This is a genomic window from Polyangiaceae bacterium, from assembly GCA_016715885.1.
Classification (GTDB): domain Bacteria; phylum Myxococcota_A; class Polyangia; order Polyangiales; family Polyangiaceae; genus Polyangium.
In genome coordinates this window covers 127,501-185,171 of record JADJXL010000016.1, presented here as the reverse complement: position 1 = coordinate 185,171, position 57,671 = coordinate 127,501, and the positions used below count along the sequence as shown (strand labels likewise).

Below are 57,671 nucleotides of genomic sequence, written 5' to 3'. Positions count from 1 at the left end.
GGCCGCCGTCGATTGGCGACAGGAGTACTTCAACAACGCGAACCCCACCTACTCCAAGATGTACTCGGGCCGCCGCGAGATCGGCACGGGCCAAGGACAGCGTGGCGTGCCCGAACGTCGAGCGACCACGTCGGGCCAGCTCGGACTGCTCTTGTCGCGTTACTTCAAAACGAAAATACGCGACACGAGCGGTACCGCGATCATGCTCGCGCAAGCACCCATCATCGGCGTGCTGCTCGCGATCGTCTTCGGCTGGCAGGAAAAGGCCATCCCTGCGTGGTGCCTCGGCGCGTTGCAGGAGCTGTCGCGCAAGTTCGGTGGAGGCACATCGAGCGGCGACATCATGAAGAGCATGACGGCCACGAGCGACAACACGGGTGCCGTGTTCTTCTTGGTGGTCGCAGCCGTATGGTTTGGAACTTCAAACGCTGCGCGCGAAATCGTCGCCGAGCGGGCCATCTACCTGCGCGAACGCATGGTCAACCTCGGCCTGCTCAACTATGTGCTCTCCAAGTACATCCTGCTCGCCTTCTTCTGCATCATCCAGTGCACCGTCCTTCTGGCGATCGTCTTCTTCGCGCTCGGTTTCCAGGGCGGCCCGCAAGCCTTCCTGATGCAGCTCGCGTCCCTCGTCGCCACATCGCTCTCCGCCGTCGCGCTGGGCCTTCTCTTGTCCACGGTCGTCACTTCATCCGAAGCGGCCATGGCGCTCACGCCGATCGCGCTCATCCCTCAGGTCGTCCTCGGTGGCCTCATGGTGCCCATGACGACCGTGCCTCACTTGAAGCCGCTGATGATGATCGTCCCGGCGCGCTGGGGTTTCGAAGGCGCCATCGTGCCGCAACGAAATGCGCTGCAGGACGATCCTGCGTGGATCATCGATCTCGGGCGCTCGGAAAGCTCGCCGACCGACTTCATCGAAGCAGGCAAATTCAAGTGCGCCGTGGCGCAAATGGCATCGGACACCTTTGCCGGAGGCTGGGGGTTTACCCACTACGAGATGACGTGGCTTCCGTTTGCCGTGATGGGCGGCAGCACCCTCGTGCTACTCGTCGTGCTTTGCGTCATCTTGAAGCGTCGCGATCCGGTTTGAACAAGTGAAACTGCTTCGTCCTTCGTCACGCGCCTTCTCCTCGCTTTGTCTCGTCGGTGTGCTCGTCGGGTCGGTTCCTGCGTTGGCACAAGAGCCAGCTCCGGCACCTCCGCCCGCGCAGCTCACCATGCCGAGACCGCTGAATTACGTGCCTCCTGCGTATCCGCCGGAGGCCGAGAAAGCGGGGCTCGAAGCAACGGTGTCGCTGCAGCTCGACATCGATCGAGAAGGCAACGTCAAGAGCGCCGTCGTCATCGAACCTGCGGGTCATGGCTTTGACGAAGCGGCCGTCGAAGCAGCGAAAAAGCTGCAGTTCGAACCCGCGCGCAAACCCGATGGAACCGCCGTTCCCGCGCGCATTTTCTATCGCTATTCGTGGACGTCGAAGAAAGTCGAAGCGCCTGCGGACGGCAGCACGACGCCCAAGTCCGAGTCACCGAAAGTCGATGCTCTTCGCGGTGTCGTGCTCGCGAGCGGCGGCGACGTGCCGCTCGTCGGCGCATCCGTTACCGTGACGAGCGACGCGGGAAGCTCCACGGAAGCAACGGCTGAAGCAGATGGCTCGTTTCGCATCGCAACGTTGCCTCCTGGCAAGTATCGCGTCGTCGTCAGTGCACCTGGTTTCGACAAACTCGACGTCGTCGAGGAGATCGCGCCGAACGAAGCGCTCGAAGTCAAATACAGGCTCGTCGCGACCGCCGAAGGGCTCGAAGTCGTCGTTCGTGGAGCTCGTGCGCCACGCGAAGTGACGAAACGGACGCTCGAACAACGCGAGCTCAGTCGCATACCGGGCACCAACGGCGACGCCTTGCGCGGTTTGCAAAACTTGCCCGGCGTGGCTCGGCCCCCGGGCATTGCAGGCATTCTGCTCGTGCGCGGCTCGGCGCCCCAGGACACCCAAACCTTCGTCGATGGCACGCAGATTCCGCTGATCTACCACTTCGGCGGTTTGTCCTCGGTCGTGCCGACGGAAATGCTCGATCGTATCGACTTCTATCCGGGCAATTTCAGCACGCAATACGGGCGCGTGATGGGCGGCATCGTCGACGTATCGATCCGCGCACCCAAAAATGACGGCAAATATCACGGGCTTGCGCAGGCCGATTTCGTCGATGCCCGCGCGATGGCCGAAGGTCCCGTACCCGGCACGAAAAACAAAGTGCGGTTCATCGCGGGCGCGCGACGAAGTTACATCGATACATGGCTCGGTCCCGTGCTTACCCAAGCTGGCGCGACAGGGCTCACGCAAGCGCCGGTTTATTGGGATTACCAATTGGCGTTCGAAACCAATCCCACCGCGGATTCGAGCCTCAGGCTCGCCTTTTTTGGTTCGGACGATTCACTCGCGCTCCTTGCCGAAGATCCTCCCCCGGGCGAACCAGCCATCAGTGGAAACGCTGGTTTTCACACCGGATTTCACCGCATTCAGCTTCGATACGACAACGATATCGACGCGAAAAACCGTGTCGCGGCGGTCATTTCATTTGGCCGAGACATCATCGACGTCGGTGTCGGTCCTTTCTTTTTCAACCTGAATTCTTATTCGATCAGCGGCCGAGCCGAATACACGCGTCGCATAAGCAAGGGCGTCACCTTCAACACGGGCCTCGACGTCATCAGTATTTACACCGACGCGAAATATCGTGGACCTGCGCCCCCGCGCGCCGGCGAGCCGTCGAATGGGCCATTTTCCACGCGTCCACTCATCGAATCCCAATTCGATGGCTGGGTCGTCGCCCCTGCCCTTTATGGCGAGCTCGAGATTGCGCCGACTTCGCGAGCGAAGATCGTTCCAGGCTTGCGAATCGATTCGTTCAATTTGATCAAGGGCGTGGACATATCGCCGCGCATCAACGGCCGCGTGGACTTGCGTCCAGGTTTTCCCAGGACCACGGTCAAGGGCGGGCTTGGAGTGTTTACGCAGCCGCCGCAAGTCCAAGAAACCATTCCACCTTTTGGCTCCGAAGGGCTTCGCTCCAATCGCGCCATCCAATATGCGCTCGGGGCCGAACAAGAATTCACGCGCAACATCGAGCTCAGCGTCGAAGGGTTTTACAAGCAGCTCGATCGATTGGTATCACCCGTGCCCAAAGACATCGGCGGTGGTTCCGATTATTTCAACATCGGCAAAGGTCGCATTTATGGTGCCGAGTTTTTGCTGAAGTACAAAGCCGACTCCAATTTCTTCGGCTGGGTCGCATATACGTTGTCGCGTAGTTTGCGTACGCCGAAGCCTGGCGACGAAGAGCGGCCCGTCAATTTCGATCAAACGCACATACTCACGGCGCTCGGCAGCTATCGCCTGGGTGGAGGTTTTGAATTCGGCGCTCGCTTCCGCCTCGTATCGGGCAACCTCACGACGCCCAACGTTTGCAACTTCGAGCTCGAAGGCTGCATTCCAAATCGGGCCAATGCCATCTACAACGCGGGCTCCGGCACCTACGTCGCCATTCCCTACAGCGGACCCGCCAGTGAACGATTTCCCATGTTCCATCAGCTCGATTTGCGCCTGGACAAACGCTGGCGCTTCAAGAGATGGCAATTCTCCATGTATCTCGACGTCCAGAATGTCTACAATAGCCAGAACGTCGAGGGGCTCGATTACAACTTCAACTACACCGCGAGACAATACGTGACGGGGCTACCTATTCTGCCCAGCGTTGGTTTCCGCGGCGACTTCTGAGGTGCTCATGCAATCATCAGGAGATTCAATCGACAAACGTCATCGGCCTTCGAGAAGGCTTTTGTTGTCCGCGCTCGTTTCGGCTTTCGTTGCCACGCCGATTTTGGCCTCGAGCGCCTGCTCGCCAGGTTACCTGCCGTCGGATCTCGTCAATGGCTTGCGGATCATGGCGGTCGAAGCGGACAAACCCTATCTTTTGCCCGGCGAAAGCGTCACCTTCGAGCTGCATCTGCGCGACGGTCATCCGGATGGACCGCGGCCCGTCAACGTCTTGTGGCTCGGCGGATGCGTCAATCCACCTGGCGACCTTTATTACGGCTGTTTTCTCCAATTTGCCGAAGTCTTCAAGGCGCTCGGAGAAGGCGGACTCGGCCCACCAGAGTCCGGCCAGCCTCCGCCAAATCTTCCCCCCGGTCTCATCGGATTCAGCCCTGGCGTCACCACGTCGACCACGTTCACCACGACCATGCCGCTCGACATCGTTTCGTCGAGACCCGCGCCCGATGGCGGTTCCAAATACGGCATCGCCTACGCGTTTTTCTTTGCATGCGCGGGGGACATCAAGCCCATCGAAGTCGACCCCAGCGGAGCCGCCGGTTTCCTTCCTCTTGGTTGTTTCGATAGCGAAGGAAAACGCCTGCCCGCCGATAGCTTCGTTCCTGGGTATACGCAAGTGTATTCGTTCGAGGACGAACGGCGAAATGAAAATCCCGTCGTCAAAGGCATGACGCTCGAAGGCCAACCGATGTCCGAAGATTTCGCGGACATTCCCGTCGTGAAGGCTTGCGCGCAAACGTTCGACGAACGCAGGCAAGTGGGATGTTTTGCGCCCGAGCCTTTCGAGGGTTGCGAGGCGGTCGAAATCGACGTCGATGTCGATTCCAGCATCGCGGAGATCGATCCCGGCGAAATCGTCAACGGTAAACAAATTTACGAAGCCGTGTGGGTCGATTATCTCGTCAGTGCGGGAGACGTGACGAGCGGCATTCGGCTCATCAGCGGCGTAACCGAAGGGTACAAGAAGGAACACTCGACGGAATGGTTTCCACCTTCGGAACCTGGACTTTACACAATTTGGGCCACGGTTCGTGACACGAGGGGCGGATCTACATTCATTGAAAGGTACGTTCGCGTCGAGTAGAGTTGCGTCATGCCAGAAGAAGCCACCACGTCCTCGCCCCCGCAAGAAAAATCATGTCGCTGCGGTCACAACAGAAAGCATCACATGGTGAGCGCAGAGGGTAAATATACGTTTTCCGGCTATTTGCGGCTTTTTTTCGGAATTTCCGCCCGTCCGACGCGCGTGAGCTATCGCTGCCGAAAGTGCAATCAGACGTTCGATTCCACCACGAGCGCCAAAGTACTCGACGAGCATTATTGAGCTCGAGGGGCAGAGCATGAATTCCCCCTCGCGGCCGCGCTGAAGGGCGCATACGGCGTCGCGCTGATTCTTGGACCCCGTCGTGACTGAACTCGCGAAACGCGCGTCCCACGCGCGCTTCGCGAGCGTTCAGATCGAGTTTTGGTTTGAGCTCGTTACTTGTTGAGCGGTACGCGAATGACGAGGGCGCCCATCGTATCGCCCACTTTGAAGTCTTTCTTTGGGCTGTCCTTGTGCTCGTTGTGGCAAGTCACGCAAGCTTCCACGACGGCTTTGTCGGCGTAGATCGCGGTATAGTATTTCTTGTCGCCGAGCGTTTCTTCCTTGTAGAAGTTTTTGCCCGCGTTATCGATGACGAATTGGAGTCCTTCTTTCTCCACGTCGGTCTTCGCCGCATTTTGCTTGTTGATCGCCCAGAGCGACAGCAGAGCATATGAAAAGTTCGGGTTCGTCTTCTTGGCGTGCTCGGCGCCCATGCGGAGCATCATTGCGGGCAGCGGTAACGTCTTTTCGTCCTGATAACGTTCCGTAGCATTGACAACTTTGTCGTTTTGCAGGCGGTTGACGACCTCGCGGGTGTACACGGCGCGATCGGCCGAGATGACGGCAAAGATGGCGTCGGTCATGACTTGCGGCGAAACGCCTCCGGCAGCGCCATCGCCCCCCTTATTTCCGCACCCGACCGCGGCGACGGCCGACACGGCAAGCGTACCCAACAGACAAACGCTCGACCACGTTGCTCGCTTCTTCACGTGTTCCTCCAAGTCTTTCGCGGCTCGCGCGCCGCATCCATCTCTCGCACTCGACGTTGCTCCAAACTGCAATCCAGAAAAAACCCCTAACGCACTTCGATTTCAAGGAAAAACCGCGGCGTGGGCAAGGAACCGTCATTGCGTGACAAGGCAAACATGTCAGCCGTTTGGCGGCAAACGTGATCAAATGTTGATCAGTCAATGTCGCTGCACCTCGACCGTTCGCGAACCCCACGGATGTCGATGCGCATAAATTGCGCAATCACGCAAATCCTGCGGATTTCTTTACTCAAAGTAACATCGGGCAGCATGGGCCGAAAGCGTCCAATCTGTTCGTGTGCTGCCAAGAAAAACGTATCCATACGTCCACCATGCGCCCGGGAACCGCTCGACATGCCCAGACGGCCACCCCAAGCATGCTTTCGAGACGATGGTGCTCGCGTGGTAACGCGGGACGAATGGACGTCGCTGCCGAGCTCGATGCGAGCATGCCGTCGCGACAAGAGGGGATTGTCATGGCACAACAAGAACAAAAAAAGGGCCAGATGACGGTGGAAGAAGCTGGGCGTAAAGGAGGAGAAACCGTACGCGATGAACGCGGCTCCGAGTTTTACTCGGAAATCGGACACAAAGGCGGCCAGCGCGTACGTGAGCTCATCGAGGAAGGCAAGCAAGCCGAGGAGGAGCAAGGCGGAGGTTCGAAACAATAGTCGTCGCGAAACCACGGCGACGGGTCACCCTCACCGGTGGCCCGTCGCTCATTTTGTGGTGACGATGGCCATTGGCATGCCGCTGGCTATGCTTGGCCGAATGAGTCCTTCACGCGGAGCATCGAAGGCGTACGCAACCCAAGCGGACCGAGAATTTCACCTTCGGCTCGATCCACACCGTCGAGCTGCGGGCATTTCCGACGTCATCCTTGGCGGACAAGACGGGCTCGTCAACGTTCTCGGAGTCATCCTTGGCGTTGCAGCCGCAACGCATTCGACGCGCATCGTTCTCGTGGCAGGCATCGCCGCTGCAATGGCAGAGTCGGTGTCCATGGCCGCCGTCGCTTACACCGCCACGACCGCCGACGCCGATGTGTACGAAAGCGAGCGCGCTCGCGAATTGCGGCACATCGAAGCCGTACCCCATTTGGAGAAGGACGAGATCCGCGAGATATACAAGAAAAAGGGTTTCGAGGGTGAGCTGCTCGAAAAAGTCGTCGATACGATTACCTCGAACAAGGACGTTTGGGTCGCCGTAATGATGGCAGAAGAGCACAACTTGGTGAAAGTCGACAAGAAACGCGCATTGCGCTCGGCGATCATCGTTGGCACGAGCGCCATCGTGGGGTCGCTCGTGCCGCTCGTTCCTTTCCTTGCATTGCCTGTGGCAAGCGCAATGGTTGCGTCCGTCGTAATTGCTGCGGTAACGCTATTTCTGGTCGGCGCCTACAAGGCTCACGTCACCACGGGAAGCTGGCTCAAAAGCGGCCTCGAGTTATCCGCAATCGGAATGGCAGCCGCAGCCGTGGGCTATCTCGTTGGTGCGCTGCTCGGTGTGCAAACTTGAGGCGACCGCGCAAATTCTTGCTTCATGCACTTTCCCCGAGCGCTCAGGGGCGAACGTCCAGCATCATACGCTTGGACCATCCATGGATCACTCGTTGCCACACGTCGCGTTTCCCCGGGCGCCGCATGCGCGTGACCCTAGCGGAACGCTCGTCGCTTGGTTTACGGATCCCCCCGGCGCGCTGATTCAGATGAGCCGCTCGTCCGAGTTGACCGTCGAGATGGCCGCATGGCTGGTCAACGCCGGAGTTGCGCAACTGCTCGCTCGTTTTCCCGGAACTGGTCCGCTCACGATTGTGCTTGACATTCGTTTGATGACAAAACGAGATCCTGCTGTCCGATCGCTCCTCGTCGAAACAGCGAAAAAGCTCGGGCCGCGGCTCGGCGTTGGTTACGTCATTCCACCCGAAAATTCGAGCAAAATCTACTTGGCTTCCGTTCATGCAGCCGCGGCTGCATTGCGAGTTTTCGGTGCTCGAGTGGAAATATTCGAAACGCTTTCCGCTGTCCTCACCGTTAAAAAATTACGCGCTGCCAGATGAATCTATGGCTCGTCGTCGTCGATGGTGAGCAAGTAATTCTGGAGATCCAAAAGCTCCGCTTCACTAAGATGACTCGTCTTGCCGTGTTTGTCCCCGCCATTTCTTTCGACGAGCACCGCGCGGAGCGTCAACGCAGATCCATCGTGCAAATAAGGCGCGCTGCTCCAGAGCCCACGCAACGTCGGCGTGTCGATGCCCGTAAGCGGCGCGCCGAGACGCGATCCGGAGCCTGGACCGAGCGTCCCCACATCGTGAAGCATCGGCACGCCATTCGTCATCGCGCTGTCCGTAAAACGAGGCGGAGCATGACACGTCGCACAGCCGGCCTCCGCTGACATGAAGATCTGTCTGCCATTTTCACGAGATGCAATAAACGCAGGCTCGTTTCGGCGATACGGACTTTTGCCAAACGCGGCGAGCGATTCGACGTACGCTGCGAGCGCATCGAGCTCTGGGGACAACCCCGCCTTGGCATCGCCCAGCGTCTGATCATGCGTTCCGGAATGAAAAACATCGTCCGGAAGAAACCCCGTTCCGCCCATGGGTCCACGAATGTCGTGCTCGAAGTCCTGCACTTCATCGAAGTTGGCACTCCAATGCAGTGGCCCGTGAGCAGTTCCGGCACGCCCGAGCAGCGAAATCGTATTGCGTAGGCCCTCGCCGCGCTGCGTGAAATCCCAAACGAGGTTGTCACCATCGCCATCCAAATGGCAACTCGCGCATGAAAGATAGCTCGTGCGGCTCATTCGCGGATCGCGACTTTTGTAAAATACTTGTTTGCCGAGCAAAACTTCAGCGGAGAGCGGTTCCTTTTCGACCGTGATGACTTCGGCGAGCGGCTTTGGAGGAATCGACAAATCCGATACGTCGTACGCACGCACGGCACGCGACAAAAACGCTTGCACGAACAAGCGACGGCCGTCGGGCGAAAGCACCAGGCCCTGCGGCGCATGGCCAACATCGTCGATGGATCCGGCGACGTCGAAACTGAATGCATCCCGCACCTCGATTCGCTCGGCCCCCTGAATGGCGACGTACACGAGGTCTCCGTCTGGAGAGAATGCCGCGGCAGAAGCCAAATCCAGATCGTCGAAAGCATACACTCTCGATGCCGCATCCATGGGAACCGCGGCGGGACCATCCATCACGATTTCCGATAACACCGCTCGCGTCGTCGTCTCGAAGCTCAATGGTTTGCCCGTGCGATACATTCCCGTCACGGTATTCGCCCGCAGAGACGGCAGGATTGCGCGACGACCATCCGGCGAAGGGACGACTTGTCCAAGAAAACTCGCTACACCGCTGTTGTTCGTGTCGCTATCGATACCCGTGAGAGGCGGCAATACGACTTGTCCCATCAACACGGGCGCTGCAGCATCGCGAGCGTCGACATACGTGACGAGAGCCCCCCCTGCCGTCGCGCGCCAATGCGTCGCGACGACCAGACCATCCGCAATGGATGCGACGGCGCGTACGTCTTGACCAACCGCGAGTCTGGACGATATTGTTAATTTTTCGATGTTGACGGTCGCAAGCTCCCCCGAACCGAATAACGTCACGTAAAACGTTTTTCCGAGCGGACTTGCCGTCACACCAAAAGGTTCGGTCCCTGCGCCAAAATCGACGGTTCCCACCACTCCGAAAAACTCGGCACCGAGCACGACCATCTTGCCGTCGGATTGACAAGTCACCGCCACACGGTCACCGCTTACGGCAACCGTACGCGGATGACCGCAAACGGGAATTTCGTCGAGCAGCTCCAAAGGCTCGATCGACAAGACCGACACGCTATTGGCGTCGGGATTGACGACCCAAAGCCGGCCTCGCGCCGCATCCAGCGCAATCGTGCTCGATGCCGTCGGCCTTTCTGTCATTGGCTTCGGCACGACGGAAATCCCTCGCGTCGCCGCGCGTCGCTGATTTGCATACGTCACCGAAACGCCGATCAATCGTTGCCCGGGCGATGCATAGGTGTGACAAACCTGCTGCTTGTACGGCAGCTCGATTTTCGTCTTGTCACCCATGTCCCACGCGGCCATCGCGCCCGGTCCCGCTCCTTCGACAGTCGCCGTGAAACACGTCGATTCACCGACGTACGCGACCTCCGGGCCATCGATGCCGATCACCTTCAGCGGAACAGTGTCCGCATGCGGCGCCCTCTCCGTTTCCGTGCAAGACAAGCCCACGACGCTCGTCAGGCATAGGCTCGCAAGAATCAGTTTGGCATGGCGCATCATTCCGGCTCCTCCTCCACGTATGGCGTGGGTGCGGGAGGCATCGCGCACGGTCCCGTCGTAAAGGTCGAGCGGAATTCGGTCGTCGTGGGATTGCCATTGAAGTCGACCACGCCGCCCGCTGGAATGACCACTTCGTACGTCGTTTCAGGCGCAAGCGGAGAAGCGGGCCAGAAATTCACGATACCCTCTTGCCCCGAATAATGTCCCGCAATAGGATTCGTCGTCCCCACTTCGCGCACGATGAACGATCCCTCCCAGAGAGACCCAAGATCGACGAATTCATTGAACGTGAGGCCAATACGCGACGTAATCGGCTGCGCCGTCGCTCCATCGCGCGGATGCACCATCGTCACGACCGGCCCCGCCACATCGGGCGCCTCGCGAAATGGTGCCACCGCACTGCCACGATCCTTGTCCGCTTTGTCGTCGACACTCAAAACGACGACGTTTCCGATGGGAATGATCGTATCGAGGTCCCCCGTGAGGTCGAATCGCTGAATCAGCGAAGGTTTGGTCGGATCCGAAATGTCGATCGCTTCCGCAAAATGGCTTTGCCCAACGAATGCGACGCCCTCTTTGACGAATACATATCCACCATTGCCATCGGGCGCGATGTAATCACCCACGTACTTCGGCGCCTCGGGGTCCGAAATGTCGTACATGATGAGGCCACCGCCATCGGTCTTGGTTGCATAGAGCGTCATGTTGCCATTGACGTGTGCGTGATATGCTTCGTGCTTCTTGCCTTTGCCATCTTCGATTTCGAACGTGCCCCCCGGAATCGGCTCGGGACGCGCCGGGTCGGTCCCAATGTCGAGCAGCACGGTGCGTGACCCTTCGGCGGCGGTCACGACGAGCAAGTTACCCACGGCGAAAATGCCGCCCGCTCGCAAGGGCGGATCGAATTTGTATTTCGTCAGGAGCACCGGGTTCGCAGGATCGGCCGCATCGATGACGAAAATGCCGTTGTCCGCAGCCGCCGCGTAAACGTAGGGCGCTTGCCAAAACACCGAGAGCACGACACGCGCGTACGCGTCGGGCCAAAAAACTCCATTGATCGAAAGATCACTCGTCACGACGGGCAATTGCGGATTCGACAAATCCCAAAATTGAACGCCGCTCACTCCATTGACGACGGCTTGCCATCCATCTTTCTTGTAAAACCCGGTTGCATGCGTTTCGCGCATGAGCGGCGAGAAGCCCGTGCCCGCCTCAACGGGAGCGCACGGGTCGTCGAAGGAAAACATCGAAATGCCTCCGCCTCCCCATTCGGGCGCCCATGGCATCACCAAATACCCATCGAGCATGGTGACAGCATTGTGATGATCGACGTCGTCTTCAGGGCCGCCATCCAAAAATGCGCAGTTTTGACCAATGAGATCGGTCGTGAACGTCTTCTTTGGACCTCCGGGCCCTTTCCAACCAAGCGCGCGCGATGGCGACGATGGCAGCTCGACCGTTTGTGGCGCATTGCATACGAGGCCCATCGGCGCAGGTGGAGCTTCGGGACCACAACCTGCCATCGACGTCGCCAAAAGCGCCACCATCGCAATCGACCCAAAGCCAAACCGATTCTCATTCATTGCGCACTCCTTCGCCACCCATCGAAGTCAATACCGATGCTCGCTGCTCATTGCAAGCGTTCGGACAAACTTCAATCGGTGAGAAGTCAATGCGTCATCGGCGCGACGAATTTGCCTTGCGCCGAATGCGCGGCGTCCATGCGGCACCACCTGCGCCGGTGGCTCCGAGGAGCGCAGCGCGCAGCGTACGCTTCGTGTTGAACGCCGACAGGTCGATTCCCAGCTCGACGATGGTCTGCGCCACCGCAGGACGAATGCCCGTAATGACCGCTTCGGATCCGAGCAACCGAATGGCGCGAATGATCCCCATGAGCTGGTCGGCCGTGTCCATCTCGATCGTTTCGAGACCCGTCAAGTCCACGACGACACGCTCCACTTGACGCTCGACGATTGCGTTGAGCAGTCGCGTCATGATTTCGATGGTGCGCGTCGCCGTCAGCGCTCCGACGATGGGAACAGCGAGCACGCGTTCGCCGACGTCGAGCAGCGGAGCGGATAAGGCAAGGATTTCCTGATGTTGCGCCTCGATGATCCCGAGCTTCTGATCGAGCTCTTCGACGAGCGCCGCCTTCGCTTCGGCTTGGCGAAACGCTTCTGCAGCGCGACGTTCGACCTCGGCCGCCGCCTCTTCGAGCCGCTGGAGCGTTTCACGACGAGCGGTGATGTCGACGCTGAACCCCAGCACGTTCACGTCACCGTTTGGTAGGACAAGCGGCCGTTTCGTCGTCTGATACCAGCGCTCTTCACCGGTGTACCACCGAACGCACTCTTCGGTCGTGTACTCGTCGAGCGTCGCGATGACGCGTTGATCCACGTCGAGGAACCGCTTTGCGTACTCGGAATCGTCATGCAGATCGACTTCGTGCTGGCCCACGATCTCGTCGGGCGTCTTGCCGAAGACCGCTGCACCGGCTTGGTTCACGAGCACGCAATTGCCGCGCGCATCTTTGACGAAAATCAGATTCGGATCGCTGTCGATGATCTGACGAATGAAATCTTGTTGCTCACGCACGTCGCGTTCAGCTCGAAACTGCTCGCTCACGTCCCGGCCCACGAAGAGCAGGAGTTTTTCCTTCGCGTCGGAACCATCGACGGCGATGACGTGGTAAAACATCGAGCGAACTCCGTGCGGTGTTTGCACGTCGCTCGTGATGATTTCCTCGGCGCCCGTCGCGAGAACGCGTGCGGCAACCTCGCGAGCAAAGGGGACATCGGCCGCGTCGACGAGCTCGTCGAAGATGCCCGATCGCGTGTCGCCATCCGTCGAGCCGAAGTGGGTCGTGGCTGCTACGTTGGCAAAAAGCTTCGTTCCTGCGCCGTCGGCGAGCGTGACGCTGACGGGCAAACAGTCGAGCATTCGGTGCAGCAAGGCAGCGTTTTTATGGATGTCCGCAGCTGCCCTTCGAGCCGCGACGCGCGCATGCACGAGCGCCGTCGGCCGCTCGGTGCCTGGCATCGCCACAATCACGATCGCATGGTCGGCGTCTGCTCCGACAAACGTCGCCTCCGCTCGAGACTGAGCGCCGGAGAGCACCTTCGACAGCGCATCGGCGACCGCGGGAGCGGCCAGAATCGACGCACCATCTGCAAACGCAGTCGTCCACGAAGCGTTCGACTCCCGCACCATGGGCGCTGCATCCGCAACGACCACCGCCATGGGCTCCGGAAAGACGGCAAAGGCTGCGGCTGGTAGACCACCTTCGATCATGTTGGAGCTTTGCACGTGGCGCGAAACGATTCTCTACGAGCCCGCACGACGAGACGATGCCCCCATGACACGCGCCTCGTGCGTACGAATCTCCGCAGTGCGGCATCATCGCGCCACTACACGATCAACGTCAAGGAAGACTCGCGCCAGAACGCGTCGGCATTGCCAAAATGTGCTACGGATCACCATCCGAGGATGGCCTTGACGCGGTCATCCATGCATGATGACTTGTGCTCATGATAACACGCCCATATCAAAGCATGCTTCTGGGGCTAAGCATACTGTTGGGCACATCGAGCTGTCAAATGACCATGGCCGAGCTGAAGGCGCTGAATCCGTCGGCCGCAACGCTCGAGGTGCATTGTCATCCAAGTCTGATTCCCGAGCATGTGAAACGGTTTGCGGTACAACGGGATTCTGGGCATATCGTCACGGACGAGCACCAAGACGAATTGCGCAGTTATGCTCCATTGGCCAGCGTATTTATCGAAGTGAACCCGGTAGCGCCGACCGAGAATGCCCAGGTCATGGCATCCGACTATGGTTTGTCGTGCCCAAACATGGTCAACGTCGACGAACCTTCCTCGGAATCCTTGTACGCGCATACGCGTCCCGATGCCCGTTATCTGGCACAACCGCCAAACACCTCGGCCGGTTCTGCACCGAAGTCGCTTCCGCGCATCGGCGTATGTGCTCGTCCGAAGGGCATCACTGTCAATGAATGGCACGGCGGCCCTGGAATCAAGGGGACCTCAACCATCACCAATGCTGCCGATTATGCAAAACAAACCGCCAATGCCACAGTGATCTATTATTTTGACGCCAAAGCTCCATCGGAATCCATTTGGAATTTTGGAAAAGATACCAAGATCCGCTGCCCGGGCAGAGCTCCTATTCCGTACGACCAATGGGTCACGGCAAGTGCGGCATCTCGACAATCCGGTGCGACGAGTCCATCGACCTCCTCGGCATCAACGACGACCACGACGCCAAAGAAAGGCAACGAGAAAACAACCGCGACATCCGGCCCCGGGGGCCAAGGTCCGCCGTTGAGCACATTCGAGGCGATCGCCCATAACCTCGCCGTTGCGGGTGCACTGTCCCAAGCGGATACGTCAGGCAATTTGAAGAATCCCAACGGCTCGCGCCACGGCATTCCGGGAGGCAAGAACGTCGGCGGATTCAGCTTTCCGCTCTTGCAAGCCGGTGTGGCGACGCTGCAAATCCTCAGCTCGGCGAACCTGAGCCCCAAATCATTCATCGACGATATCGTCAAATTTGCCAAACGGGGTCAGCGCACCATCATCAAAGAAGCCGATGCAAAAATGATGCAGGTCACGGACGATCTCATCAAGAACCACGGCCAATACGAAATGGCGAAAGGCCTGGAGGAAATGCAGACGATCATGCCTTTCGAACTCGGGCAGAAGTTCACGAAAGACCTCGGCGGCAAGTTCCAAGCGCACAAAATTTTCGAGAGAAGGGCGCTCAACAGGTTGCACAGCCGCGACGATTACGAGAAACTACCCTCCGTTATTCTCACGGATGCAGAGCACAAGGAAATCAGCGCAGCGCTCGAAGCAGCATGGAGGCGTGTAAAGCCAGAAAACATGACCAAGGCCAAGTTACGCGAAATTTACCAAGACGTATACAAGAAGCATCCAGAGTGGTTGGAAGCCATTGACGCTCTTCTCCGCTAGAGACACTACCGAGGCCATGAGAATATGCAAACGGTTGTCGAAATTCAATTTGATGCGGCCGACATTTCTGGCGGGGCCGACGCTATCTTAGGTCCCAGCCAATGTGAAAAGGAGGTGGTAAAAATTGCTCATTACAAGATTCTCGGGCGAATTGATGTGACGCTCCAGCTCGACAACAACGATGCACGTGTGCCCAAATTGCTTGCGCTGCTTGCGGATGCTGGAGCAAAAGCATGGATCAATCGCAACGACATCTATACCGAAGACGAGCTTCAAGCGGCACGTTTGCTCTTCGTGTCCAATTGGATCGATGCAAGCGCATGGGGTGGACCTCGTTTTGGCACGACCTACGACATGTCCCAAGCTTGTCCCACCTGCGCCACAGGAGCGCGACAAACTTCACCGCTCATCGTCGGTGATATTGAGTTGCGCACCGTCGAAAAACATCGCGTCGCCTCCACGAATCATGCAGATCTTTTGATTCGAGATACCGACGTGGAGCGGCTCATTGCCGCCAACATCACGGGGGCGGTCTTTTGGCCCGCGTCCGTCAAACGAAAGAGCGGCGAGATCTCCGAACTTCGGTGGCAACAAGCGGTCATCGAACACGTCATGCCTCCCATGGCGGCCAGTTCTTACCTTGATCGAAAAGGCGTGTGCCCCACCTGCCATCGTGGCGGTTTTACCGGCGTTTCTGATCAACCGCTGCGTATCACCTATCGCGCAGAGGACCTGGCCAATATCCATGACTTCAACCGGACCTGGGAATGGCTGGGCGAATACGGGACAACCGAGGAGGAAGTCCAACAAGGCCGGTGGTCACATCCCGGAGTGCTTGTCACCCCCAAAGTCATGAATCTGCTCCGCGCCAAAACCAAAAAAGAAGCCAAATACCAAGGTTGCGATTTCATCCCGGTTTGGCTCGAAGACGAAAAGCACGAACAGCCGTATCTCCAGACGTGACCACGTCGGGCCAATTGATCTTGGCGACTTGAATGCGTGAATCGCGCGCGTTGCGAAAACGCAGCTCGAAAGGTGGGACGTGATGGCTGGTCGATCCGTTTTACCCTAGCGCCGATCAGGGTTCCCCTTCACCTGCATTGCCCTCGGCCGCAGCATTCTTCTTGCGCGTCTTGGCCGCCTTTTCGGCGATCTGCGAGCGATACTTGATCGTCTGCTCGAAATGGGCGAGCAATTCGCTCTTTTTGCCCCGTGTACCCTTGTCGGCCGCACGCGCACCAATGTCGCTGATGTCCTCTTCACGATTGTTCACCAGCCGCACGAGCGATTCCTTTGCGACCTCCAAGAGCTTCTCCAACTTCTTGACCTTCGACGCCAGCTCCGGAATCGCCGCGGTCGATTCAACAATGCGAGGATAAATATCGGGGTGGATCTCGAGATCATTCGCATATTTCGGAATGGCCGCCGCCAGCTCCTCCAATACACCCTCGATGTTGGGCTGCACCCCACGCGCACCTTGCATCGCATTCGGTGCTAGATCGACCAGGTGCGCTTGCTCCGGCGTAAGGTCGACGATGAAAGGGCCAGGGAACTTGGGGCCTTCGATACGCGCCATGAATCCTCCTCGGTTGTAGACGAAACGGTGTTCGCTGACGATCGCCCGCGAAGCAGGGAAGGATCAAGAAAATTGTGCGCCGCAGACCGTTGGAACTTTGCTATGGGTGCCGTTTTGTCACTCATTTGTAGTGCGAAGCACGACATCGTGACCGTGGGGATACGATATCGCGATCGTGGGGATACGACATCGTATCTCGGGGGTCACGAGGTCGGGTTTCGGATGTGCGAGGTCGTGATCTGAAGTCGTGACGTCTGGATATGAACAACGCGCGTTCGTATTCCGCAGGATGCGGCATCGTGGGTTGCGAACGCGATGTCGTGGATGGAACGACGCGACGTCGGTGTCGAATGGTCCCATGTCGGGATGTTGAACTCCCGAGGGCGGGATATTGGGTATCGAGGTCGGGCGTGGTGGGTATCGAGATCGCGAGTTGGGCATTCGAATGCTGGATGCGCGGCATGCGAGGTCGGCTTTTGGGATCGCGAAATCGTGATCGGCCGCTGACGTGCACGGTCATCGAATACGGCAGCTCGTGATGTTCGGATCGCGATGTCATGGTGTTGGAATCTCGATGTCGTGATGCTCGGATCCCGATGTCGTGATGTTTTACTGCCGTCGCGCAGGTACCTTGGCATAGACGCGTTGACTCAATGGGCGGCTGCCCTCCGCCGTCGCAAGATGCTCGATAATTCAGCAACCGCCACGCATATCATCAGTCCATATGCATTCGCAGCAGTCGCAATGGCTTCGCGAAGTACTCACAATTGTTTTGCCTCGAAAGAACCGTGCGCACGCCTTGCTGCACGCGCGAAGGATCACGGCAGGTTCTGCACTTCAACCGGGAAAGGCGACTTTACCGTTGTTTCGTCCCCGAGCTGCCCAAAGTCATTCTTGCCCCAGCATCGTACGTGGCCTGTCTTTTCAAGCGCGCAGGTGTGATAGCTCCCGGCGCTGATATCGATGACGTCAGAAAGCCCTTCGACGTGGACATTTTCTGGATGGTCCTTGAAATCGCCAGCGCCGAGCATTCCCCCCCATTTCGCCCCCAGCAGACGACCTCGCGGGATGCCAGAAGAGCACACACATGTTCGCGTCCAGGAGCGACTTTGACCGCATCATTGATACCGTCTCTTAGCAGAGGAACGGGTCCAACCAAGAACCCCCAGCACCATACTCGGCGCGATAAATCAACTCCGCATCCGATTTCACCCCACGTCGAAACGCTCGCCATATCATTCAGAATGACCGTGGGTGTCGTCCGATTATTGTGCGTGCCGTCGCCAACTTCACCCCACTGATTGAACCCCCAACACCATAGACGTCCATTCTCCTCTACGGCGCAGTTGGAGCCGGTGGCTTGTATGATATGGTCAAGGCCAATCACGGGGCTCGGCGTTTTTTGGTTACCAATATTAAGCCCGGTCCCAAGTGTCCCAAGTTTATTTTCACCGCAGCACCAAAGCGAACCATCTGGCCGAATACTGCATGTATTCCCTTTTGCTGTGACATACACAGAGTCGTAGATGTCCGATAATTCTACCGGTGACCATCGATCGGTAGTTGTGCCGTCGCCAAGCTGACCTTCGCGATTGTATCCCCAGCACATAATGGTCCCTGAAACGTTACGGGTACAGAGATGTCGACCACCCGCGGAAAGCTGAACAGCATCCTCCAGTTCGAGCACTTTGCCGAGAGGACCCGGCTCGCCGGCAAATCCACGACCAAGCTGACCGACGTCGTTTTGCCCCCAGCATTCGACCGTTCCCGCCGCCCGACGGATGCATGTGGCGAATGCTGCTGCCTCGACCTGAACGATATCCATGCCGTCATGACATTCGCCAGATGCGCAATAAAGGTCAACCGGACACACATTTCCACATGCGCCACAATGGTCGTGCGATGAAGCGAGATCCGTCTCGCAACTCTTGGCAGTATCTTGGTCACAATCCGCGAATTGCGCTGGGCAGAAAGGCTCTTCTATGAAAGACTCCGCTTCAAGACCTGTGCGACTGCATGCTAGATGCGGTATCGCGACGAGCGCGAACAAGCCTCTTGGCCAAAGGTTTTTCTTGTGCATTTGGATGTAGCGTAGCATGGCGCTCGTATCACAGCCCCAAACCAAACAATTCCCGCGCATTGCCTCCCACGATTTTCTCTACGACCGCATCGGGCAATTTCGCTCGAACAATGGCTTTTGCTTCTCGATCCCACGCGTACGGTATATTGGGAAAATCGGTGCCAAAAAGCACGCGTTCGGGCCTGGCAAGCACCGACGGCCAGGGGTTCACCACGTGGAAGTATTCGCCGACCATCATGGTCGTATCGAGCCAGATGTTTTCGTATTTGCGTAAAAGCTCGGCGTAACCGGCGAATTCGTCGGCTCCCAGGTGCGGTACGCACAGCTTCAAATGTGGAAACGCTCGGAGCACGCGCTCCACTCGTCCGACGTTACAAATTTCGTATGGATCGCATGGCAAGTTGTCACTCCAAGGTTCCCGTCCCGCATGAATGACCACGGGCAAACCTCGGTTCTGGCACAATCCGTAAACGGGCCAAAGCCGTTCGTCGTCCGCAGGCATTGCTTGCACGTGACAATGCAATTTTATTCCGCGAAGTCCCTGGGCAAACGCCTCGGCGAGTATCTCTTCCTGGTCCTTTTCTCCGGGAAACACCGTCGCCAGCCCCGTGACACGCTCGTGCCGTTTCACGAGATCCGCGACGAATGCATTCATGCTACGAGCGATCCCCGGCTTGTGGGCATAATGCAAGAGCACGAGGTGCGAAACGCCGCGTTCGAGTTGATACTGAATGACTTCGTCCGCGAAGAGCTTGTAACGAACGGGCCAACCGAATGCATCGAACCAGCGCCAGACGGCGCGGAAAACAGCGTCGGGAAAGACGTGGACGTGCGCATCGACGACCGGCGGCAATTCTGCGGGTACGGACAAACCTTCCTCATCGTCGAGCCCTGGCAATGGAAGCGCCATTCCGCTCGCGATCGACGAGATCGTACTGGCGAAATGTGAAACGCAACAGGGAACCGATTCCGTGCTGTGGTGTGCTGCGGGTAAAGCAGGAACGATCATGGCAGCACCCGCACAGCGCCAAGCCGCTCGCCGGCAGCGAGCACACGTTTCGTAATCGAAAGGCCTTCCGAGCGTCGATCCAAATGCCGCGGCACCAAACCTCCTTCAATGGCTGCTCGCATTTCCGGATGCGTGGCATCGTCGACGGGCCGCGCGATGATTTTGCTCATCGGTACATCGACCACCGGCATGGCCACCGCAGGCCTTGGCGCATCGAAATAGGCCGGCTGAATGCACGAAGACAAATCGTTCGCCGCGCTCATGCGCTTATTGAGCGACGGCAATCCGAAACGTCGTGCGAGGGTACGCAGCACCGATACATGCTCGAATTCGGTCGTCACCGTGCATCCTGCTCGCGTAAAAGGCCCTGCCACGATGGACGGCACGCGGAAACCAAGCTGTCTGAATTCGGCCTCGTCGTCTTCCGTCGTCGGAGGAGGCACGTGATCGTAAAACCCGCCATGCTCGTCGTACGTCAGGATGAACATGCAGCGGCCCCATTGTGGACTTTTTCCGAGCGCCGAATACACGCTCGCGATGAGGGCTTGGCCGAGGCGCACGTCGTGGCTCGGATGGTCGTCGTTTGCCCCTTGACCGAAAAATTGCGGATCGATGAACACCACATTGGGCAATGTTCCTTTTTCCGCGTCCGTGAAGAATTGCTCGACCGGCGCAAGTCCGGATGTCTTCAGATACCCACCGGAGCACCAGGCAACATCGTGGTAATAGACGCGATGGCTCACACCGGCGTCATCCAAAAGGCCAAAGATGCTCTTGTAGCCGAAGACGGGAAGGTTGCCTTTTTGGCCTTTGCTCGTTGCCCCGTGCAAGTAAAAACGATTGGGCCACGTCGGACCCATGACCGAAGCAAACCAATGGTCACACACGGCGTGCGCATCCGCGAGCGCATACGTCACGGGAATGTGCTCGCGTACGTGATACCCCATCGCCTCGGCTTGGCTCGCGCCGGCATGCTCCAGGACAAACCCGTCGTTTTTCCCGCCATTGAACTGATTGTGCGATGCGTCCCAGCCATGCGGCGGATCTTCGGGCGTGAAGTTGTCGAGCTTGAAAACGTTCACGAACGTGCCATCCGGGGCCGGGTTTGTCTCGGAACCGGAGAGCCCGACGACGTCCCGCCCTTCGATCAATCGCAAAGCCCCCAAATAATGGTCGAATGACCTGTTTTCCATGCAAAGAATCACGAAGGTGTCGATGGGCGCGAGCAGCTCTTCGGGCGACAAATTCATCGAATCTTGGCAGAGATCGACGCTGCCGCCGCCCCCGGAACCACCAGACCCGCCGGAGCCTCCGGCGCCTCCCATTCCGCCGCTGCCTCCCTCGCCACCCGCACCGCCAACGCCAGCGGTCGATCCAATCGTGGTGGACGCTTCGCTTCCGCACCCGATGGCTGCGGACGAAAGGGCTGCGCCGAGACCCGCGAGCACCCGCCTGCGCGCAAGAGACGGATCATCATTCGCTCGTTTTTTCATTTCAAGCCTCCGTGCGAACAAAATTACAAAACAATGAGGCGATAATCAAGTCTCGAGTTGAAAAACCTGCATGAAGACTATCTTTATAAAGCTATTCATTCCAACAGTCGAAACTCGAATTCTGCATTCGTCACGCACGCCAATGACGTCTCTCGAGCCGCTTCGATGCCACTTGTCAGGACACTCAACATTGGCAGTGTGTCCCGACAGACAGCTCAGCCCGTGCCCCTAAAAACCCGTTCTACGAAAATCTTTCGTGTGCGAACTACGCCGCATCGTGCTACGCGTCAACTGCCCTAACGACCATTCGTTGCGCGCCATGTCGAGGTCGGAAAGCGGACCTCACGCATTCAGGGCGGCGCCGAGGAGGCCCTGTGTCGAACACGCAAGCATATCAAAACCGCTATCGAGCCGACCTGCGCGAGATGAAGTTCCTTCTCTTCGACCAGTTCCGCCTCGGCGACTTGCTCGAAAAACCGCCCTACGAGGCGTGGGGTCTGAACGAAGCCTCGATGGTGCTCGACCAGACCTACAAATTCGCCTGCGACGTCCTCGGACCGCTCAATACACTTGGTGATCGCGTCGGCTGCCGGCTCGAAAACGGAAAAGTCATCACGCCCGAAGGCTTCAAATCCGCGTACGACCAGATGTACGAAGCCGGCTTGAAGGGCGTCGGGGTCGATCCGGAATGGGGCGGACAAGGAGCGCCGCAAGGCTTGACGATCCTCGTCGAAGAGCTCATGGCCGGGGCAAACCCTGCATTTTGCATGTACGGCGGCCTCGCGCGCGGCGTCGCGGAAGTCCTGCATGTTTTCGGCACAGCGCGTCAGAAGTCGCTCTTGCTCGGCAAGCTCTACGGCGGCACTTGGGGTGGAACGATGTGCTTGACCGAGCCGCATGCGGGTTCGGACGTCGGCGCAGCTCGCACCACTGCAAAGAAAATCGACGGCAATCGGTACAAGATAAGCGGAACGAAGATCTTCATCACCGGTGGAGATCACGACCTGGCGGAAAACATCATCCACCTCGTGCTCGCTCGCGTGGACAATGCGCCTCCTGGCACGAAAGGTTTGTCGCTCTTCATCGTGCCGAAGATCCGCGTGAACGAAGATGGAACACTCGACAAGCCGAACGACGTCGGCGTAGGCGCCATCGAGCACAAGATGGGCATCAACGGCTCGGCCACGTGCGTGCTCAACTTTGGCGCAGAGAGCGACGACTGCATCGGCGAGCTCGTGGGCGAAGTTGAAAATGCGGGCATGGCGCAGATGTTCCGCTTGATGAACGGCGCGCGCATTCTCGTGGGCGTGCAGGGCATCGCCGTTGCGTCGACGGCGTACTTGAACGCGCTCGACTACGCGCGCGAACGGCTGCAAGGGCCGTCGATCAACCACTGGAAAGACCCCACCGCTCCGCGCGTGCCCATCATCGAACATGCCGACGTGCGTCGCATGCTGCTCGAGATGAAAGCCAAGGTCGAAGGCATCCGCGCGCTTGCCGTCAAGCTCGCCATGCACTCGGACATGGCGCAGCTCCTCAAAGGCAACGACGATCAGAAGGCGCAATACCATCAGGGACAAGTCGACCTGCTCGTGCCGCTCGTGAAAGCCTATGCATCGGATCAAGCCTTCCGCGTGTGCGAGTTGGCAATCCAAACCTACGGCGGCGCGGGGTACACCAAGGACTACCCGGTCGAGCAGTACTGCCGCGATGCAAAAATCTTCTCCATTTACGAAGGAACCAACCACATCCAAGCCATGGATCTGGTCGGACGAAAGTTGCCGCAACGCGGCGGACAGAACCTCCAGGAGTTCCTTGGCGACGTCGCAACGTTCGTGCAAAAGAACAAAGCGCACCCGACGCTGGGCGCGTACGTGAACGAGCTCGGGACGGCGCAAGAAGCGGTTTCGGGCACGGCGATGCGGCTGCTCATGTGGTTCCAATCGGGACGCATGAACCTGGTGCCGCTTGCTGCCAACCGGTTCCTCGAAATGATGAGCGCGCTGTCGGTTGGGTGGCTTCTTTTGGAGGGTGCGGTCATCGCAGCCGAAAAGGAGCAGGCTCTTCCGAAGGACTCGGCGGAGCGAGCGTTCTACCAGGGCAAACACCACGCAGCGGCGTACTTTGCCACGCACGTTTTGCCAGAAGTGCGTTCTCACGCCGATGTGCTCGGTCGTGAGGATCGTTCGGCGCTCGATATTCCGAACGAAGCGTTCGCGACAGTTTGACGTCAAACAATTTGGCGTCAAACGAATTTGACGCGACGCGCCTCACCCCCTAACCCCCTGTTATGAAAACGCCTTCTGGCTCCCCCTCTCCGCCGAGCGTAGCGAGGGGGAGAGGGGGTTGGGGGGTGAGGTGCACCTTCTCTCTCCGGCCAATCTGTGCTCTGATGCCCCCGTTTTCGGAGGACGCATCCATGACAACGCGGCAGTTCCGCAGCTCGTTCTTTCTCTTCAGTTTGCTCGGCATCGCTGGCTGTGGAGGCACCACGACAACCCCCGTGGTCAACCCAGCCGCCCCAGCAAAGCCTCGAGCCGAGCAAGCGCCCAGCAATAAAGCGGACATGGTCGTCGCTGCCCCGGTCGCGCAGCCCGAGCCGGCATTGCCCACCAAGGTCACCTCGCTTTTCCAATTCATCGGCGCAGACACGCCCGTCATCGTCAATGTCCCGCGCCTCGATAAAGTCGTTGCTGCGCTCGATGCCGAAACGCGCGAAGCCATCACCAAAGAGCTCCTCGACAAGATCGGAAAAGAATCGCGATTCGAAGCCGCCGTTGCGAAAAGCCTCATCGAAAGCTTCGATGGCGCGGTGATCTTCGCCGATCCCAAGAAGAAAGACGCAGGAGCCAAGAAAGCCGCGGAAGACGCCGCCTGTTTGGCCGCTCGATTCCGCGATCCACGCCCCGTCGAATTGGCCCTGTCCGCCAAGGCAGTCGAACGCGATGGGGCTCGATTTACCATTACCAACGAAAAGGATGCGGACAACCCCCCCGCCCACGGCGTATGGCTCGCCGATTCCGGCGTTTTGCTCGGATGCGCCACCCGCGAAGCTCTCGCGCAAAGCCTTTCGGTCGCGACGGGCGCGCTCCCGTCGTATACGTCGTCGCGCCGATACGTCGCCGAACGCGCCAATGATGTATTCGTCTCGGTCGACATGCACCCAATCCTCGGAGATTCCGTCGAAAAAGGTTCGGACCTATTCGCATCGCTCACGACACCGGGTCAAAGCCTCGGGCTCGATCTCCGATTGAACCTTTATGGTTCGTCCTATCCGCCCGTAGGTTCGGTCATTGCGCCCGCGTCCCAGGACGTCATCGGACAAATGCCCAAAGGCACGATTGGCGCACTCGGCGTTTCATTGAAACGTGCGGCCGGTAAAGACCTGGTGAGTATCATTACGATGTACGACAAGGCACTCGACACCAACAAGCTCAGGGTAGCCAAAGAAGGCGCCGCCGAGCTCGGCCTCGATTTAGCCGATATCGACGGCGCGCTCGGTGACGACTTTGCGGTGGGTGTCTATCGCGATCCAAAGAAAAAATTCGATTTCGATAAGAGCGATGGTCTCGCACACATGGCGGTGGTTTTTGCAATTGCAACCAAAGACGAAGCTGCCCACAAAAAAATCTGGAATGTGGTCACGACGATGGTGAAAAAGAAGCCGAAAGAGGCTTCCGTCCGCGGCAACGTCATTGAATCGGTCGAAAACCCCCAAAAGAAGAAAAAGGAATTCGTTCGCATCGAGTCGCGCAAGGGCGTCGTCGTCATCGGCACGGGCGACAAAGCCATCGTGAAAGAAGCGCTCGCCAAGTTTGGCAAGGCCAAAGAAACGCTCGCATCCACCGCTGCATTTGCCGATGCGCGAGCAAAGGAAAAGCCCGCCACGCACGTGCTCGGATACTTGGATGGAGCGACCTTGCAAGCCCTCGTCGAAGCAAAAGGCGACAAAACATCGGCTGGGGCACTGGGCCCTGCATTCTTGTCTCTCACGCTCGGCCCCACGGATCGTGGCCTCGAATTGGCTCTTGGTGGTGGTGGCGCAATGGGCCTCATTGGAACTGGCGCAGCGCTCGCCGTTTCGGGAATGAAGTCCTACCTTGCAAAGAGCAAAGCGGCCGAAGCCAAATCGACGCTGTACTTCATGGCGAGCTCCGCCCGGCGCGCCTACCACGAGGGCAAAGGCACACCGAACAACCTCTGCAAGTCATCCGTCCCTGTCCCTGCAACCATTCCCAAGGGCACCACACACACGCCAACCATGGGAGCAGGGAGCGATTGGGATTCCGGTGACGCTACCACCGGCTGGAAATGCCTGGGGTACTTCACGACGGAAACGCTCCGCTACCAATATCAATACATTCAGGGCAGTGGCTACAAGGGCCCCAAGCGCGGCGGCCCCGACCCGGGCAAAGACGGTTTTGAAGTCTCCGCCGAAGGCGACCTCGACGGCGATGGGAAAACCAGCCTTTTTACGAAGACCGGCAAAATCGTCAATGGCGAACTGGTGCTCGACGACGACGTCTTCTCGTCGGATCCAACCGAATGATTGGATGAACGACAAGCCCTGAGAGATGCACGATTTCTCGGCGCTCGCGGGGGGTCCCACTGTTCGAGCCTGCGAAGCAGGCGAGTTTGGGGGGCACCGCGGGCGCCGAGAAATCGTACATCTCTTGGGGCGGCCAGTGCCGAACGACCGCCGAGAAATCGTACATCTCTCGGGGCGGCCAATGCCGAACGACCGCCGAGAAATCGTACATCTCTCGGGGTGGCCAATGCCGAACGACCGCCGAGAAATCGTACATCTCTCAGGGCGGCCAATGCCGAACGACCGCCCAAATTCTAAAATCCCCCCTCTAGCCCAATACTTGGCACCGAAACCGGTCCTATATAACTCTGCTTGCATCCGTCGGGCGTGCAACCCAAGCCCGTAGGCTCTTCGTTCAGCGTCACATTGAGCATTTCGGCGACCAGCGACAGCCACCGCTTGTTCTTCATCTTCCAGCGCTTTTCCACGCGCGCGTCGATGCGGAAAAACGGATCCAGCCGATCGCTTCCCCATTGCTCTTGGACATCCTCCTCGACCGGCAATCCCGTATAAAACACGACACGCGTCCCAAGCCGCCATCCGCGCCCCGCATCGAATGAGATCGCACCATTTAGCACATGCGTTCGATCGAACGAAGCCACCGTGGTTCGATTCCCAATTTTTCTCGTCGATCGAGACAATGTGTACGAGACGAACCCACCAAGACGCTCCGTCAACTTGCGGCGAATGTAAATCTCGAGCCCAATTGCATTTCCCAGAGCCCGCTCATTCAGCACCGCAGGACCCGGTTCGTTTGGCCGAGGCTCATCCATTCCAGGCCCCATCCCCGGCGGTCCTCCCGGCCCAGGCCCCATTCCCGGTGGTCCTCCCGGATTCTGAGGAGGGCCATCGCGATCGGCCGTCCCGAGGGTATCATTCATATTGAAAAAGCCATTCAGGAAAAACGTCCCACTCGCTTTGAACCCGAGCGGCAAATCCACCTCGACCCCCGTGCTCGATTGCGCAGCCGTTTGCAATCCACCCGAAAGCTCACCAATCGCGAGCCCTGGCACGGGCAATACGAATGACGGTGGCTGATGCGCCAAACCCATTGCAGAGAGCAGCCGCACCTTCTTCGTCACGGGCACGCGCATACCCAGACGCACATCGGCGCTCATTGCCGTTGCTCCGCGCGAACCAAACCAATCCACACGCGCTCCTGGCGTAAATTCGACCCCGCGTCCCGTCTCGATCACGGCATCTGCATAAACGCCCGCCGCAATGTCCTGCCGCGGCGGAAACAGCACATCGAACAAATTTTGCGCATTCTCGTCGTCGGGCGCGAAAATGTCGTACGAATCCAAGTTTGCATCGACGCCCGCTCGAATCAGCACCGATTCATTGACCCGATGTAGAATCTGGCTTCGTGCCGCGAAGAGAAAATTTCGCGCATACACGCCACCTTGACCGCCCAATGCCGTGCGATCGTAGCCGAACGTCACTGCTTGCCGCAACCGCGTTCGCGACCCAACCTCCACGTCGTAACGTAGATCCACGCGATGAAACTGCGCATTGAACACCGTCTGTTCGACCCCATTATCGTCTTCTTGACCCAAGTAGTCGTACCCGCCAAACGCAAATAACGTCAAGTGTTGCGATGGCGTGATGTCATACGAAACGCGCGCCTGGTAATCCCAGTAATCGAGCGTCGTTCCGGGCGCGAACAGCGAAAGCATGGCCGCAGTATACGAATAACGCCCGCCCGCCAACACCGACCCGCGGCTCCCGAGCGGCGCCTCGACCAAGGCTCCGACATCGAACGTCCGCAGATTCCCCTCGCCCCGAAATTCGGCCTTCGGCTTCGTCGTTTCCCCCGCGACGATACCACCGGCAAACCGCCCATATTGAGCTGGATAACCTCCAGGATACAAATCCACCCGATCCACCAGCGCCGGATTGACGACCGATGGCCCCAAGGCAAGATGGTACAAATACGGCACGCGGATGTTGTCCAGGAAATACCCCACATTGCCCGGCGGCGCTCCGCGAATGTAAAAGAATGGCACGCCCGATAAAATCGGCGTCACCCCCGGCAATGCCTCGATCGCTCGAAAAGGATCCCCAAAAGCTCCCGGCAATACGCGCACCTCCGCGCGCCCGAGCGTCACCGTGCCCGGCGCCTTTTTCTCCCCAATGGCAATCACTTCAATCGGCGCCACCACCGCTTTCGGCTTGGCCGGTGCATTCTGACCCGCGTTTTGCGCGCCCGCTGGCCCTTGTTCGGCCTCCGGAGGGACTTCCTCTACCTTCGGCGGAACGAAATGCACGAGCACCCGAATTCTCGCCGATATCGGCTTCCCATCTCGCGTCGCCGGATCGAAACGCCATTGAGCTGCCGCGCGCGTCGCTTGACCCGCATAAGGCTCGTCCCCCTTCACCACCCGCGCTTCCTTCACACCTCCTTCCACCGTTACCGTAATCTCGAGTACGACGTCGGTTTCTTGCTGCTCGTTCGCGGGCAAACCGTCAGGATATCCCGCTTCGAGCGCCACCAGCGGCCGCGGCGGAACGAGCTTCGGTGCTGGCGCGGGCGCCGGAGCTTGGGGCGACGCTTTTGGAGGATCTGCACCATACGATGCGCCAGATCCCAAAGCTGCGGCAAATGCAAGTGAAAGGCTCGCAAAATGCCTAACCATCCCCAAGCGCGACGACACCATTTTGGCGCACGATACCACGAACTCGTCGCACGTGAACGGGCCCTACACAACTTTACAAAATATCGAGGCCAAGAATGACGTCAGTCCATGCGACGCGCCTTGCGGCTGCACGACGAACTCATTTGCTGCACGTCGCTTGCGCGAGCGCGTTCATTTCGGCGGCGCATGCCCTGGCCCCTCGAGCAAGCTCGCAACGTACCGCAGCCGAAACGCGGGCGGCGATTGCCGGGCAGGCATCGTAAATGCACCCGACATAGTCGGGACTGTCAATCCCGCATTCGAGACACTCGCGCGTCTTTTTTCCGCTGGACGACCCATGACCGATCCATTCGGCAGCAAACACGCCACCAGCATTCGCGCACGCTTCGAATCGTTCGTCGCGAGGAAAGTAGGGACCGATGAGCTGGCACATTTCATCGGACGCTTGCGGCCCGTAGCCAATCGTTCGAGCCTCGCTGCTGGCATAATTGCACTGCATCTCGATCGTTTGCCCTGCGGAGAGCTCCATGAACGGCTTGTAGCTTTGCACTGGAGGTTCGAGCCATTTCTGTGTTTCGTACATGATGCCCGATGACATGCCGCCCGAATCGAACGCTTCGGCCGAAAAGGACAGACCGCGAGCATGCATGTGAGATTGCAGATTCACGATGAACACGTCGCTCGGAACGGGACATCGCATACGCGCGCGCGAAGTGCCCATCGGCGGCACGTGCAGGAGCTGATTGTCGAGATAAAGCAGCCCCGCCTCCATTTTCACATCTTGCGCCGGTATGGAATTCAAATTCATGCGTGCGTCCACGACTGACGGTTCGGATGAAGCATTGAGATAATGTACGCTCATGACGACGACGGTTTTTCCAGGAAGATGGACCGCTACCCCTTCGGGTAGCCCGCGGAGCATGCCGGGATGATCCATGATTTCACTGCCGCCCAGCACGGAGTCGACTTTCCAGAGCGCCGTGACGCCTTCCGAGCAATCGTGAACTTCCGCGGCGTCGATGAGCGCACCGGTCTCGGCCATTTCGGGAATCGCTCCATAGGGCGTCTTGTAAAGGAGCACGTGGTGACCACCGGGACCGAAATATACGGTTTGCTCGTGCACGAACATGCCGTCATCGGGCACTTGAAAAAGCCGGCAACCATAAGATTCTTCACCCGGCGCGATCGTCTTGGTCATTCCAAGCTGAATTCCCTGCCCCGGCATGGGCGCTGCAAGCGGCACGATTCCAGCACTTTTTGCGCCCAAAAGAAGCGGCTCTTCCCCTGGCGCACACGCAACGAGAAAAACCGGTACCAATGCGACAATAATGCTTTTCATGAATGCCCCCCAAGTGCCAATTGCTCGTGTAGCACATTCGTCATGCTCGGCACGCCCGCCTGCCATGCATTCGTGCGAACGCCGTGCCAGGACGCATATTTGCGTTTCAGCAGCACCAAAGAATCGCTACGTAATGTAGCGCGATGGCTATGGCGGCTTGGGTGGATCGCAGTTCAATTTGAAATAAGGAAAATTTGGGGGGTTTGGGGGGGCCGAGCCTCGCCGTGCTTTTGTGCGAAGCGCAAAAGCACCGGGAGGCGAGCCTCGGCCCCCCCAACGTGAACCAAGCCTCGCGCAGCGCGCGTCTCACGCGCGCGAAGCGAGCGTACAAATCCTGGTCCGTATTCGAACTGATCAGCGCTCTAGGCGCAATCAATAGCAATACTTGGAATCTTTGCAGGATTCTTCTTCGAGCGGGTCCTTCGGCGGCGGCTTCTTCGTCCCTGGATCGGACTTGCCCGCCAATTCGTCCGCGGTCGCATACGTCGCCACGCCCGCAGCCAGCAGAATGATTCCCAGGACGAACGTCGTCCAAATCGCCACCTTGCCCTCTTCGTACGTCGCGGGCGGCATGCATGGCCCGCGTTCTTCGAGCTGCGGATCGTTCGGGTTTGGCGTGGTACATCCTACCGCCAAGAATCCCGTCGTCGCAGATGCAATGCCTCCCGTCGCCATCATACCCATTCCGATGGTTTTTCCTACCGATCCACACCCGGATGTCGATAGCAGCACGCAAATCATGAAGAGAGCGCACACCGGCCGCATGGAAGGTCGAACGATACGCGACGCGTAGCAATGAACCCCTTTTTCGATGCCGTGTTGCACCATCGCGGATTTCTCCTGCACATGAATAGGATCACTCAGACAAATACCGTCCACTGGGTCAGCATGCATTATACTCCCTTGGGACATGCCCATCCCGCCCCCTCACGCAGGTGGGCCTTCTTCTCTTTGGGCACATGGTGAATTTCTCCAGGAACCATTCCGGGTTCAGCCGTTCCCCAAGCAACGATGTTGAGCTGATTCAACCCAACGGATTGCTGAAGGTTGGGCTCGTCCAAGAAGACATCCCAATGGTAATACCCACCCGTCGCCGGCTGACTCCATCCGCTACCGAAGCGATCGATCCAAGCCGGCTTTGATTCGAACGTGCGGCACGCTTGAGTATCCCGGCGCCACCAATTCGCCGGCGGACAGAATGGAAAATGGCCGGTATCTGGGAGTTTTTCATCCAAGCGCGTCGTCCAAGCGATTGTCACGTTTCTGAGGCTGCGTACGCAACGAATACGTCGAGGCGTATGCCCGGGAACATGTACTTGAATCTGCCACCTCGTTTTTTCCGCGAGCGTACACCTTCCGACGACATGCATGTTCAGATTTCGCCCAGCAAATAATCGAGTAACCAAAATAGCTTCATCGCGTTGCTGTGCGCATCCAATGACGAGACGTTCCATGATTTCAAGCCATTTTGTCGGCAATCGCGGCCAATCGAAAAGAGGTTTCACACCCCATATTTTCGTCGTGCCCTGGATTGGCTTGTCGAGGAGCGGCACTGCACGAGCATGATCTCGCAAGCGGTCTAGCCCATTCCGCAGCCTGGACCCTGGCTTTGCCCGAGCGAATAATGGTCCAATGAGGTCGCGTTGCAGTTCATTCCAATACCATTGCGCATTGGGAATGACGGCTTGACGATCTTTACATATCCGATGCAAATCATCGAGCGCCATGCCAAGGTCCCGCTCCTCTTCCGGCAATAAGGGACCTCGCGCATTCTGAGACAGAAACAACGCCGGGTCTATCATGACAATCATGGGCCGAGATCCGGCTCGTCGCCGACATCGTGTTCGATTGTGCCAAGTTCGGGCATCATTCCCTGTTCCCCAGCGGGCTTGTCAAGGGAAGCATCATAGATCGCGCGCTCTTCGTCCGTTGCTTCATCCATAAATTCGGCAGGCCAATCTTCGAGGCTACCTTGCGGAGTCAGCCGAACAGTCTCTGCGGTTGACATGCCTTCATGCTGTTCGACCTTGACGATGTTCACATTCTCGAGAAGCCATTTTTCGAGATCGCTTCCGGGTTTGGCACGTGCTGCGAGCCCGCGAAGGCGCCGAACGAGATGGTCGCTGTGCGTCTCCACGATGAGCTGTCGACGTGCCATTGCAAGGGCGACGAGCCAATGGGCAAGGCGTGACTGAACTTTCGGGTGTAAATGCGCGTCGCCTTCTTCGGTTGCAATGTGTGAATAGCTGCGGCATGCAGCATCATATTCGTTCTGGTGAGAATCTCCGAGAATGGGATCGAAACGGAGCGGATCGGCCACGAGGCCAAGTTGGATGACCGGCAGCAAATAGCTGAGACCTCGTCCGACATGCTGCAAGCTGGCCTGCCCAAAGAAGAGGCGGAAGCCGACGTCCTTGACCTCATCCACTTTGAGCCGAACATCTACGCCGAGCTCGAGGAGTACTTCATTTATTGCGTCTTCGAGGTTCTTCGCTCGTACCTTCGACGGGACCTTGATTTCTCCGCCTTCGATCCGCAATGGAGGAAGATAATGCACGCGATCGCTCCTCCGAGCATGGAGCATCTGCGCCGCATATTCTGCATTTACACCGATTTCCTCAGGTGGAACCGGATCCGGCCGATAGAGTGTTGCCGGCGGCGTGCGCATCGCGCCGAGGTACCCGAAACCCGATAAGATTGCTTTGAGGTCATTGATTGGTTGTGAAAATAGCAGGAGGAAAGCATTGAACCACGTTCGCTGCTTGCTGCGTGGCCCCAAATCCGACCGATCAAGAGAGACGTTGGGCAAAAAGTGATCCATACCAACATACAGCTTGCTCGCGTCTTGCCCATTGAACCAACATGAATAAAGCCCAAGATGTTTTTCTCGCTTGAAGGTAAACCGACACTCCGGCTCTCGGTCCTCGGCCTTGGCAAATGAACGAAGCCTCACCTCATACAGTACCGTGCGCCCCTCCACCTCAGCATAAGCAAGCTCCAGCTCGGTGACCCGACATTGTAGTGCCATCAGTTGTGATATGATGCCGCGCATCCATTCGAGCCCGGTGTTCTTCATAAACGTGGCCTTATCGGGCCATCCTGCGCGTTCCCATGCCACGCGAGTATCGATAGTGGAGGACCAGCGAATGACGATCCGCGGCCCTTCCACATAATCGGCCGGCGCCGGCCAACCATAAGTAACTTCGCGTAGTGATAACGCGTCGAAAAGTGCCCCTTGAAGATGCAATGGCACCTCCGGTCGCGGAAGCGCCAATGTTTGCTTCAACAACAGGAGCGCCTGAATAATGCTGCTCTTTCCGCTATTGTTCTTGCCCAAGACCACCGTGAGCGGCGACAAAGGAATCGTTGTCGCCTTGTCATAGCTCTTGAATCGTTCGAGCGTGATGGACAGAAGTCTCGCGTTTGACACAGCCTCACCTGCGCGTCCGCTTGGAGTTACGAAACGCGCTCACCTTATACAGCAACATCGTTCACGTGCTACAGGAAAAGCACCTACGTCGGCCGCGGTTCGTCCGACGGCAACGAGCTCCTTTGCTCGCGGCAAGCTTGCCATTGCAACCCTACCCAAGCTACCATGCCCCCATGCTCAAACCCATCCTTTCCATCAGCTTGATTGCAACAGCTTGCCTCGTCGCAGCGTGCGACGACACCAGCACCAATACCAACCCCACCGGCAGCTCGTCATCCACCGCTGCCGGCGGATCCGCAGGCATGGGCGGCGACGGCGGCGGCGGCGCGGGCGGCGCAGGTGGCACCGCAGGCGGCGGCAATGGCGGCACGGGCGGCACGGGCGGCGCCATGTCGAGCAAGGACCCGCTCGAAGGCATTGGAACCGTCGAAAAAGTCCAAGGCAACTTCCAGTTCACCGAAGGACCGCAATGGATCCAAAGCAAAAGCACGCTCCTTTTCACCGACATTCCCGCAAACAAGATCATCGAACATGCTCCACCCATGATGTTCGCCACGTACGTCGAACCGAGCAGCAATGCCAATGGGCTCGCGGTCGACAAAAAGGGCGGGCTCTATGCCTGCGAACACAGCGGCAGGCGCATCTCACGCATCGAACCCGATAAAACGGTGACCAGCATCGTCGACAATTACCAGGGCAAAAAATTCAATAGCCCCAACGACATCATCATCCGCGATGACGGCAATATTTACTTCACTGACCCTCCCTATGGTCTGCCCCAGGGCGACCCCGGCGAGCTCGGTTATCAAGGTATCTTTCGCGTGACGCCCGTCAATAGCGTCGAGCTCATTGCGAACGACATGTCACGGCCCAATGGCATCGCCCTCTCCCCCGACCAAAAAACATTGTATGTCAACGACACCGCGTCCGGCGAACTACGCACCTACGCGCTCGGCGATAACGGCTTGCCAGGCGCCATGAACAAACTCGTCACGACCAGCCCGAATCCGGACGGAATGGCCATCGACGACCAAGGCAATATTTTCGTGACGACCAGCGTCGGCGTCGAAGTCTATGCGCCCGACGGTAAACTCTGGGGCACCATTCAAGTCCCCGAACAACCATCGAATTGCGCATTCGGCGGCGCCGATCGAAAAACATTGTTCATCACCGCACGCACTTCGCTTTACCGCGTCACCGTCCAAGGAACCGGAATGTACTGAATCCAACGAGCCACGTGCGTTGACGGTGCAATTGAAGGCGCCAATACGTAATCCCCAAAGCCGAATGGCCTTCGAAACCGTTTCCAAACGGTTCTGGGAGGCCCCGGGGTCTCACCGATCGACTTCGAAGTGCCCGAGGTAGGCCGACTGGCTTGGGCGATCGGTATGGAAACGCTTGCCATAAGCCTTTCGGGGTGCTCGATCGAGGTGGAAACGGTCGAGGAAGACCGAATGGCCTTCCTGATCGGCTTCTACACGTAATTTTCAACCCTATCGGCCTTCCTGCTATCAATCTACTTGCTTTCCAGGGCAAACCGCGCCGCGTGGAAATTCTTGGCAATCGGTCACTGAGCCCGTAATCTCTGTCGAGGAGCACCCTCTTCGCCCATGATCACACGCGACCGCGACGCCCACCACAAGCTAGAACTCGTGGTCTTCGCTGCAGGCGATGAAGCCCTCGTTTACGCACTTCCCGCGTCGGGAAAGCTCATCATTGGCCGAGCCGAAGACGTCGACATTCGCATCGATGATGCGTCGGTATCGCGTCGTCATGCCGCACTGCATCTCGATGCGGCGATGCGTATCGAAGATCTTGGGAGCTCCAACGGAACCGACGTGCGCCGTCGCGGAGAGCGTTCGGGCTCTGCAGACAATACGCGGAAAGTCTATCGAAAACCGGGTCTTACGTTCACCGTCGACGTTGGCGAATGCATCCTCATCGGCACGACCGTGGCCACGATTCGGAGGCTACGCTCATCGCGAGGGTCCGATCCAGCGCCTCCGCCGCCGTCCGATCGTGTGGTCGTGCAGGCTCCTGTGATGCGAGAGCTTTATGAGAATGCCCGGCGTATTGCGCGATCGGACATGCGCGTGCTGATCCTTGGCGAGACGGGGGTGGGCAAGGAAGTGTTGGCGCGCGAAATACACAAGGCATCACCGCGAACGAAGGGGCCATTTTTGGCGGTTCATTGCGCGGCGCTCAACGAAAGTTTGCTCGAGAGCGAGCTCTTTGGGCACAGGAAGGGATCGTTTACGGGCGCAACGGAAGACAAACCGGGGCTCTTCGAGGCGGCGCATGGCGGGACGGTGTTTTTGGATGAAATTGGCGAGCTTCCGACGGCGGTGCAAACGAAGCTCTTGAGGGCGCTCGAGGAGGGCACGATTACGCGCGTGGGAGAACAAACGCCTCGAAAAATCGATGTCCGATTCATTGCGGCGACGAATCGCGATTTGGAGACGGAAATCGAGCAGGGCAAATTTCGGCGAGATTTGTTTTTCCGGCTCGAAGGGGTGTCGCTCACGGTGCCGCCGCTCTATGAGCGCGTAATGGAGATCATTCCTTTGGCGCGGCTTTTTTTGGATCAAGAGTGTCGCAAGCTCGATCGGGTGGAGGCGCCCGACATATCGGCGGAGGCCATCCGATTGCTCGAGGAATATGCGTGGCCGGGCAACGTGCGAGAATTACGCAATGCGATGCAGCGTGCGAGTGTATTTTGCACGGAGGAAGAGGTATTGCCGGAGCATTTGCCGCCGCGGATATCGGGTCGTGCGCCGCAGATTCCGCCGGCCAAGGGCAGCTCGCCGGAAGCGCGCTCTTTGGCATCGCGTGCGCCGAACGCGACGCAACCGATTGCGGAGACGGAATTGCCATTGAGCGCGGAGGAGCAGGCGGAGTATCAACAGATCATGGAAGCGCTCGACCGCAACGCGGGTAATCAGACGGCGGCGGCGAAGGAGCTGGAGATCTCGCGACGCACCTTGGTCTCGCGGCTGGAGAAGTACAGGATACGGAGGCCGAGGAAAAAATGAGAATGCGTGCTTTGCTAATGGCCATTGCCATCGTGATCATGGCAGCGTCGGTATCTCGGAACAGCCATGCGCAGGCAACGTGCATGAATGGGGGCTTTGCGTGCTCAGCGCCTCAAGCATGCACCGACAGCGGTTGCCGCGAGCCCATCTATTGCCAAAAAGATGGCGATTGTGCCAATGAGATGCTTGGATGCAACACATCTCAATACCGATGCCTCTGTATGCAAAATGCCGATTGCGGTACGTTTGGTGCATGCGTCGAGGGGACTTGCAAACGCCTGGACGAGCGTCCGGAGTGCACACGCGCGTGCATCATGGGGGCAGACTGCGGACAACCCCTGCTATGCACATTTGCGAAAGACGCGACGGAATTTGGCTTGTGTTGTCCGGCGGCCGCCGTCAATGAGGAGGAGGATTTTTCGTGCAGCGCCGGTTCGTCGAAGGCGATGGGCGGCCGCGAAATAGTACTTCTTGCATTCGCTCTTGCGTGCATTGCTAGGGGTCGAACCCGAACACGACTTGGGGAATGAAAAGAAAACTTGGTCGATAAGCGGATGTACGTTCGAGCGGCTTCGTAAATAATGGATCCTTCACAATCCGCACCGACATTTCCGGCAATAGAGGTCCCTCAGCCAAGAGAAAGAGGGCACCCATCGACAGACCGATGGTGGCCGGCCCCACACGCAATGAGGCTCCGATATCGAAAGTCGCATAGGCAGGAACGGAGCGCTCGATCTCGCGCCCCGAAGCCGCCAATCCAAAATCGTCAATCGGCCCGAAGGCACCCAAGTGCCGCGCATTGACTTCATTTTTTGATTGTGCCCCCATGAGCCCACTGCCCGCTCGCACGAATGCGTTCAACCGATTGTCAATGGATGGTTCCCAAGCGATCGATATACCCATGAAAGGCGCGAAAAGGGGCACACTATGATAGAGCGTGATTCCGGTATTGAAAAAGCCGTTCGGAATGCCCGGCGTCCACGCGTACAATAATCCCATGGCCAGACCCAACGAAACGTCGCTCGGCAAGCGATAACCACCGCGTGATTGAGCCAGGACTCCCGACAATGGCGAGAGTAAGCCCACTGAACCGAGATCGATTCCGCTCCATCCGATGGCGGGGCCTACGGTTGCTTGGACAAACCATTTGCCGGATGGCGGTGGAGGCGGAGGAGGCACGGGGATTTGCAATGTGAGCGTATCGCCGCCTTGGCCGGAGAAGCGCACGGTCGATTCGGGCTTGCCCGGGAGCAATACTCGAAGCAAGTGTGTACCGGGCATCAGATATATGGGCTTCGAACGGGGCAACGAGCCGCAAGCATCGTCATCAATTGAAAACGAGCCTTCTCGCTCGTCGACATATGCAATGACGACCTCTTGCCTCAATTGGTCAATATAGTGTTTGAATTCAACGCGCTCCTTGGGATCGAGTTTTTCGTCGAATCGAATCAATATTTCTTCATACAGCGCAAGGGCTTCGGGATACCGCCCGAGCTCCCGCAAGCACAACGCGGCCATCAATGAGTTATCCGGGCTCGGATAGACTGCCCTCGACTTCATGAATAGCTCGAACGCCTTTGCGTAGTCCTTGGGCTCCTTGGCGAGAAGCGCGTCAGCCTCGTCATACAATAGCTGCGCAGGTGCTTTCAATGATTCCGGTGCGGTCTCCGATGAAAATGCTTCCGGCGGACATGTCGCCCACGCATTGGATGAAAGAATGATTATCGTTGCGAGCACGACCAAACAAGCACGGCCGCGCTGGTGCACAATTTCGTCATATGAGCGGAAACGAGCTCGAGTGTTCATCGAAGTCTGATAACTGTTTGACGTGTAGCTGCAGGCGGTGACGTTTCGGGTTGCTTTGCAGGCGCTTCGGAGGATTGCGACGCGGCTGCGGATGAAGTGGACGCTAATTGAATGGATGCGGTTGGTCGTGGCGAACTCATCAACATGGTATTGCGCGCAACGCCGGGCAACTTGGTTTGTGTCGACACCGCCGTCGTCGCCGGTGTGATATCTTCTTTGGATCGCGATGACGTGATCTGTTTGTTGCGCTCGGATGACAACCTCTCGAGCTCTGCGAGCTTTTCGTCCTTGTCTTTGTTCTCGCGAAGCGCAGACTCGAATTGCGTAATATAGGCGCGCTCCACCTTCAATATTTCTTCCTGGGCAGCCGCTCGCTCGCGGTCTCTGCGTGCGCTTTTGCGTTCCGCCTGAACATACATCGTGCCCATCATGCCCAAGATTGCAACAATGACGGCTCCAAGTACGACAATCACCACACGTCGCCGCTGACTTGCTCGCACGCTCGCGCGGACGAATGCCGCCGCATCGGTCGACAATCGCACTTCGTTTTTCCGGACAAGCTCACGAGCAAACGCGAGCCGCCTCCCCGTCCATAACCCAACACTCTCCGGATCCTTTTTCCATCGTGCTCCGTCACGCTCGATTTCTTCGGCGAGCATCCTATCGCCGCGTGCCTCGGCAATCCAATAACGGAGCCGCTCCCAGCGCGTGAGCAGTGCCTCGTGCGCCACCGTGACGCCATCTTTCGAGGGCACCAAAAGACGCGCCTTCCCCAGCGCCGTGATGACGTCCCGCGCCGCTTCTCCCGCAATCTGTACGAGCTCGTCTTCGCTTTGCGCCCGGCGAGTGCCTTCGGGCGTGGTCAATGCAAGCAAAACGGAGCGGACGACGTCCATGGATTCGGGATCCGCCTCCACCATGGCCGAAATGGTCGCTTCGGCGTGCCTTTCGAGCGCCCCTTCAATGCCCCCGATTTTTTCAAAAGCCGCGCGCGTCAATCGCTTGTTTTCCTGATCCCGCGCATTCCACATTTCCGCCAAAGCGAATTCGACGAGCGGCATGGCATCGACGGCTCGATCGATTGCATGAAACAATTCCTTTTCCAGCTCGGCGTCTTCCAATCGATAACCGTATGCTTCCAAAGCGCCGAGCACACTGTCCCGCCAATCCATGGGACGAAGCGGCTCGACGAGACACAAAGCATTGGCAATCGTTCTTCCGAGCGGACCCAGGTTGAGGAGTGGGTCGAGCAAATCGCTACGCGCTGCAACGACCGCGCGCACACCAGGAATCGCACGCTCGCCCATGTGCACGAGCACTTTGGCCGCGGCATCGCGACTTTCCGGGATCGACGTCGTCACCAATTCTTCGAGTTGATCGACGAACAAGACGACGCCACGTTCTTCCACATTGGCTCGTTCGGCCAAAGCCGCCACGAGCTGCTCTTCGTCGAGGAGGGGTGCTTCCGGCACGAATGCTGCGATTGCTGTGTAAATGGCGGCGAGTGGATCTCGACCTGGTTCGACGATAACAACGTCCCACGCTTTCGGCCATTTGGACAATTCTCGTCCGACGAGAGCAGGCAAGAGCGCTGCCCGTGCCAAACTCGATTTTCCACTGCCCGATGGCCCCACGAGCGCGACGAGCCCCTTTTTGCGAAGCAATTCGAGGGCTTTGGTCATTTCATTGCGCCGACCAAAGAATACATCGCGATCGCGCGCTTCGAACCTGCGCAAACCGCGAAAAGGCCCTTCGTTTTCGGGAGGAAGGTCCCGTTTTCGCCCGCCGAGCTCCAGACGAATTCGTTCGAGCTCGTGCTCCACCTGCAATGCTCCACGCGGCCGATGTTCTGGACGCGGCGAAAGCAACCGATCGACCAAAGCAGCGAACGCGGGCGGAATGGCCCGCGTGCGCGATGCAAGTGGTTCCGGCGGGATTTCTCCGGAAGTGACGCGTGAATCGAGTATCACGGCGCCCTTGGCGCTCGTGCCGATGTGCGCGGGCAATAGCCCGGACAAACAGCGATACAAAGTTGCTCCGAGCGCATACAAATCGCTGGCTGCCGAAGGCGCTACGCGCCTGCCCGCGCACGCGGGATCGATGTACCCTTGCGTGCCGGTCGCCATGCCCGTCACGGGCGCGGTTTCATCCGCGAAAGTTTGTCCCGACAGAACATCGGACAAACTCGCGGCGACCACTTCACCAAGTCCATCGTCGCTCGACGCTGCGATTCCAAAGTCGATGAGCTTGTAGGTTCCGCGAGCATCTTCGACGATGTTGCTGGGCTTGATGTCGCGATGAATGATGCCTGCTTCATGCACGGCGGCGAGGGCCGAAGCGATCGCGATGCCGACGGCAAGCGTTTCTTCGACGCTCAGGGTGCGATCGGCTCGAAGCCGATCTTCGAGCGATCGGCCTCCGAGTAGCTCCATCGCGAGCCCCATGACGCCGATGGATTCGTCGATGGCGAGCGCGTAAAAGCGCGCCACGTGTGGATGTTCGACGCGCCCGAGCGCGCGGGCTTCTTCGATGATGTCTTCCTTGTCGGCACCGAACTCGTCGAGAGCAAAGAGTTTCACGGCGGCAAGGCGCACTTCGGTTCGCCCGTACATCTCGCGGGCGAGCCAGACGGGGGCATACCCCCCTTCACCGCGCTCTTCGACCAGCAAAAACGGGCCGATTTTTCGCTCTGACGCGGGGCGTTCTAGAAGGCGCGTGAGGGCCGGGGCGCGTGTCGTCATCAGGACAAGGTGGGGAGAGAATGCACGAGTAAGAAGCGGACGTAAAGGGAAGGCTGACGACTTCGACAAACACGACCGTGACGCAAGATTTCGTGCATGTTTTCGAGCTTCGCGGCATTTTCGTCGTTGCTATGAATGAGGAATCTCGGATATACTCGATAACATGGCGACGGCCGTTGAGCTTTCCGCGCGCGAGCAAGACGTCAAGGATGAGCTTCTCGAGGCTCTCTTCGGATCGCTTGAGCTTACGGAAGTGCTTGGCAAAGCGCATGGCGCCTTGTCGCAGCTCGTGCCGGTCGATCATGGAGCGCTTTGCGTGAGCCGCCCGGAGGGGCTCGCTGCGTACGACTGGATCGTGGCCGAAATGCCGGAAGTATTTTTTGCGGAATATGCTTCGATGGTGCCGCATGATTTCGTGCGCACCGCCGTCGCCGAACGGCCCAATCTGGTTTTACGCGACGAGGAGATGCTTCCGCGCGAAGAAATCGAGCATAGCTTTTTGTATCGATATTGTCGCACCATCGGCATGAACGTCGAACACGTCATGGCGGTGATGCTGGCCGAGAGAGGTTCGTCCTGGCACGGAGGGCTGGTTTTGTACCGGGACAGGCGCGTGGCTTTTTCCGACAGGGAAAAGTCGATATTGCAGCATTTGTCGAAATATTTCACGTCGGCCGTCCGCAATTGCAAACGGTTTGGCGAACTAGAACGACGAAGCTCGCTCATCGATACGCTGCTTTCCACGCGCAGCTTCGAGGGCATCGTCTTCGGCGCCGATGGTACGGAAATCGCCCGTACGACGGGCATTTCGGCGCTCCTTTCGAAATGGTTTCGCGTCGCAGAGCTCGGGCCCGGCGGGTTGCCTCGGTTCATGGCACAAGAATGGGTCGAGCTTGGTAAATCATTACGTTCGTCGCCACCTCCAAGACCGTGGTGGCGAAGTGGCAAAACCATTTCGCCTACCCTGTCGCATTTGGAGCTTCGGGTGTCGATCGCACCTTTGCCACGCGCAAATGGAGCATTTGCGATTCACGTGGAGGAAGTGCCGCAACTCGTTCCGATGCCGCAGGCGTGGAAAAATGCCTTATCGACAGCAGAACTCAGGGTGGTCGAGCGCGTCTGTTGGGACAATGCGCTCATCGCTTCGGATTTGGGGATATCGGATCAGACGGTCAAAAAACACCTTTATCGATCCTTCGACAAACTGGGTGTTTCGAGCCGTGGGGCACTGATTCATGCCGCTTGGCGACTTTCTTCGACGCTCTCGATGACCGAGAACATTCCCAAGTAGAGCGCTGTCGTCACCGCCGCGGAAAGTGCAATGGAATCCCGGTCGGCGGGGAGCGAGACCACGCCGAGCACGCGGCGAAGCAGATCGATATGGTGTTCATCGGCGTCGGCATGCCCTTTCAAAAACGACACGCCCTGGTCGATGCCATGGATGCGGTTTTTCTTGACGAGGTTTTCTGCCGTCAAACCAGCTCGCGCTTGCGAAAGCGATTCGAGCACGTAGGCCGTGCCCAGAAAACCGAGCGGAGAGCCCGCTTCCACTTGGAACTGATTCCAAGCGACGTAGGCCGCGACCGCATGCGAGGGATCCGGCGGCATACGTTCATCAATGGGACGGTCGATGGCTTCGAGGTCCGCGACCAACCATTTTTCATGGCCGTCTTCTTCGTCGGCCTTTTGCAAAAAAAGCCGCGCCAACGTGGGCGCTCGACGCAGCATTCCAAGCCGCTCGCCAGCTCGGCGCAAAAGCGGGCGCGTATGCCGAACATAGAGATAGGTTTGCTCGAGAAATGCCGCATATTCATCGGTATCCACGTCACCTGCCAAAAAGCGCCGGGCTGCAGGATGTACATCGAGCGAATCGAGCAAGTCGGAAACGACGGAATCGAGTCTTTGTACCAGAAAATTCATGACGGTTTCCTTTCCGGCATCAAGCTGCCATGGGTTGTCGCTCGTGAAATGGGCATTGATCGGCCACCGCTGCAATGAACGGCAATGCGCACATGCGAAAGCGCGGGTCGAACATGGGTGGTCCGACGAACCGAGCGTGCATTCGGCGGGCGTAAGAATCGATGGTGCGTGGCAAAGGGACGTTCGCGTCACCTGCAAGCGCGCGCGAACGCACCCGTTCGTCGTAAAATGGTCGGCGCGGAAAAAGCGGCGCGACAAGGGCATTGCGTCGTTCGAGAACCAGGTCGTCCCGGACGAATCCTTGCAATACGAGAGCTCGTTGAATGATGAGCGCATCGTCGAGCGCATCCGTCTCCATGTTGGCCCCTGCAATCCAATGGGTCACACCAAACCTCGAGCTCAACCGAAGAGCCGCTGCATGAAGCAGCGATGCTACAGGCGACCCTCGGTACGCAGACAATACGCAAAACCGCGTAGTCTCCGCTGGCCGAAGGCCGGCTTTGGCCAATGCAGCGAGGTCGTAATGCGACTCGATCGAGAGGCCAAACAACGTGCCATTGGCCAGGGCGATTTCTCGATTGGGCAAAAGCAGCCTCACGGCACCGACGGCTTTGCGCCCATCGTATGCAACGATGTGCAGCGTCGTGGCGAGCGTGTCGAATGGTTCGAATTCACGCGGAATGGTTCCAACAGCCGTTTCGAGATACCCGAGCTCCCGGGCGAACACCTCGAAACGAATCCGCAATGCGTCGTCGATACGACGCTGGGTTTTGGCGAGGGTGCAACGGATCTGGGGCATGGCGTCCTTCGGCAGCGCGGGAAAAACGCCTCGCGCACCGTAAACGACGCTCATTGCATGCTCCGTGCCAAACCTGGAAAAGCCGAAATGATTGCTTTCGGCGGATACGGCACCGTTCGGATTCACGATTTGCGCAAATGGCGCATTGCGCAAGTCGTCACCGTTGCACTTGATGTGCAGGCACGCGCCCTCTCAATGGCGTTTCGTTATTCGGCAATTCTACATCGTCACCGAAACGCCAACCAATTGCGTGTCATGTCAAACGATCCGGCATTGCAGCACGGCGTTCAATCTCGCCGAGTAGCCCCAGCGACTCGACATCGACAATGATGTCTCGCGCATCTGCCGCCGATGGCGCCGGCCGCGGGGGCCTCTTGCGACGCGCAACGAGCGAACGATCGACCGCTTCGATGCACCTTGCTCGGAACGTCGCGTCGCGCTCGCACTCGCGCACGAGCGCTGCATGCGCTCGATCCTGAAAGTCCTCGTTCGAGCAGACGAGTAGCGCGTCACATCCGGCCCGAATCGACAGGACAGCCGAATCCTCGATGGCGTACGTCGCGGCCACCGCGGCCATTTCGAGGTCGTCGGAAAAAAGAACGCCACGGAAACCAACGTCGCGACGGAGCAGATCCGTGCACACGGACGGTGACAAAGTGGCTGGCACCTTTGCATCGAGCGATGTGACCACGACATGCGCGGTCATGAGCGTTCCGAGGCCCGCCTGCGCATACGCTCGAAATGGGACGAGCTCGACCTCGGCGAGACGCGAGCGCTCATGGTGCACGATGGGGAGCCCGACATGACTGTCGACGGAGGTATCGCCATGTCCGGGGAAGTGCTTGCCACATGAAAGCACTCCGCTTTCCTCGAGACCGAGCGCAAACGCAACGGCAAGCGATGCGACGAGATCCGCGCGCGTCGCAAACGATCGATCACCGATGATGGGATTGTCAGGATTCGAATCGACGTCGAGGACGGGAGCAAAGTCGAGGTTGAAGCCAAGCGCCGCAAGCGCTCGACCGAGGTGTTTGCCGACGCGCGACGCCAAATGGAAATCTTCGGTTCTTCCGACGAGGCGCATCGGGGGCAGCGCGGGAAACCAGCCACGGAGGCGAGCTACGCGCCCGCCCTCCTGATCGACGGCGATGAAGGGCGGTAGTTCGCTGGGACAAACCTCACGAATCGCCGAGCAGAGCGCGTGTGTCGACGGCAGATCGAGCACGTTACGCTTGAACAAGATGGCGCCTCCGCGTAGCCCCTCACGAAGGGACTTGGCGAATCGATCAGGAAGCGCCGTGCCGTCGAAGCCACCGACGATGATTTGACCACAAAGAACTGGAAGAGAAAGATCAGCGGCTTGCATCGCGCTCCTTGCGTGATCGCCTGCGCAAAAGTCCAACACCTGCCATCGCGACGCCAAACGCCATGCCGAGCGGTCCCGATCGTCGGCTCGCGGTCTTGTCGCTCGTGGGCCACGCGCAACCGCCGGACGTCGCGTCGACCTTGCCGGTCGCGCGCCAAACGTCTTCACCGATCTCGAGCTCGCGTGGCGTTTCGATGGATTGTCCCGCAAAACGCACGTCCACCGTCATGGTTTTCCCACCGGTACCGCGTTCACCCGCGACGGCAAAGCGGAAGAGGCCATGACGAACCTTTACGAGCGGCGATACGACGATGCCTCCAGAGACGATCACTTCGAGGTCGGTGCCAGCAATGCCCGTAGAAACTTCACCTTGCTCGTTACGTAGCTCGACCGTTCCCCACACGGGCCACGTCGGATCGGGTCTGGCGTAAGCGCTCGAAAGCACCCACCAACTTTTCTCGATCGAAGGCTGCTGCACGGTGCCTTGTTCATCCGTGAGCATGCGACGTGCACCTTCGAGGTCGAGCGCTCCGACGCCGAGCTGCGTTTCATGCCGAACGGTGCCAACGGGGTAACGAGCGCCTGCTTGAAGAACGTTCGTCACACGCTGTTGCGTAAGCGTTTTGTCGAGCTCGAAGAGCAGCGCGATGGCGCCGGCCACATGCGGCGATGACATGGATGAACCGGACGTGATCGCGTGCGTTTCATCGACGAGATAACAAGGCTGTCCGTCTGGACAACCTGCGCCATCGAAGAGACCACCCGGGCCTTTGCGCGGATCTGCGGCGTCGCTCATGGCCGCAGCGACAAACCCACCGGGCGCGCTGATTTCAGGCTTGGCCACGCCAAACGGCGTCGGACCCGCCGCGCTGAAGTAACACATGCTGTCGGGGAGCGGATTGAGCTCGCCACCGACGGATGCCAGCTCGAGCGCTTCGGTCGTGAGCGGATCCCACGTGACACGATTCAGCGTGCACCCAACGGCAAGAATGTTCGGGTGGCTCGCCGGAATTGCGATCGTTCCTTGTCGAACGGCCTTCTCGAAGAGCAACCCGAGCGAGCTGCTCGTCGAGACGTCACCGAGTCCGGTGACCCAGAGCTGAGCGTCTCCGTGACCAGATAGTACGATGTCGAAGGTTCCTTCTTCCCACGCACCGCTCCACGCAACGACCGCGCTGTTGGTGTTGTCAGTGAGGGGGGTTTTGCCATTCACGAGGCGATTGACGACGGCAGCCGTCGTTCCACCTGCGCCGTCATAACCAGCTTCGTCTCCGGGTTCTACGAGACGAACCCATTGTTGTCCACCGGGTGCGTCGAGACCAACGCTGACTTCGTCGCCAGGGCGAAACGTAATCCAAACGAAACCATTTCCATCTTTGGACTTGGGAGTCGCAATCGGTACACGTGTTTCGGTACCAGCAGTGACGCGTACTTCCGTGTGGATACCGAACGGGCCGCGTTCCTTGATTTGATACATCGTGCCGCTGTTGCCCGCCGCAGCGACGATGGCACGACCAGGCTTGTGGTCCCCCGCAAGTGCCGCCAAACCTTGCTCGAGGACGCTCGAGCCATCGTGCGGACCAAAGTCACCACCGAGGCTGAGATTGATGACGGCAGGCATGCCCATCGCCGTCGCCCGCTCGTCGATGAACTGCGCACCGATGAGCACGTCGACGTCTTGAAAACCCGCGTCGGACGACGGACTGGAGATCACGAGCGTCGCTTCGGGAGCAAGCCCCACGTAGGTTGGGGTTTGTCCTCCCATGAGCCCGCCATTGCCTGCCGCAATCGATGTGACGTGCGTGCCGTGGCCAAACGAGTCACCAGGAAGCTCGAGCGCCAACTGACCGCTCATGATCTTGTCGAGGTCCTCGCCCGAGAACACTGCGCACGCGACTTGCTTTGGATCCGTACAACCGAACTTCTTTTCGAGCTCGGGATGAAGCCCGGCCGGTTTACGCCCGCCTTGGAGTAACCACGCGATACGACTCCGGCCCTCGATGTCGCGAAAGTCGGCGTGGGTGACGTCGATGCCCGTATCGACGATGCCTACGACGACGCCCTTGCCAGTACCCAAACCGGTTGCCTGACGAAACGCTCCGACCTTGGTCCACGTGCCGGACACGTCGAGCAGTGGCTTGAGTGGAGGCGATACCGTGAGCGCAAAATCAGGGTGCGTCTTTCCAAACTCTTCCACTTCAGAAGGCGCGAGGCGAATGGTTGCAACGCCAGGCGCGACGGGGAGCAGTCCTAGCGATCGGGCATCGACACCTGGCGGCAAGTGCACACTGACGGCGATGCGTCCCGACGTGTCCGCAAGTGGATGACGCTTGTTCGGAGCATCGAGCAGTCGCACGAGCGATCGCGCCGGAGCGTGGTCGGCGTGAACCTGCGAGGCGAGAAGGAGAATGGCGAGGGAGGAGAAGACCAACGATGGGCGGGCAAGCACTCACCCATCGTACAGCATGGATCACACGGGCGGCACGATGTGCTTCTTGGCTGGTCGCGGTTCTGATTTGGCAGCGTAGCGCGCAAAACGTCGCGATATTTCGGCGCGTAGTGCGTTTGTCGGAACGATCGCGTCGACGACGAGCTCACTCGCAATCTTCACGAGATCCACATCTTCGCGGTACTCGTCGCGGAGCTTCTGCACCATCGCGTCGCGTTCGGGTCCCGCGGGAACCGCCTGGATTTTGTTGTAAAAGACCGCATTCACCGCGGCGTTTGGACCCATCACGGCGATCGACGCACACGGAAGCGCGATGCACGCATCGGGCTCGAACGCCGGACCACACATCGCGTAGAGACCTGCCCCGTACGCTTTGCGCACGATGACGGAGATCTTCGGAACGGTCGCTTCACTGACGGCCGCGATCATCTTCGCACCTGCTCGAATGATTCCCTGCTTTTCGACGAGCGTTCCGATCATGAAGCCGGGAACGTCTGCGAGATAGAGCAGCGGGATGTTGAAGGAGTCGCAGAGCCAAATGAAGCGCGCGGCTTTGTCAGCCGAGTCGACGAAGAGCACGCCACCCTTGTACTTGGGCTGATTGGCGACGATGCCGACGACACGCCCCTCGATGCGGGCAAACCCCGTGAGAACTTCCTTCGCCCAGAGCTTCTTGATTTCGACGAACGATCCTTCGTCGATCACGGCATCGATGACCGCCATCATGTCGAACGGCTTGTTCTCGTCCGCGGGAATGATCTCCTCGAGCGGCTTCGATGCGGCCTTTGCTGGACGCGCCTCGATGATCGACGGCGATGATTCGTGATTCTGCGGCATGAGGGCGATGTAGCGTTTGGCCCAAGCAATTGCGTCTTGCTCGGTCTTGACCAGCACGTCACCGCAACCCGATTCGGAACAGTGCATGCGTGCACCGCCGAGCTCTTCGAGCGTTACCTTTTCGCCAATGACCATCTCGGCCATGCGTGGCGAACCGAGGTACATGCTCGCGTTCTTGTCGACCATGACGATGACGTCGCAGAACGCGGGGATGTACGCGCCGCCTGCTGCAGAGGGCCCGAAGAGCAAACAGATTTGCGGGATCTGTCCACTCAACTGAACTTGGTTGTAGAAGATGCGCCCCGCACCGCGACGGCCCGGGAACATTTCGATCTGGTCCGTGATGCGCGCACCGGCCGAGTCGACCAAGTAAAACAGCGGACAGCGCAAACGAGCCGCAGTCTCCTGGATGCGCAGGATCTTCTCGACCGTGCGACGTCCCCACGAACCGGCTTTGACCGTCGAATCATTCGCCATGACGGCAACGATGCGGCCGTCGATGGTGCCCGTCCCCGTGATCACACCATCGGCAGGAAGCTCGGGGTCGACCGCGTTGGCGAGTAACGCGTCTTCGACGAAGCTGTTTTCGTCGAGCAAAAGGTCGATACGTTTTCGAGCGAAGAGTTTCCCCTGCTCGAGGTTTTTCTCGTGGTACTTGGGTGCGCCCCCTTGCTCCACGCGTGCACGGAGGTCTTGCAGTTTTCGGTCGTCGAGGGACATGGCGATGGCGGCATAGCGCTACTTGCGCCGCGCCAAAAGCTCTCTTGCTGCAACCTCTAGCTCACGCGCATTTCTCGCGACGAGCACGCGATCGACGACCGCCGCATACCGGGGCATCGCGTTGTCTCCCGTGCCCCAGCTCGCCGGAGATTCGGGACAAATCCAAAGCACGCTCCCTGCACGACGACGAAGCCGTTCGACGACCGAAACTTCGTCACCGAGAAAGTTCGTCCGACCATCGCCAAGGATGACGACGGTGACGCGGCGATCGATGGTTTGTCCGAGCAGCTCTTCGAACATGACGAGGGCGCGTCCGTAGTTCGAATTGCGGGTGCGGTCGACGATGGTGCCTTGTTCGATGAGGCCAAGCGCAACGGCGGATGGTTTGCGCTCAAAAAGTCCCGTGGTTTCGACGGTGTCGCTGACGAAGACGAACGAGCGTGTGCCGCCGAAGAGCTCTTGCGATACCGCGACGAACTCGAGGAGAAACCGCGAGGCAAGACGCACGGAATCCGAGACATCGCAAAGAAGAACGAGAACGGGTTTGTCTCGACGGCGTGCTCGACGCGCTGGCCGGAAAGGCACTCCACCCGTGGACAGACTCCGTCGAAGCGTGCGCCGCACATCGATTCGACCATGCGCACGCCGCTTCTGACGGACACGTTCAGCCCCACGAAGCCGCTCGGACAAACGTCGCACTGCGCGTCGCACTTCATCGATTTCGTCGGGCGAAAGCGATGCAAACGGTCGATCCACCGCACGTGACGCAGCCGCGCCCTCATCTCCAAGACGTCGCTCGAGAACCTGTGCGACATGTGTGCGCACACGTCGCTTCATGGCGTCGAGCTCTTCACGCAGCGCCGCAGCGAGCTCTGCTCCACGTTCATCGCCAAGCGCCTCGCGAAGCACGTCGCGCATACGCACCAGAGCAGAACCAAGGGCGCTGAGACCGAGACGCTTGTTCGCCTCTTGCGCAAAGTAGCCAACTTGAAGCGAGCTACTCATGGGAGCGAGGACGCGCGCTATCCCTGCAGCGGACAGCAGTTGATCGAGCTCGCTCGCGTCACCAGCGAACGCGAGCATGCCGGCAGCGTCGCCCGAGGATCGTTGCGCCGCGGCATCGAGAACTTCGCGAAGCACGGCGAGCTCTGCGTCACGAAATCCGCGGGCAGCGAGGCGGCTCCAAAGGTTGCCTGGATGCGATCGGGCGCTGGAGAAAAATCGGTCGAAACAATCACCGAACAACGCGAGCTCGCGCTTGTTCGTCGCAAGCACGGTGGACAAACCATCGCGAAGCATTTGCCTGTCGGAAAAACCCACGAGCGCACACACGCGTGCAGCATCGATCGCTTGCGCGGTCGACACGGGCAGGCCGTCGCGACGGAGCACCCAGAGAAACTCGTCGAGAACTCGTAGCAAAAAACCTCCAAGCCCCTGATTTGAAACGGCTCGAGCAATTCGAGGCTAGCATGCGGGCCATGCGGAGCTTCGCTCCTCCACGCTGGGTCGTGCTGCTGTTCGCCCTTGCGACAGCGTGCACGCCTGCGACCGAGTCGCAATCGTCGTCGGCGACGAATCCATCTTCTTGGAGCAGCAACGAATCGGACGCCGAAGCGCGTTCGAAGGCGACGTCTGCGACACCGGACAAACCCACGCGGTGGGAGCATGCCGATGGGCTGAGCACGTTCCGCAAAGCAGCTCCGCGCGCTCGCTCGCAGCATCTCGACGGCGAGTACGACGCGGAAGTGCTCGCGAACGACAAAGCCGCGACCTACCCGGCGCTCGGACCGCTTCGCCAGCTTCCGGTGGGCTCGGTGCTCGTCGAAGCGCTTTACGCGCCGGGACGTCCGGAAGTGGCGACCTACTTTGCGATGGTCAGACAGCCTTCAGCGACGGGCAGTGCGTGGGAGTACTTGGTCGTTTCGAGCTCCGGCATGGTCGAAAAACGAGGAAGCCTGACGCTGTGTGGTCGCTGCCATGCCGAAGCGCCGCACGACCACGTCTTTGGTCGCCCACGCTGAACCCAAGCTACGCAAAAATTGCATAACTCGAGGGCAACCGCGACAGCGATGCCTGACCTGCGGGTACTGCGTAAGAAATGAACCACCGAGGTTGCTCGGTCATTCCGAACTGCCGCTGAGTCTGAGCGTCGAAACTGATCGGATGGCACGGCTGCTGCTCTAGGCGAAGGCAGCCGGACGCGTCGATGAGCCGCAGCCGGTCTCTTTGCTTCGTTTTTGATTGGCTTGCCTTGACTTGATGGGCCGTGTTTCGGCTCGGACCATCGACTTTTCTTCGTCGGGCTATGGGTAGCCCGGCGAATCTTGCTTGGCTTGGTTGTCTTTGCCGTCTTCGGGTCTCTGGCTCTTGTCTTTGGTTACTTGCGTCGGTCGCATTCGCTTCAACTGAACGAGCGTAAAAACACGCGGTGGCTCCCTCGGGGTCGCCGCGTGTAGCTTTTTGTGGTCTGAGAAAAGTGACGGGCCGAAAAAAGAATCGCCCGGAGCGCTCGTGTCGGATTTCTTCTTGACAGACGACCACAAGCCGCCTAAACGCCCCCACTCACGTCGCGCTACCACGCGGAGCGTGACTCGAAACACCTGTAGTCTGCATTGCGCCCATAGCTCAGCTGGATAGAGCATCGGCCTACGAAGCCGGGGGTCGGAAGTTCGAATCTTCCTGGGCGCGCCAAGCACCGAACCTCAGCCTTGCGATGACGCAAGGAAGCCTCACATGAGCATTCCGCCCGATTCAACCACTCGGGTGAACGTCGCGCAGGACGAAACGTTCATGCGTGTCGCCATCGAAGAGGCGAGCCTCGCAGCAGTCGATGGCGACGTGCCCGTGGGTGCGGTCGTGGTCGATGCAACTGGCAACGTCATCGGGCGCGGACGAAATCGGCGTGAAGTCGGGCAAGATCCGACGGCTCACGCGGAAATCGAGGCGATTCGCGACGCTGCGAGAAACCGCGGCGCATGGCGGTTGCTCGACACCACCGTCTACGTGACGCTCGAACCATGCCCGATGTGCGCGGGCGCTTTGGTGAACGCGCGCGTCGCTCGCGTCGTGTACGGCTGCAAGGATCCCAAAGCCGGCGCCGTCGATACCCTTTTCGCCATCGGCCGCGACGGACGGCTCAACCATCGTTTTGAGGTCCAAGGAGATGTGCTGAGCGACGAATGCGCCAATCTCCTCCGAGCCTTTTTCGCGGCACGACGCAAGCCGAAGGTTGTTTTGGACCAACCAATCCCGGACGAACCCATCGTCCCGACAAACGACTTACCAGCTGGCTGACACCCGTCAGAAATCCCCGGGACGTTCGAGATCTCCTTCTGGAGGAGCCGCATTGGTTTCTTCCGGCGGAGGCGCATCGGCACGTTTGGGCGCTGGTTGCCCGCGCACGACGGTTTCACGAAGGCCCGTTTCGAGCTCTTCGTCGGTGATCCATTGCCGCTTGTGCGCCGTCTGCATGAGCTTGCGTATGAAGTTCATCCAGCCCGGCGTCACTTCACCACCAACGCCGAAGTGCTGTTGTTTCGGATTGGGAAGGATGGACGAGATGTAGAGCGCTTGGCCGAGTGAAAGATCACTGGCCGATGTGTTGAAGTAGTACCGAGCTGCAGGACCGATGCCGTAGATCATCGGGCCGAACTCGACGACGTTCAGATAGAGCTCGAGGATCTGATCCTTGGTGAGCTCCTGTTCGAGGTAGGTCGTCAGCACGACTTCTTGAAGCTTGCGCGAAACGGTTTTTCCGCGGTCGAGGTAGAGGTTTTTCGCGAGCTGCATGCTGAGCGTGCTGGCACCTCGTACGAACTTTCCTTTGCGCAAATTGTCGCGAATGGAGTTGCGAATGGCCTCCATGTCGAAGCCGCCGTGGTGCCTGAAGCTGCTGTCTTCCGTCGTGAGAACGGCGGTCTGCATGAATGGCGAGATGGCGCCGAACGGGACCCAGCCCGCCGTGCCCGGCCCGCTTTCGACTTCGACACGCTCGCCGGCTGGGCCAACGACCCATCGACGAAACGGCTTACGGAAGCGCGCAGCGTCGATGCCGGCTGGAGCTTCCGCGATGCGACATGTGTTCGAGAGATCCCACGCAACGTCGTAGTCGTGATCGATACGCGCCGTATCGAAACGAGCGTGCCCTTTGAGTGCAAACGATCCGGCCATGCGCATGCCAACGAGATGCGGCACGAGCGCTTTCGGCGCGGCTTCGAGCATGCTCTGACAAGCCGTCAGCGGTACCTCGAATTCAGCGCGCACTCGATGCCCGCCGCCCGATGCTGAACGTTGATAGGTTCCGCGCACGGACAACCGCGTTGCGCCAACATCGACTTCACCGTCGTCGACGCGCAAAGACGACCCGTCGAGCATCATTTGGCCCTTCAAGCGAAAGGCAACATCGAGTCCCGTGATGGGATCGTCGGACAAGCTGCGACTTTGAAAGGATAGATTTTGCGCACGGCCCTGACCGTCGATGCGCAACTCCTTTCCATCTGCCGACAGGACGACGTGTGATCGCGTGGTCAGCGACGTCTTCGTGACATCGATGAGACCAAAGTCACCCTCACGAATGCCGAGTGCAGACAAGAAGATCGGCCCACCTTGGACGTCGGCGACGATCTCCGCCGCAGCATCCGTGAGCGGCACGCTCAAGCTGAACGTGAGCGCCTGTGCATCATCCTTGTCGCGCGCGTGAGGCGAAAGCTCGATCAGCATCCGCCCCGAGTCGCGACGAACGGCGAGCGAACCAGGGCCCAAGTTCAGCGACTCGCGGCCGCGCGATACCTTCGCGTGCAGACTGTCGAGCTTGATGTTTGCGCCTTGTTCGAGTGCTGCATCGAGCACATGCGCGCCGCGCACGAGCGTTGCACGCGCAGTCGTCCACGCGCGAGGAACATGTTCGGCGGGCTCGGTAGACGCCGGGGCATGCGCAGGCAGGCGCGCGTCATCGAGCGGTCCCGGAAGGGTCAGCGCTGCATCGAGCGCACGTGCAGACAGCGCTGCGACGCGATATCCGCCCTCTGCATGCTTGACGAGCGTGATGTGTCCGCCTTCCGCCGAGACGGACAGCGGGCCGACGGTGATCGTCGCCTCTTTGGCCGACAAGCCCACCTTTCCGTCCTGACGTGCGAAGTTCACGTCGACGGCGTTCACGGCTTCCGTGGGGTTGTCGCGAGTGTTTTGCCAGGACAAACGGAGCCCTACGATCTCGGCTTCCGTATGACTTCGCGTCGATGGCTCCGACTTGCTGGATGCCGTGCGGAGATACCGCGTTTGCCACTGCTCGACTTCATGCAGTACGACTTCGCGCGATCCGACGGCTGAAACCGTACCGCCTTGGAGTGCAACCTTTTTTCCACTCCAACCGACGGCAATATCGATGCTCTCGAAGTGGACGACGGAGCTCGGAATATCGGCGACCGCTACGTCGACGCCATGGAGCTTCACGCCATGCCAGGAGGGACGAACCTCGTCGATGGTGATGCTGGCGCCGTAGCGTGCGGCGGTTCGCGCGGCCTGATGGCGGACGAGAGGCCCGAAGGACAAGGCAGTGGCGACTGCGATTACGCCGCCGGCTGCGAGAGCGACTTTCAAGTGAGCAGAAGCCACGCTGGTCTAGGGTAGCAACGCCCGGGCTCAGGCAAATAAAACAGCAAAAGCGACGGGGGCGCAGGGCGCGCGCTCGAGGCTGTCGAGCACGGGCTGACGAGGCGAATGTAGATGATTGGGTGGTGAGAACGGGAATGCTGGAAAGCGAATTGCGGGCGCGCAGAGAAAAATTCGGTGGATGGAAAAGAAAAAGCCTGCAAGAGATTATCTTGCAGGCTTTAGAAAAGGACCCGGCGGCGTCCTACTCTCCCACTAGGCTTCCCCAGCAGTACCATCGGCTCCGAGGAGCTTAACTTCCGAGTTCGGGATGGGATCGGGTGTGGCCTCCTCGATTTCACCACCGGAATTTGTGGGTGCACCATTCGAGCGAATCGAAGGTGTTTCGCGTTGGTATCTCGATCACCCGATCCAGAGTCGAGATACGTTTCGTGAATTTGCGTCCGCAGTAGCATTGAGCGCTACGCAGGTTCGTCACCCGAACTCTGCGTGCGAGGAATCGACGTTTGCCTTAGAAGTATGGTCAAGCCGCACGACCTATTAGTACCGGTTAGCTCCTCCGATTGCTCGGCTTCCACACCCGGCCTATCAACCTCGTGGTCTACGAGGGGTCTTTAGGAGTCTTGCGACTCGGGACACCTAGTCTTGAGGCCGGCTTCCCGCTTAGATGCTTTCAGCGGTTATCCGTTCCGCACATGGCTACCCGGCTATGCCCTTGGCAGGACAACCGGAGCACCAGAGGTGCGTCCAATCAGGTCCTCTCGTACTATGATTAGCTCCTCTCAAGTATCCTCCGCCCACAGCAGATAGGGACCGAACTGTCTCACGACGTTCTAAACCCAGCTCGCGTACCGCTTTAATCGGCGAACAGCCGAACCCTTGGGACCTGCTCCAGCCCCAGGATGCGATGGGCCGACATCGAGGTGCCAAACCGCGCCGCCGATGTGAACTCTCAGGCGCGATCAGCCTGTTATCCCCAGAGTACCTTTTATCCGATGAGCGATGGCCCTTCCATGCAGAACCACCGGATCACTAACGCCTGCTTTCGCACCTGTTCGACCTGTCGGTCTCACAGTTAAGCTCCCTTGTGCGTTTGCACTCTACGCCTGGTTTCCAATCAGGCTGAGGGAACCTTCGCACGCCTCCGTTACTTTTTGGGAGGCGACCGCCCCAGTCAAACTGCCCACCAGGCAGTGTCCCTGACCCAGATCAGGGGCCTGGGTTAGAAGTCCAGAACAATCAGGGTGGTATTTCAACGTTGGCTCCATCGAGGCCGGAACCCCGACTTCAAAGCCTCCCACCTATCCTACGCAGATTGTCCCGAAAATCACTGCCAAGTTGCAGTAAAGGTTCATGGGGTCTTTCCGTCTTGCCGCGGGTAGAGGGTATCTTCACCCCCAATACAATTTCGCTGAGTCCCTGGTCGAGACAGCGGGGATGTTGTTATGCCATTCGTGCAGGTCGGAACTTACCCGACAAGGAATTTCGCTACCTTAGGACCGTTATAGTTACGGCCGCCGTTTACTGGGGCTTCGGTTCGTCGCTTCGCTTGCGCTGACAACTCCCCTTAACCTTCCAGCACCGGGCAGGCGTCAGACCCTATACGTCGTCTTACGACTTCGCAGAGTCCTGTGTTTTTAGTAAACAGTCGCAACCCCCATTTCACTGCAACCCAACCACGCTCTTGGAGCAAGTCCATTCACGCAGACCGGCACACCTTCTCCCGAAGTTACGGTGTCATTTTGCCGAGTTCCTTAACCAGGGTTCTCTCACGCGCCTTGGGATACTCACCCCGCCCACCTGAGTCGGTTTGCGGTACGGACACCAAAGGGGCTCTGTACGCGGCTTTTCTTGGAAGCCTGGGATTACCGAGTATCCGGAGCAAGCTCCGACCTCATCACCTCTCGAATACGCGGACTGCCGTTTGTCCCTACCGGGTCCTGGCAATCCATTCTACGTTATCGCTACTCATGCCTGCATAAGCTCTTCTCAGGCCGTTATCGGTCGTCACCGTCCGCCGTGTATCTCCTCGAGAATACTCCCCTACCGCTCTCTTACGAGAACCCGAAGCTTCGGTACCAGACTTAGCCCCGTTATATTTTCGGCGCAGGCTCGCTTGACCAGTGAGCTATTACGCTTTCTTTAAAGGATGGCTGCTTCTAAGCCAACCTCCTGGCTGTCAGAGCGTTCCCACATCCTTTGCCACTTAGCATGGATTTGGGGACCTTAGCTGTCGATCTGGGCTCTTTCCCTCTCGGCTACGGAACTTATCTCCCGCAGCCTGACTCCCGGATAGTTGTCGCCGGCATTCGGAGTTTGGTTGGGTTTGGTAATCCGGTGGGACCCCTAGCCCAAACAGTGCTCTACCTCCGTCAGTCAACTCGCGAGGCTATACCTAAATATATTTCGGAGAAAACCAGCTATCACCGAGTTTGATTAGCCTTTCACTCCTATCCACACCTCATCCCCCACATTTTCAACTGTGGTGAGTTCGGTCCTCCAAGCGGTGTTACCCGCTCTTCAACCTGGACATGGATAGATCGCTAAGGTTTCGGGTCTACGCCACGCGACTCGTCGCCCTGTTAGGACTCGCTTTCGCTTCGGCTCCACCTTGCGGCTTAACCTCGCCACGTAGCGTAACTCGCAGGCCCATTATGCAAAAGGTACGTGGTCACACATTGCCTTGCGGCCATAGTGCTCCCACTGCTTGTAGGCACACGGTTTCAGGTACTATTTCACTCCTCTAACCGAGGTTCTTTTCACCTTTCCCTCGCGGTACTAGTTCACTATCGGTCGATCAGGAGTACTTAGCCTTGGAAGATGGTCCTCCCAGATTCCCGCCGGATTGCTCGTGTCCTGCGGTACTCGGGTGTCCTGCACGGGGAGTCTCGCTTTCGCATACGGGGCTGTCACCCTCTATGGCCGGCCTTTCCATGCCGTTCTACTAGCTCGACTCTTTGTAACTCGTCGGGAGAAGTGCCATTCTCCCTGCAAGATCCCACAAC

Annotated in this window: 38 protein-coding genes, 1 tRNA gene and 2 rRNA genes (2 of these 41 only partly in view); 17 read left to right on the top strand and 24 right to left on the bottom strand. The window is 58.8% G+C overall.

Features of this window, described 5'->3' with window-relative positions:
- From IPM54_18285 to IPM54_18270, 4 genes are all read left to right on the top strand, one after another.
- Window positions 1–1,093, top strand: partial view of an FHA domain-containing protein gene (locus tag IPM54_18285; GenBank protein ID MBK9261736.1) — the final stretch only. The gene continues 1,958 nt to the left of window position 1, outside the view; the window shows 1,093 of its 3,051 coding nt (coding positions 1,959–3,051); its start codon lies beyond the left edge, outside the window; the stop codon is at window positions 1,091–1,093.
- Between the two features lie 127 nt (window positions 1,094–1,220).
- A complete protein-coding gene (locus IPM54_18280; protein ID MBK9261735.1) occupies window positions 1,221–3,776 on the top strand; it encodes a TonB-dependent receptor in 2,556 nt (851 codons plus the stop codon).
- A 7-nt stretch (window positions 3,777–3,783) separates the two neighbouring features.
- Window positions 3,784–4,917, top strand: coding sequence for a hypothetical protein (locus IPM54_18275; GenBank protein MBK9261734.1), 1,134 nt, complete (start codon window positions 3,784–3,786; stop codon window positions 4,915–4,917).
- A gap of 9 nt (window positions 4,918–4,926) precedes the next feature.
- The gene (locus IPM54_18270; protein ID MBK9261733.1) at window positions 4,927–5,157 is read left to right on the top strand and encodes a hypothetical protein; all 231 of its coding nucleotides are present in this window, start codon (window positions 4,927–4,929) and stop codon (window positions 5,155–5,157) included.
- A gap of 155 nt (window positions 5,158–5,312) precedes the next feature.
- Here the strand turns inward: IPM54_18270 and IPM54_18265 are convergent, their stop codons facing one another.
- Window positions 5,313–5,783: a DUF3365 domain-containing protein gene (locus tag IPM54_18265; protein ID MBK9261732.1), complete on the bottom strand. Its 471-nt coding sequence runs from the start codon at window positions 5,781–5,783 to the stop codon at window positions 5,313–5,315.
- Window positions 5,784–6,424: 641 nt separating this feature from the next.
- Here IPM54_18265 and IPM54_18260 point away from each other — a divergent pair.
- The 3 genes from IPM54_18260 to IPM54_18250 all read left to right on the top strand — a co-directional run bounded on the left by IPM54_18260 (window position 6,425) and on the right by IPM54_18250 (window position 8,007).
- Window positions 6,425–6,619, top strand: coding sequence for an Em GEA1 (EM1) (locus tag IPM54_18260; GenBank protein ID MBK9261731.1), 195 nt, complete (start codon window positions 6,425–6,427; stop codon window positions 6,617–6,619).
- A gap of 100 nt (window positions 6,620–6,719) precedes the next feature.
- On the top strand, window positions 6,720–7,466 hold the full coding sequence (locus tag IPM54_18255) for a VIT1/CCC1 transporter family protein (GenBank protein ID MBK9261730.1): 747 nt from the start codon (window positions 6,720–6,722) through the stop codon (window positions 7,464–7,466).
- An 82-nt stretch (window positions 7,467–7,548) separates the two neighbouring features.
- Window positions 7,549–8,007: a hypothetical protein gene (locus IPM54_18250; protein MBK9261729.1), complete on the top strand. Its 459-nt coding sequence runs from the start codon at window positions 7,549–7,551 to the stop codon at window positions 8,005–8,007.
- 2 nt (window positions 8,008–8,009) lie between these two features.
- Here IPM54_18250 and IPM54_18245 read toward each other — a convergent pair whose 3' ends face one another.
- The 3 genes from IPM54_18245 to IPM54_18235 form a co-directional block, all read right to left on the bottom strand.
- Entirely contained in the window at window positions 8,010–10,244 is a 2,235-nt protein-coding gene (locus IPM54_18245) for a hypothetical protein (protein ID MBK9261728.1), read from the bottom strand.
- Window positions 10,241–11,827, bottom strand: coding sequence for an Ig-like domain-containing protein (locus tag IPM54_18240; protein ID MBK9261727.1), 1,587 nt, complete (start codon window positions 11,825–11,827; stop codon window positions 10,241–10,243). The genes IPM54_18245 and IPM54_18240 overlap by 4 nt, the downstream gene beginning before the upstream one ends.
- Window positions 11,828–11,921: 94 nt before the next feature.
- A complete protein-coding gene (locus IPM54_18235) occupies window positions 11,922–13,550 on the bottom strand; it encodes a PAS domain-containing protein (GenBank protein MBK9261726.1) in 1,629 nt (542 codons plus the stop codon).
- A gap of 296 nt (window positions 13,551–13,846) precedes the next feature.
- Here IPM54_18235 and IPM54_18230 point away from each other — a divergent pair, with 296 nt between their 5' ends.
- Together IPM54_18230 and IPM54_18225 are read left to right on the top strand one after the other, a co-directional pair.
- Entirely contained in the window at window positions 13,847–15,235 is a 1,389-nt protein-coding gene (locus IPM54_18230) for a hypothetical protein (protein MBK9261725.1), read from the top strand.
- Window positions 15,236–15,259: 24 nt separating this feature from the next.
- The gene (locus IPM54_18225) at window positions 15,260–16,198 is read left to right on the top strand and encodes a hypothetical protein (protein ID MBK9261724.1); all 939 of its coding nucleotides are present in this window, start codon (window positions 15,260–15,262) and stop codon (window positions 16,196–16,198) included.
- Window positions 16,199–16,313: 115 nt separating this feature from the next.
- On the opposite strand, the gene IPM54_18220 is transcribed toward IPM54_18225, so the two are convergent.
- The 4 genes from IPM54_18220 to IPM54_18205 all read right to left on the bottom strand — a co-directional run bounded on the left by IPM54_18220 (window position 16,314) and on the right by IPM54_18205 (window position 21,393).
- Window positions 16,314–16,811: a hypothetical protein gene (locus tag IPM54_18220; protein MBK9261723.1), complete on the bottom strand. Its 498-nt coding sequence runs from the start codon at window positions 16,809–16,811 to the stop codon at window positions 16,314–16,316.
- 856 nt (window positions 16,812–17,667) lie between these two features.
- Window positions 17,668–18,636 (bottom strand): hypothetical protein, encoded by a 969-nt coding sequence (locus IPM54_18215; GenBank protein MBK9261722.1) that lies wholly within the window; start codon window positions 18,634–18,636, stop codon window positions 17,668–17,670.
- Window positions 18,637–18,919: 283 nt separating this feature from the next.
- Window positions 18,920–19,801 carry an amidohydrolase gene (locus tag IPM54_18210; GenBank protein MBK9261721.1) on the bottom strand — a complete coding sequence of 294 codons (882 nt, stop codon included), beginning with the start codon at window positions 19,799–19,801 and terminating at the stop codon, window positions 18,920–18,922.
- Between the two features lie 95 nt (window positions 19,802–19,896).
- Complete coding sequence (locus IPM54_18205) at window positions 19,897–21,393, bottom strand: alkaline phosphatase family protein (GenBank protein MBK9261720.1); 1,497 nt, start codon at window positions 21,391–21,393, stop codon at window positions 19,897–19,899.
- Between the two features lie 374 nt (window positions 21,394–21,767).
- Between IPM54_18205 and IPM54_18200 the strand changes: the two genes are divergently transcribed.
- On the top strand, window positions 21,768–23,621 hold the full coding sequence (locus IPM54_18200) for an acyl-CoA dehydrogenase (GenBank protein ID MBK9261719.1): 1,854 nt from the start codon (window positions 21,768–21,770) through the stop codon (window positions 23,619–23,621).
- A 191-nt stretch (window positions 23,622–23,812) separates the two neighbouring features.
- Window positions 23,813–25,942 (top strand): hypothetical protein, encoded by a 2,130-nt coding sequence (locus tag IPM54_18195; GenBank protein MBK9261718.1) that lies wholly within the window; start codon window positions 23,813–23,815, stop codon window positions 25,940–25,942.
- Between the two features lie 293 nt (window positions 25,943–26,235).
- Here IPM54_18195 and IPM54_18190 read toward each other — a convergent pair whose 3' ends face one another.
- From IPM54_18190 to IPM54_18170, 5 genes are all read right to left on the bottom strand, one after another.
- Window positions 26,236–28,617, bottom strand: coding sequence for a TonB family protein (locus IPM54_18190; protein MBK9261717.1), 2,382 nt, complete (start codon window positions 28,615–28,617; stop codon window positions 26,236–26,238).
- Between the two features lie 139 nt (window positions 28,618–28,756).
- Window positions 28,757–29,956, bottom strand: a complete 1,200-nt coding sequence (locus tag IPM54_18185) for a hypothetical protein (GenBank protein MBK9261716.1) — start codon at window positions 29,954–29,956, stop codon at window positions 28,757–28,759.
- A gap of 372 nt (window positions 29,957–30,328) precedes the next feature.
- Window positions 30,329–30,721 carry a hypothetical protein gene (locus IPM54_18180; GenBank protein MBK9261715.1) on the bottom strand — a complete coding sequence of 131 codons (393 nt, stop codon included), beginning with the start codon at window positions 30,719–30,721 and terminating at the stop codon, window positions 30,329–30,331.
- A 128-nt stretch (window positions 30,722–30,849) separates the two neighbouring features.
- Window positions 30,850–31,767: a hypothetical protein gene (locus IPM54_18175; protein ID MBK9261714.1), complete on the bottom strand. Its 918-nt coding sequence runs from the start codon at window positions 31,765–31,767 to the stop codon at window positions 30,850–30,852.
- Window positions 31,764–33,386 (bottom strand): AAA family ATPase, encoded by a 1,623-nt coding sequence (locus IPM54_18170; GenBank protein ID MBK9261713.1) that lies wholly within the window; start codon window positions 33,384–33,386, stop codon window positions 31,764–31,766. The genes IPM54_18175 and IPM54_18170 overlap by 4 nt, the downstream gene beginning before the upstream one ends.
- Before the next feature lie 173 nt (window positions 33,387–33,559).
- On the opposite strand from IPM54_18170, the gene IPM54_18165 reads away from it, so the two are divergent.
- Both IPM54_18165 and IPM54_18160 read left to right on the top strand, forming a co-directional pair.
- The gene (locus tag IPM54_18165) at window positions 33,560–34,609 is read left to right on the top strand and encodes an SMP-30/gluconolactonase/LRE family protein (protein MBK9261712.1); all 1,050 of its coding nucleotides are present in this window, start codon (window positions 33,560–33,562) and stop codon (window positions 34,607–34,609) included.
- 429 nt (window positions 34,610–35,038) lie between these two features.
- Window positions 35,039–36,418, top strand: coding sequence for a sigma 54-interacting transcriptional regulator (locus IPM54_18160; protein ID MBK9261711.1), 1,380 nt, complete (start codon window positions 35,039–35,041; stop codon window positions 36,416–36,418).
- A 495-nt stretch (window positions 36,419–36,913) separates the two neighbouring features.
- On the opposite strand, the gene IPM54_18155 is transcribed toward IPM54_18160, so the two are convergent.
- Window positions 36,914–38,155, bottom strand: a complete 1,242-nt coding sequence (locus IPM54_18155; protein ID MBK9261710.1) for a tetratricopeptide repeat protein — start codon at window positions 38,153–38,155, stop codon at window positions 36,914–36,916.
- A 65-nt stretch (window positions 38,156–38,220) separates the two neighbouring features.
- Window positions 38,221–40,965, bottom strand: a complete 2,745-nt coding sequence (locus IPM54_18150; protein ID MBK9261709.1) for a protein kinase — start codon at window positions 40,963–40,965, stop codon at window positions 38,221–38,223.
- Between the two features lie 163 nt (window positions 40,966–41,128).
- Here IPM54_18150 and IPM54_18145 point away from each other — a divergent pair, with 163 nt between their 5' ends.
- Complete coding sequence (locus IPM54_18145; protein ID MBK9261708.1) at window positions 41,129–42,256, top strand: helix-turn-helix transcriptional regulator; 1,128 nt, start codon at window positions 41,129–41,131, stop codon at window positions 42,254–42,256.
- On the opposite strand, the gene IPM54_18140 is transcribed toward IPM54_18145, so the two are convergent.
- From IPM54_18140 to IPM54_18115, 6 genes are all read right to left on the bottom strand, one after another.
- Window positions 42,199–42,885 (bottom strand): iron-containing redox enzyme family protein, encoded by a 687-nt coding sequence (locus tag IPM54_18140; GenBank protein MBK9261707.1) that lies wholly within the window; start codon window positions 42,883–42,885, stop codon window positions 42,199–42,201. The two genes, IPM54_18145 and IPM54_18140, sit on opposite strands and share 58 nt — an antisense overlap.
- Window positions 42,886–42,904: 19 nt before the next feature.
- Window positions 42,905–43,810: a GNAT family N-acetyltransferase gene (locus IPM54_18135; GenBank protein MBK9261706.1), complete on the bottom strand. Its 906-nt coding sequence runs from the start codon at window positions 43,808–43,810 to the stop codon at window positions 42,905–42,907.
- Window positions 43,811–43,937: 127 nt separating this feature from the next.
- Window positions 43,938–45,050, bottom strand: a complete 1,113-nt coding sequence (gene nagZ, locus IPM54_18130) for a beta-N-acetylhexosaminidase (GenBank protein MBK9261705.1) — start codon at window positions 45,048–45,050, stop codon at window positions 43,938–43,940.
- The gene (locus IPM54_18125; protein ID MBK9261704.1) at window positions 45,037–47,499 is read right to left on the bottom strand and encodes a S8 family serine peptidase; all 2,463 of its coding nucleotides are present in this window, start codon (window positions 47,497–47,499) and stop codon (window positions 45,037–45,039) included. Before IPM54_18125 ends, nagZ begins: the two co-directional genes overlap by 14 nt.
- A gap of 21 nt (window positions 47,500–47,520) precedes the next feature.
- Window positions 47,521–49,056, bottom strand: a complete 1,536-nt coding sequence (locus IPM54_18120) for an acyl-CoA carboxylase subunit beta (GenBank protein MBK9261703.1) — start codon at window positions 49,054–49,056, stop codon at window positions 47,521–47,523.
- Between the two features lie 18 nt (window positions 49,057–49,074).
- Entirely contained in the window at window positions 49,075–50,475 is a 1,401-nt protein-coding gene (locus tag IPM54_18115) for a VWA domain-containing protein (protein ID MBK9261702.1), read from the bottom strand.
- A 59-nt stretch (window positions 50,476–50,534) separates the two neighbouring features.
- Between IPM54_18115 and IPM54_18110 the strand changes: the two genes are divergently transcribed.
- From IPM54_18110 to IPM54_18100, 3 genes are all read left to right on the top strand, one after another.
- Window positions 50,535–51,077 (top strand): hypothetical protein, encoded by a 543-nt coding sequence (locus IPM54_18110; protein MBK9261701.1) that lies wholly within the window; start codon window positions 50,535–50,537, stop codon window positions 51,075–51,077.
- Between the two features lie 593 nt (window positions 51,078–51,670).
- A tRNA-Arg gene (locus tag IPM54_18105) sits at window positions 51,671–51,747 on the top strand.
- A 99-nt stretch (window positions 51,748–51,846) separates the two neighbouring features.
- A complete protein-coding gene (locus IPM54_18100) occupies window positions 51,847–52,350 on the top strand; it encodes a nucleoside deaminase (protein ID MBK9261700.1) in 504 nt (167 codons plus the stop codon).
- 6 nt (window positions 52,351–52,356) lie between these two features.
- Here IPM54_18100 and IPM54_18095 read toward each other — a convergent pair whose 3' ends face one another.
- From IPM54_18095 to IPM54_18085, 3 genes are all read right to left on the bottom strand, one after another.
- The gene (locus IPM54_18095; protein MBK9261699.1) at window positions 52,357–54,669 is read right to left on the bottom strand and encodes a transglycosylase domain-containing protein; all 2,313 of its coding nucleotides are present in this window, start codon (window positions 54,667–54,669) and stop codon (window positions 52,357–52,359) included.
- A 228-nt stretch (window positions 54,670–54,897) separates the two neighbouring features.
- Window positions 54,898–55,014 (bottom strand): 5S ribosomal RNA (rrf, locus tag IPM54_18090).
- 171 nt (window positions 55,015–55,185) lie between these two features.
- Window positions 55,186–57,671, bottom strand: a 23S ribosomal RNA gene (locus IPM54_18085) (it continues 309 nt past the right edge of the window).

What these genes read in the sequence shown, in the direction of transcription:
- IPM54_18280 (MBK9261735.1), top strand. Translation starts at nt 1,221, where the DNA reads ATGCCGAGACCGCTGAATTACGTGCCTCCTGCGTATCCGCCGGAGGCC.
- IPM54_18275 (MBK9261734.1), top strand. Translation starts at nt 3,784, where the DNA reads ATGCAATCATCAGGAGATTCAATCGACAAACGTCATCGGCCTTCGAGA.
- IPM54_18270 (MBK9261733.1), top strand. Translation starts at nt 4,927, where the DNA reads ATGCCAGAAGAAGCCACCACGTCCTCGCCCCCGCAAGAAAAATCATGT.
- IPM54_18265 (MBK9261732.1), bottom strand. Translation starts at nt 5,783, where the DNA reads ATGACCGACGCCATCTTTGCCGTCATCTCGGCCGATCGCGCCGTGTAC.
- IPM54_18260 (MBK9261731.1), top strand. Translation starts at nt 6,425, where the DNA reads ATGGCACAACAAGAACAAAAAAAGGGCCAGATGACGGTGGAAGAAGCT.
- IPM54_18255 (MBK9261730.1), top strand. Translation starts at nt 6,720, where the DNA reads ATGAGTCCTTCACGCGGAGCATCGAAGGCGTACGCAACCCAAGCGGAC.
- IPM54_18250 (MBK9261729.1), top strand. Translation starts at nt 7,549, where the DNA reads ATGGATCACTCGTTGCCACACGTCGCGTTTCCCCGGGCGCCGCATGCG.
- IPM54_18245 (MBK9261728.1), bottom strand. Translation starts at nt 10,244, where the DNA reads ATGATGCGCCATGCCAAACTGATTCTTGCGAGCCTATGCCTGACGAGC.
- IPM54_18240 (MBK9261727.1), bottom strand. Translation starts at nt 11,827, where the DNA reads ATGAATGAGAATCGGTTTGGCTTTGGGTCGATTGCGATGGTGGCGCTT.
- IPM54_18230 (MBK9261725.1), top strand. Translation starts at nt 13,847, where the DNA reads ATGGCCGAGCTGAAGGCGCTGAATCCGTCGGCCGCAACGCTCGAGGTG.
- IPM54_18225 (MBK9261724.1), top strand. Translation starts at nt 15,260, where the DNA reads ATGCAAACGGTTGTCGAAATTCAATTTGATGCGGCCGACATTTCTGGC.
- IPM54_18220 (MBK9261723.1), bottom strand. Translation starts at nt 16,811, where the DNA reads ATGGCGCGTATCGAAGGCCCCAAGTTCCCTGGCCCTTTCATCGTCGAC.
- IPM54_18215 (MBK9261722.1), bottom strand. Translation starts at nt 18,636, where the DNA reads ATGGATATCGTTCAGGTCGAGGCAGCAGCATTCGCCACATGCATCCGT.
- IPM54_18210 (MBK9261721.1), bottom strand. Translation starts at nt 19,801, where the DNA reads ATGGCGCTTCCATTGCCAGGGCTCGACGATGAGGAAGGTTTGTCCGTA.
- IPM54_18205 (MBK9261720.1), bottom strand. Translation starts at nt 21,393, where the DNA reads ATGAAAAAACGAGCGAATGATGATCCGTCTCTTGCGCGCAGGCGGGTG.
- IPM54_18195 (MBK9261718.1), top strand. Translation starts at nt 23,813, where the DNA reads ATGACAACGCGGCAGTTCCGCAGCTCGTTCTTTCTCTTCAGTTTGCTC.
- IPM54_18190 (MBK9261717.1), bottom strand. Translation starts at nt 28,617, where the DNA reads ATGGTTAGGCATTTTGCGAGCCTTTCACTTGCATTTGCCGCAGCTTTG.
- IPM54_18185 (MBK9261716.1), bottom strand. Translation starts at nt 29,956, where the DNA reads ATGAAAAGCATTATTGTCGCATTGGTACCGGTTTTTCTCGTTGCGTGT.
- IPM54_18180 (MBK9261715.1), bottom strand. Translation starts at nt 30,721, where the DNA reads ATGCGGCCGGTGTGCGCTCTCTTCATGATTTGCGTGCTGCTATCGACA.
- IPM54_18175 (MBK9261714.1), bottom strand. Translation starts at nt 31,767, where the DNA reads ATGATTGTCATGATAGACCCGGCGTTGTTTCTGTCTCAGAATGCGCGA.
- IPM54_18165 (MBK9261712.1), top strand. Translation starts at nt 33,560, where the DNA reads ATGCTCAAACCCATCCTTTCCATCAGCTTGATTGCAACAGCTTGCCTC.
- IPM54_18150 (MBK9261709.1), bottom strand. Translation starts at nt 40,965, where the DNA reads ATGACGACACGCGCCCCGGCCCTCACGCGCCTTCTAGAACGCCCCGCG.
- IPM54_18145 (MBK9261708.1), top strand. Translation starts at nt 41,129, where the DNA reads ATGGCGACGGCCGTTGAGCTTTCCGCGCGCGAGCAAGACGTCAAGGAT.
- IPM54_18140 (MBK9261707.1), bottom strand. Translation starts at nt 42,885, where the DNA reads ATGAATTTTCTGGTACAAAGACTCGATTCCGTCGTTTCCGACTTGCTC.
- nagZ (MBK9261705.1), bottom strand. Translation starts at nt 45,050, where the DNA reads ATGCAAGCCGCTGATCTTTCTCTTCCAGTTCTTTGTGGTCAAATCATC.
- IPM54_18120 (MBK9261703.1), bottom strand. Translation starts at nt 49,056, where the DNA reads ATGTCCCTCGACGACCGAAAACTGCAAGACCTCCGTGCACGCGTGGAG.
- IPM54_18110 (MBK9261701.1), top strand. Translation starts at nt 50,535, where the DNA reads ATGCGGAGCTTCGCTCCTCCACGCTGGGTCGTGCTGCTGTTCGCCCTT.
- IPM54_18100 (MBK9261700.1), top strand. Translation starts at nt 51,847, where the DNA reads ATGCGTGTCGCCATCGAAGAGGCGAGCCTCGCAGCAGTCGATGGCGAC.